Source organism: Rhizobium sp. BK313 (assembly GCF_014193655.1).
GTDB lineage: Bacteria > Pseudomonadota > Alphaproteobacteria > Rhizobiales > Rhizobiaceae > Rhizobium.
In genome coordinates this window covers 170,705-217,217 of the sequence record NZ_JACHZQ010000010.1, presented here as the reverse complement: position 1 = coordinate 217,217, position 46,513 = coordinate 170,705, and the positions used below count along the sequence as shown (strand labels likewise).

At 57.2% G+C, this 46,513-nt stretch carries 38 protein-coding genes and 3 pseudogenes (1 of these 41 only partly in view); 25 read left to right on the top strand and 16 right to left on the bottom strand.

Going from position 1 to position 46,513, the window contains the following annotated elements; all coding sequences use genetic code 11:
- From FHT86_RS34840 to FHT86_RS34820, 5 genes and pseudogenes are all read right to left on the bottom strand, one after another.
- Positions 1-6,905: hypothetical protein (locus FHT86_RS34840; protein ID WP_183869033.1), on the bottom strand; the 6,905-nt coding region annotated here is incomplete at its 3' end.
- A gap of 6 nt (positions 6,906-6,911) precedes the next feature.
- Positions 6,912-7,997: a hypothetical protein gene (locus FHT86_RS34835; RefSeq protein WP_133704200.1), complete on the bottom strand. Its 1,086-nt coding sequence runs from the start codon at positions 7,995-7,997 to the stop codon at positions 6,912-6,914.
- A 707-nt stretch (positions 7,998-8,704) separates the two neighbouring features.
- Positions 8,705-8,974 (bottom strand): GMC oxidoreductase, encoded by a 270-nt coding sequence (locus FHT86_RS39005; RefSeq protein WP_409527646.1) that lies wholly within the window; start codon positions 8,972-8,974, stop codon positions 8,705-8,707.
- A 318-nt stretch (positions 8,975-9,292) separates the two neighbouring features.
- Positions 9,293-9,805, bottom strand: a pseudogene (tnpC, locus tag FHT86_RS34825) (IS66 family transposase); the annotation flags it as partial.
- Between the two features lie 57 nt (positions 9,806-9,862).
- Positions 9,863-10,468, bottom strand: a pseudogene (locus FHT86_RS34820) (RHE_PE00001 family protein); the annotation flags it as partial.
- A gap of 166 nt (positions 10,469-10,634) precedes the next feature.
- Between FHT86_RS34820 and FHT86_RS34815 the strand changes: the two are divergent.
- The 5 genes from FHT86_RS34815 to FHT86_RS34795 all read left to right on the top strand — a co-directional run bounded on the left by FHT86_RS34815 (position 10,635) and on the right by FHT86_RS34795 (position 15,988).
- Entirely contained in the window at positions 10,635-10,925 is a 291-nt protein-coding gene (locus FHT86_RS34815) for a hypothetical protein (RefSeq protein ID WP_183869031.1), read from the top strand.
- Positions 10,926-11,548: 623 nt separating this feature from the next.
- Positions 11,549-12,787, top strand: coding sequence for a phosphoglycerate dehydrogenase (gene serA, locus FHT86_RS34810; protein WP_133704201.1), 1,239 nt, complete (start codon positions 11,549-11,551; stop codon positions 12,785-12,787).
- A gap of 140 nt (positions 12,788-12,927) precedes the next feature.
- On the top strand, positions 12,928-14,100 hold the full coding sequence (locus tag FHT86_RS34805) for a site-specific integrase (protein WP_133704202.1): 1,173 nt from the start codon (positions 12,928-12,930) through the stop codon (positions 14,098-14,100).
- A 43-nt stretch (positions 14,101-14,143) separates the two neighbouring features.
- Complete coding sequence (locus tag FHT86_RS34800; RefSeq protein WP_133704203.1) at positions 14,144-15,025, top strand: MBL fold metallo-hydrolase; 882 nt, start codon at positions 14,144-14,146, stop codon at positions 15,023-15,025.
- A 495-nt stretch (positions 15,026-15,520) separates the two neighbouring features.
- Complete coding sequence (locus FHT86_RS34795; protein ID WP_133704204.1) at positions 15,521-15,988, top strand: ProQ/FINO family protein; 468 nt, start codon at positions 15,521-15,523, stop codon at positions 15,986-15,988.
- Positions 15,989-16,409: 421 nt separating this feature from the next.
- Here the strand turns inward: FHT86_RS34795 and repC are convergent, their stop codons facing one another.
- The 3 genes from repC to repA form a co-directional block, all read right to left on the bottom strand.
- Positions 16,410-17,624 (bottom strand): plasmid replication protein RepC, encoded by a 1,215-nt coding sequence (gene repC / locus FHT86_RS34790; RefSeq protein WP_133704205.1) that lies wholly within the window; start codon positions 17,622-17,624, stop codon positions 16,410-16,412.
- A 155-nt stretch (positions 17,625-17,779) separates the two neighbouring features.
- Complete coding sequence (gene repB, locus FHT86_RS34785; RefSeq protein WP_133704206.1) at positions 17,780-18,775, bottom strand: plasmid partitioning protein RepB; 996 nt, start codon at positions 18,773-18,775, stop codon at positions 17,780-17,782.
- Positions 18,772-19,986, bottom strand: coding sequence for a plasmid partitioning protein RepA (repA, locus tag FHT86_RS34780; protein ID WP_133704207.1), 1,215 nt, complete (start codon positions 19,984-19,986; stop codon positions 18,772-18,774). Before repA ends, repB begins: the two co-directional genes overlap by 4 nt.
- 854 nt (positions 19,987-20,840) lie before the next feature.
- Here repA and traI point away from each other — a divergent pair.
- The 12 genes from traI to FHT86_RS34720 all read left to right on the top strand — a co-directional run bounded on the left by traI (position 20,841) and on the right by FHT86_RS34720 (position 31,836).
- On the top strand, positions 20,841-21,467 hold the full coding sequence (gene traI, locus FHT86_RS34775) for an acyl-homoserine-lactone synthase TraI (protein WP_133704208.1): 627 nt from the start codon (positions 20,841-20,843) through the stop codon (positions 21,465-21,467).
- A gap of 1 nt (position 21,468) precedes the next feature.
- Positions 21,469-22,428, top strand: a complete 960-nt coding sequence (trbB, locus tag FHT86_RS34770) for a P-type conjugative transfer ATPase TrbB (RefSeq protein WP_133704209.1) — start codon at positions 21,469-21,471, stop codon at positions 22,426-22,428.
- Positions 22,418-22,771, top strand: coding sequence for a TrbC/VirB2 family protein (locus FHT86_RS34765; RefSeq protein ID WP_133704210.1), 354 nt, complete (start codon positions 22,418-22,420; stop codon positions 22,769-22,771). Before trbB ends, FHT86_RS34765 begins: the two co-directional genes overlap by 11 nt.
- On the top strand, positions 22,764-23,063 hold the full coding sequence (locus tag FHT86_RS34760; protein ID WP_133704211.1) for a conjugal transfer protein TrbD: 300 nt from the start codon (positions 22,764-22,766) through the stop codon (positions 23,061-23,063). The genes FHT86_RS34765 and FHT86_RS34760 overlap by 8 nt, the downstream gene beginning before the upstream one ends.
- 11 nt (positions 23,064-23,074) lie before the next feature.
- Positions 23,075-25,528 (top strand): conjugal transfer protein TrbE, encoded by a 2,454-nt coding sequence (locus FHT86_RS34755; protein ID WP_133704212.1) that lies wholly within the window; start codon positions 23,075-23,077, stop codon positions 25,526-25,528.
- Positions 25,503-26,303, top strand: coding sequence for a P-type conjugative transfer protein TrbJ (trbJ, locus tag FHT86_RS34750; RefSeq protein ID WP_133704213.1), 801 nt, complete (start codon positions 25,503-25,505; stop codon positions 26,301-26,303). The genes FHT86_RS34755 and trbJ overlap by 26 nt, the downstream gene beginning before the upstream one ends.
- A gap of 190 nt (positions 26,304-26,493) precedes the next feature.
- Positions 26,494-27,678: a P-type conjugative transfer protein TrbL gene (gene trbL, locus FHT86_RS34745; protein ID WP_133704214.1), complete on the top strand. Its 1,185-nt coding sequence runs from the start codon at positions 26,494-26,496 to the stop codon at positions 27,676-27,678.
- Between the two features lie 11 nt (positions 27,679-27,689).
- A complete protein-coding gene (locus tag FHT86_RS34740) occupies positions 27,690-28,352 on the top strand; it encodes a conjugal transfer protein TrbF (protein ID WP_133704215.1) in 663 nt (220 codons plus the stop codon).
- Between the two features lie 16 nt (positions 28,353-28,368).
- Positions 28,369-29,181: a P-type conjugative transfer protein TrbG gene (trbG, locus tag FHT86_RS34735; RefSeq protein ID WP_133704216.1), complete on the top strand. Its 813-nt coding sequence runs from the start codon at positions 28,369-28,371 to the stop codon at positions 29,179-29,181.
- A 3-nt stretch (positions 29,182-29,184) separates the two neighbouring features.
- Positions 29,185-29,625, top strand: coding sequence for a conjugal transfer protein TrbH (gene trbH, locus FHT86_RS34730; protein WP_133704217.1), 441 nt, complete (start codon positions 29,185-29,187; stop codon positions 29,623-29,625).
- 10 nt (positions 29,626-29,635) lie between these two features.
- The gene (trbI, locus tag FHT86_RS34725) at positions 29,636-30,937 is read left to right on the top strand and encodes an IncP-type conjugal transfer protein TrbI (RefSeq protein ID WP_133704218.1); all 1,302 of its coding nucleotides are present in this window, start codon (positions 29,636-29,638) and stop codon (positions 30,935-30,937) included.
- A gap of 197 nt (positions 30,938-31,134) precedes the next feature.
- Positions 31,135-31,836 (top strand): autoinducer binding domain-containing protein, encoded by a 702-nt coding sequence (locus FHT86_RS34720; RefSeq protein WP_312862644.1) that lies wholly within the window; start codon positions 31,135-31,137, stop codon positions 31,834-31,836.
- A 4-nt stretch (positions 31,837-31,840) separates the two neighbouring features.
- On the opposite strand, the gene FHT86_RS34715 is transcribed toward FHT86_RS34720, so the two are convergent.
- A complete protein-coding gene (locus tag FHT86_RS34715; protein WP_166656656.1) occupies positions 31,841-32,206 on the bottom strand; it encodes a transcriptional repressor TraM in 366 nt (121 codons plus the stop codon).
- A 77-nt stretch (positions 32,207-32,283) separates the two neighbouring features.
- On the opposite strand from FHT86_RS34715, the gene FHT86_RS34710 reads away from it, so the two are divergent.
- Complete coding sequence (locus FHT86_RS34710) at positions 32,284-32,508, top strand: helix-turn-helix domain-containing protein (RefSeq protein WP_133704221.1); 225 nt, start codon at positions 32,284-32,286, stop codon at positions 32,506-32,508.
- Between the two features lie 307 nt (positions 32,509-32,815).
- Here the strand turns inward: FHT86_RS34710 and FHT86_RS34705 are convergent, their stop codons facing one another.
- From FHT86_RS34705 to traA, 4 genes are read right to left on the bottom strand one after another with little or no spacing between them, the layout of a single operon-like run.
- Complete coding sequence (locus tag FHT86_RS34705) at positions 32,816-33,424, bottom strand: TraH family protein (protein WP_133704222.1); 609 nt, start codon at positions 33,422-33,424, stop codon at positions 32,816-32,818.
- Between the two features lie 14 nt (positions 33,425-33,438).
- Positions 33,439-34,605, bottom strand: coding sequence for a conjugal transfer protein TraB (locus FHT86_RS34700; RefSeq protein ID WP_133704223.1), 1,167 nt, complete (start codon positions 34,603-34,605; stop codon positions 33,439-33,441).
- Positions 34,595-35,161, bottom strand: a complete 567-nt coding sequence (gene traF, locus FHT86_RS34695; protein ID WP_133704224.1) for a conjugative transfer signal peptidase TraF — start codon at positions 35,159-35,161, stop codon at positions 34,595-34,597. Before traF ends, FHT86_RS34700 begins: the two co-directional genes overlap by 11 nt.
- The gene (gene traA / locus FHT86_RS34690) at positions 35,158-38,466 is read right to left on the bottom strand and encodes a Ti-type conjugative transfer relaxase TraA (protein WP_133704225.1); all 3,309 of its coding nucleotides are present in this window, start codon (positions 38,464-38,466) and stop codon (positions 35,158-35,160) included. The genes traF and traA overlap by 4 nt, the downstream gene beginning before the upstream one ends.
- A gap of 252 nt (positions 38,467-38,718) precedes the next feature.
- On the opposite strand from traA, the gene traC reads away from it, so the two are divergent.
- From traC to FHT86_RS34670, 4 genes are all read left to right on the top strand, one after another.
- Complete coding sequence (traC, locus tag FHT86_RS34685) at positions 38,719-39,015, top strand: conjugal transfer protein TraC (RefSeq protein ID WP_133704370.1); 297 nt, start codon at positions 38,719-38,721, stop codon at positions 39,013-39,015.
- 4 nt (positions 39,016-39,019) lie between these two features.
- Positions 39,020-39,235 carry a type IV conjugative transfer system coupling protein TraD gene (gene traD / locus FHT86_RS34680; protein WP_133704226.1) on the top strand — a complete coding sequence of 72 codons (216 nt, stop codon included), beginning with the start codon at positions 39,020-39,022 and terminating at the stop codon, positions 39,233-39,235.
- Entirely contained in the window at positions 39,222-41,147 is a 1,926-nt protein-coding gene (gene traG / locus FHT86_RS34675) for a Ti-type conjugative transfer system protein TraG (protein ID WP_133704227.1), read from the top strand. Before traD ends, traG begins: the two co-directional genes overlap by 14 nt.
- A gap of 649 nt (positions 41,148-41,796) precedes the next feature.
- Positions 41,797-42,069 carry a WGR domain-containing protein gene (locus FHT86_RS34670; protein ID WP_166656671.1) on the top strand — a complete coding sequence of 91 codons (273 nt, stop codon included), beginning with the start codon at positions 41,797-41,799 and terminating at the stop codon, positions 42,067-42,069.
- Here FHT86_RS34670 and FHT86_RS34665 read toward each other — a convergent pair.
- The 3 genes and pseudogenes from FHT86_RS34665 to FHT86_RS34655 form a co-directional block, all read right to left on the bottom strand.
- Positions 42,024-42,212, bottom strand: a pseudogene (locus FHT86_RS34665) (DUF736 domain-containing protein); the annotation flags it as partial. The gene FHT86_RS34670 and the pseudogene FHT86_RS34665 sit on opposite strands and share 46 nt — an antisense overlap.
- A 15-nt stretch (positions 42,213-42,227) precedes the next feature.
- Positions 42,228-42,404 (bottom strand): helix-turn-helix domain-containing protein, encoded by a 177-nt coding sequence (locus FHT86_RS34660; RefSeq protein ID WP_246779802.1) that lies wholly within the window; start codon positions 42,402-42,404, stop codon positions 42,228-42,230.
- A 154-nt stretch (positions 42,405-42,558) separates the two neighbouring features.
- A complete protein-coding gene (locus FHT86_RS34655; protein ID WP_133704230.1) occupies positions 42,559-43,281 on the bottom strand; it encodes a GntR family transcriptional regulator in 723 nt (240 codons plus the stop codon).
- A gap of 282 nt (positions 43,282-43,563) precedes the next feature.
- Here FHT86_RS34655 and aepX point away from each other — a divergent pair, with 282 nt between their 5' ends.
- The 3 genes in view from aepX to FHT86_RS34640 are tightly spaced (at most 55 nt apart) and all read left to right on the top strand, a layout consistent with a single transcriptional unit that may run on beyond the window.
- Positions 43,564-44,469: a phosphoenolpyruvate mutase gene (aepX, locus tag FHT86_RS34650; protein WP_133704231.1), complete on the top strand. Its 906-nt coding sequence runs from the start codon at positions 43,564-43,566 to the stop codon at positions 44,467-44,469.
- A 55-nt stretch (positions 44,470-44,524) separates the two neighbouring features.
- Positions 44,525-45,745 carry an aminotransferase class I/II-fold pyridoxal phosphate-dependent enzyme gene (locus tag FHT86_RS34645; protein ID WP_133704232.1) on the top strand — a complete coding sequence of 407 codons (1,221 nt, stop codon included), beginning with the start codon at positions 44,525-44,527 and terminating at the stop codon, positions 45,743-45,745.
- A protein-coding gene (locus FHT86_RS34640) for a phosphocholine cytidylyltransferase family protein (RefSeq protein ID WP_133704233.1) crosses the window boundary here: on the top strand, positions 45,742-46,513 show its 5' portion. It continues 29 nt past the right edge of the window; the window shows 772 of its 801 coding nt (coding positions 1-772); the start codon lies at positions 45,742-45,744; its stop codon lies off the right edge, out of view. Before FHT86_RS34645 ends, FHT86_RS34640 begins: the two co-directional genes overlap by 4 nt.

The following is a 46,513-nucleotide window of genomic DNA, read 5'->3' as shown; positions in this document are numbered from 1 at the left end:
GCCACATTGCCTGTTCCGGACACGATCAGGCTGTCGCCGGTACCCGTCGAGCTGATCGTCGCGCTGCCAAGCTCCGTGATCGCATCCGAATTGCCGGTAAGACTCAGCGCTCCCCCAGCCTCAAGGGTGACCACGCCGTTACCGATCGTGGCGGTATTTCCAGCCCCTTGCACATCCAGCGTTTCTCCGATGCCGCTGGTGATCACAGAGCCATTGCCCTGCTCCGTGATCGTAAAGTTATCGCCATAGAGCGTGACGCCACTACCATTTTGAACCGTCACCGGGCCACCGATCAGCGTCGCCACATTGCCTGTCCCGGACACGATCAGGCTGTCGCCCGTGCCCGCCGAGCTGATCGTCGCATTGCCAAGTTCGGTGATCGCGTCCGAATTGCCGGTAAGACTCAGCGCTCCCCCAGCCTCAAGGGTGACCACGCCGTTACCGATCGTGGCGGTATTTCCAGCCCCTTGCACATCCAGCGTTTCTCCGGTGCCGCTGGTGACGACAGAGGCGTTGCCCTGTTCCGTGATCGCAAAGTTGTTGCCGTGCAGCGTGACGCCGCCGCCATTCTGTACAGTGACCTGTCCACCGGTCAGCGTTGCCACATTGCCTGTCCCGGACACGATCAGGCTGTCGCCCGTGCCCGTCGAGCTGATCGTCGCGCTGCCAAGTTCGGTAATCGCATCCGAATTGCCGGTAAGACTCAGCGCTCCCCCAGCCTCAAGGGTGACCACGCCGTTACCGATCGTGGCGGTATTTCCAGCCCCTTGCACATCCAGCGTTTCTCCGATGCCGCTGGTGATCACAGAGCCATTGCCCTGCTCCGTGATCGTAAAGTTATCGCCATAGAGCGTGACGCCACTACCATTTTGAACCGTCACCGGGCCACCGATCAGCGTCGCCACATTGCCTGTCCCGGACACGATCAGGCTGTCGCCCGTGCCCGTCGAGCTGATCGTCGCGCTGCCAAGTTCGGTAATCGCATCCGAATTGCCGGTAAGACTCAGCGCTCCCCCAGCCTCAAGGGTGACCACGCCGTTACCGATCGTGGCGGTATTTCCAGCCCCTTGCACATCCAGCGTTTCTCCGGTGCCGCTGGTGACGACAGAGGCGTTGCCCTGTTCCGTGATCGCAAAATTGTTGCCGTGCAGCGTGACGCCGCCGCCATTCTGTACAGTGACCTGTCCACCGGTCAGCGTTGCCACATTGCCTGTCCCGGACACGATCAGGCTGTCGCCCGTGCCCGTCGAGCTGATCGTCGCGCTGCCAAGTTCGGTAATCGCATCCGAATTGCCAGCAATGGAAACAGACGCGCTTTGCTCGAGGGCGAGTGTCCCTCCCGTCACCGTCAGCGCGTTGCCTGCTCCGCCGATGTCTACGAGCGCACCTGAACCTGTAAAAACAACCGTGTCATTTCCAGCAACTGTCGTCGTCAGACTGTTGCCTCGCAACGTAGCGCTCGAGAACTCTTCTATTGTGACGTCCGCATTGCCGACGGTGATGTCATTACCACCAAAGTAGACGTCGAGCGTGTCGCCTGTTCCGGTCGCGGTAATTGTCGCGTTTCCAAGCACAGCAATCGCGTTGGCATTTCCTGAGATCGTCACGGCTGAACTGTTCTCAACCGTAATGCTAGCGTTGCTTACAGTCGCCCTGTTTCCAGTCCCCGCAACATCGAGGACATCGCCACTGCCGTTGACAGTCAGTGTGTTGCTGCCTTGTTCCGATACCGAGGCTGCATTTCCTGTCAGGGTAAGGCCTGCGCCGCTCTGAAGGGTGATCGTACCTCCAAGGACTGTCACCGCATTGCCGGTCCCGGACACCTCGACATCATCATTGCTTGCAGTCGACGTGACCGTGTCGCCGCCAACTTCGCTGATCGTGTTAAAGTCACCATTGATGGTAACGGAAGAACCGGAACCCAGCGTTACCGATCCATTGGCGATAGTCGCCGTGTCTCCAGCGCCTTCGAGGGCAAGGGATACGCTTGATCCGAAGATGGTCACCGCATCACTATTGCCACGTACTGTGGCGTCAGATACGTTCGCTTCGAGGCTTACCGAGCCACCGCTCAAGCTCGCCAGCGACGAAGAACCGGTGATATCCACGGTCGCTCCGGATCCGTTGACCGTTAGGGCCGCAAATCCGCCCTCCGAAACCCTGTCGTCGTTACCGGTAATTGTCGCAACGACCTTGTCCGCGACAACTATGGCAGCATCACTGCCGTTAATGGTATTGCCGGAATCATTGACATTGATCTTCGCAGCGGCATTTGTACCGAAGAGCACTGTGTTCGATGTGCCATCGAGGATGATGGTTGCCGTGCCCGCAGACGCGTTGATCGTGTTGTCATCACTATCGACTTCGACGGTGTTCGAACCTGTCCCAGTGGTAATGACAGTGCCGTCGTAACGGGCGATCAAAAAGTCGGTGCCTGAGCCACCGTAGATCTTGGAGTCGATTCCGCCAGTGATGGTCGCCTTCGCAGCCGATGACGCTTCGAGGATGGAGTTGGTACCCCCTACAATTGTCACGCCGGAGGCATTTCCGGCGGCGATGACATCACTCGAGCCTTGGTCGATAACCGAATTCACGCCGCTGGCTGCCATATCGATCGAGATGTTCGAACCAGTGAGGATTTCGGTGACGGTTCCGTCCGCGGCTATTGTGGTCGTGCTGCCAGATGTCTTGTACGCGCGATCACCGACGCTCGTGGCACCATTCATCAGATACGTATCAGCAATGTCGCCAGTGCCACCACTCGACCAGGTGAACGTCGAGTCGTTCGCAATGAAATTGCCGTTGTCATAGGCTCCGGTGATTGTGGACTTTAGATTGATGGAGGCGATACCAAGTGCGCCCAGCGTATAGAGCTCGCCAGGTTCCGTCACGCCATCGGAATTCTTGTCAATCCAAACCTTAATGCCTGCGGCGTCTGCTTCCCGGGCAGTCAATACGCCGTTGTGATTCACGTCATATTGCTGCAGGAAGCCGAAAGATGGGATCCATTGTGCGCCGCTGGTGATGTTTTCGCCATTCGGATCAAGGACCAGGAAACCCTCGTCGGACGTTATCCAACCCGTCGGAACGTTTGCCCCGTTGCCAGTGACATTGAAATGAACGTTAGATGCCTGTGCGCTTACGGTATGAACCTGCTTCCCGGAAAGATTGAGAACAAGGGGGAAGTCGAAACCAAAGTCGTCGTAGAAGGAGCTATCGTCGAAGCCGAAATCTCCACTATCTCCGCCAACATCGCCCCAATCCTCGTCGTCGCTTGACGAATAATCGTAGCCTGAGTCGTCTTCAGAATACGAAAAGACCGTAGAATAGTCATAGTCCGGGCTATCGCTGTAGCTGCCGGAATCGTCAAAATAATCCGTGAAATAGTCCGGGCCATCGAGAACTGCGTCATAGAGGCCCGATTCATCGTCCGCCATCGACTCCGTCACGAAACTGAATATCGGTGACTCGTATGCGCCAGCGTCGGACGGATTGCTTGGCCCGTCATAGGTGCCGGCATATGGCTCAACTATATCCTGGTAAGTCGATTCAATGATGCCGTCGTAGGATGCGCTCGGGTTTGACGAATTATTGAGGTACGAATCCACATCGCCGGACATGGACAACACGTTGTTCATCGCGCTTTCGAGCTCGAACATAGGATAATATTCGTCGTTCGCACTATCCGAGAAGTAGGCCGTGTAAACTTGGTCAGTCGGGTCCAACGCTTCATATTGCTGCGGTGTCAGGACCTGGTCGGTCGGCGAAATGATGTAGACGTTTCCAGTATAGACATTATTCAACTCACTAACGAAATCGTCGAATTGCTCACCATTGGTCTCTGACTGGGAGGGCAATGTGAGCGACCCGGAACCTAGAGGAGAGCTGCCGCCGCTGGGGTCGCTTCCCGGTGACGTCTCGTAGATCGGCTTGTATGACGATGAGCCCGAATCCGAGGCTGGATCGTCCGATGACGTTGTGAAATCGTCGAAAGGTGTCTCGGAGGCAGCAACAGGCGAGTTCGCAGATGACGGATTTAGATCCCACACCAGGATCGGAGAGGTCGGCGAGTTTACATCCGAGAATAGCTGCGATGTATCACCACCTCCGCCCTGCAGATTGAAGTCATTGATGAGGTCACCCGAATTGATGCCCTCGCTTCCGGAAAGCTCGCCACTGTCGCCAGCGATAACACCGCTAACATCGTGATCCGGGCTAATGCTGCCTGTTATCGTCTCGTCAACCTCGACCCCGTTGCCATCATAGTTGACATTCTGGCTGGAAATTACCGAACCCGTCGTTGGGTCGTACTGGGTCGATTGAGTTAGGTTACCGGTTGTCCCATCGAAGGCAGTCGATTCGCCAAGCGAGCCATTGATATAGTCTTTCTCAGAGGTCAGGATATCGTCGCTATTATATTCCTGCTGGCTGACGAGATCGCCACTCTTGTCAAATGTCGAAACGTTATATGAGCCGTCGCTGTTGTAGTCGTACTGAGTAGCCGAGCCATCTGAGGCATTGTCGTGGTAGCTCGTCAGATTGCCGTCGCCATCGGTGGTGAACGCATCCGTTTGCTGGCCGGAGCTGTTGTAGTCGACCTCGCTCGAGGATAGCAGGTTTCCGGAAGCATCATAAGAAGACTGCTGTCTTGAGGCGACGGTTGACCCGTCGGCCCCGTAATCAATCTCATTGAGGATATTGCCATTCGTGTCGGTCGTGACGTCGCTAACCCTGCCGCCAGAACCGTTGTAGGTTACGTCGTCGGAAAGCGTTACGGCGCCGGAGCTTGCATCGGCGGTATTGGCGATATTCGTCGTAACCTGGCCTGTACTGTTCCGATCCACTTGGCTGGCGACATACTGGCTTCCGTCGGCAGCGTAGCCATACGAGATGGTCGTTGTGCCACCCTGGCCGTCTGGGATGATTTCGCTGACTTCCTGACGGCTTGAATTGACTTCGATCTGATCACCGTAGGAATCCACAAAGGTCGTATCGCCGTTGGCGTCCGCGATCTGAGACGCTATTCGATCATTGTCTCCGTCCAGCCGGTCTTCCAACGCGGTCGTATCGCCATCCGGTCCGATGGAATTGGTCAACGCACCACCGTCGATGACATTGTTCTTGATATCCTGAGCAAGCTGGTCGCGATCGGCCTGACTTTGGGGATCAAAGGCAACCCCGTAAATATTTTGGAATTCCTCTTCCGCTAAAAGCGTGTCACCTAAGCTGTCGTTGTGAACGCGGATTCCGCCAGCAATATAGGTATGGAGGCCTTCGACCTCTAAGTTATATGTACGCCATCCGAGCTGCGTACGAGGCTTGAGAGCTAGGTTTCCAGTTGTCTCGTAGATTTCCTCTTCCGCCTCCTCGTAGAGATGACGAGTGACTTCCGAGTAGATGATGCGCTCCGCTGTCACGGAGAGCAGCGCGCCTTCGGCCGAAACGATGGAGCCGCCACGCGCAACAAGCTCGTCGATCCTCTCAAACCCACCGTGTTCGTTAAGAAAACGATGCCCAGGGGTTACCGAAACACCATTTGAGAGTAGCAGCCACTCGTCGGTTATACCCCGATATAGCCGTCTTATCCGAGCAAGACTTAATGGAGGATTCAAGTTGTTCGCCGACTCGTCGAAAGCTAAAACGCGCTCACCTACTTGAATTTCTGATATTTGCTTTGTAGCTCCATCCGCCTGCGAGACCATCGTGTTGGCTGGGAAACAATGCCCGCCCAGGTTTGGGGCGCTAAAGTAGAGGGAGCTGCCATCCTTTAACGTTGCCGAAAATGAAGCTGTATCCTGACGGTGAATTGCATCAATTCCACTCAACGGGATTGACTGGTCACCCTTAATCACAAAGGCGGTACCGTCTTTATTCCAGATCAGCACGTTTCCTGACGAATCTATAATTGTACCCGATGAGCCAAGGGGAATTGATCCGTCTTGACCAATTTTAGTACCTCCAGTTCCCCCATAACCTGATCCACCAAACGCCGAGAGAATTTTGCTAACAGATGACGGTGATGTCAGTAATTTTAGCCCAAGATCGTATAGACCGTCGCTGTCATCCAGAAGAGATGGAGCTGCTGCAGAATTATCTACTATATCATTATATACTGCTTGGATGAGGGGGTTTTCCGAGCTCTGAAGTTCGAGGAATGTATTTGCAACCCGGTTCGCATTACTTACACCGCCAGCGGTTAGAGCGGTGAGAGCGGGCTCATTGTCGATCCATATCGATATATCATCAGCATTTATTGGGTGATCATTGCTCGCCGCATCTTGTAGATAAAATGTAAAATGCTCGACAAGGTCGGGTGCTTGATTTTGGAGCTTCATTGCAATAGTAGCTGCTTCCTGCTGAGCGCGGAGATCCCCACCGCTGTTGGCAACTAGATTGGCCGCTTGAAGCCCTTGGGACGTGAGAGAGTTGATAATTGCTTGGTCGAACGAATTCGATTCGGTCACGCCCTCTGGCGTAAGCAAAAAGCTGTTAAGTGCGCTAAACTCTTGGTCGTTGAGCATTGACGCTGGATTAGCAATCATTGCGGGTTTCTGCATCATTAGCGCTTTAGGAATAGCCGTCAGCAACTCTTCCGCAGTCAGGCCCTCCGCCTGTGGTGACGTTTCAAAATCAACAAGGAAATTTTGAAATGCAGTGGCATACGTTTTGGCGTGTCGCTGCCCAAAATCGGTTTGCAGGATTCCGATCGAATAGCCAGAGACATCGTTTACTGTCTTCCCATTGATGGTGAGATACTGAGGGGCCACTGCATTGCCATTGGCATCGAATTTGTAGGACCAACCCGGTAAGCTCAACCCAGGAGCGATACCCCCTTCCGATCCTACACCAACCGCATAACGTGCCAAGGCTTCGATTTGTTCTCTTGTTAGTTGAGTATTCGCCATAATAAATTAGCCCCTCTGCTGGACCAAAGCGTGCATAGCGCCATCCAAGATAGCTTGAGCGCAGTCTAGAGCCGTGCTCATACACTTCGATTTATTGGCATTTGACTTAGAAAAGTTCTGATACGTCCGCGCAATTGATCTTTCAAATGCATCATATCCAAACACCACCTTATTATTATTTATGCTTTGCTTACCGAAAAAGTATATCGGTATCACATAAATAGAATGAAGCGATGAAATATAGAAATTTGAGCTTGTTGGGAATGGCAAATCGTTCAACGACAAGTTTGCAAAAGAGGAATTCTTTGTCTGTATTTTGTTGTAAACGCAATCTTGATCGTAATAGTTTATTATTCCGTCATATTTATTATAAATGGCAGGCATTATTACAACGACGTCGTAAGCTTCGTCGTCCCACGTGACTCGCACTCTTTCGGGAAAGGTCAGGCATTCAGGATGATCTGTGATCTTATTGAGTACTGTGAGATCTAAGTCTCCGCCGAAGGTCATAGTAATATGGTGAGATTTGCCCTGTGGGTCGTCTGCGAGGATATCGACATTGGCGCGACGATGAGATGCCTTGAATGCATCGAATGTAGCCTTGTCGACATCCACGCTCGCTGGAGCTGGCTTAATTAAAAGTCCATTTTTATCAAAGAGAAACAGATCGCTGCCTGTTGTATCCGGCTCAGCGGCTATGGTTATCTCTGCACTGCTTTGGTCGTGATGGCGCACAAACGTGAGGAATGACATGTCATAGAGAACAGCATTGGCATTGGTTGGATGAAGCTCATCCTGCTGCCTCGGATTAACAATCATCGGACCGGTAATCGCATCAGCAATCGCGCCGTTCCTTACATCGAAGGGTAATGCGACAACCCCAGAGGAATTGTTGTCTGACTTTAGTTCGGCGGCATTTGCTGGCCCTGATATGCCTCCAATCGCAAAGACAAACAGAATCAGGGACCGCAGAATTGTCGACACTTCTCTTCTCGAGACAGGATAACGAACACGCTCACCCAAACTAGATGGCGGGGCAGCTAGAAGAGCTGGAACAACCGCCAGAAAGATGGCGATGGAACGATATGTCATTTCTGGACGCTTCCTCAGCAATTGACAGCAAAAATCCAGGTCAGCAGCACAATGGGACGTACTGCTGAGGTTTAAACTCGAATTTTTATGTTCTTTGGCGATGTATACGCCGACGTTCAGAGCGAACGAACGTAAATTGACTCTATAAAATGAAACCCAACGCGCCTACAATTTCTGCCCCAAAAGGTGGTCCGCTATTTCCTTGCAGCTTTGAGCCGCTGCTTAACGAATACAGAAAGCGCTATTTGGCGCAAGCTCTGCGACAGTGATCAACACACGTTAAACGTCTAACGCGTTTCCCGATGACGACCGTTTCCCGCCGAAATAAAGCGCGCCGCTCGCGGTGAGTAAACGGACATCTCTACGGAACGCAGGCAGTCTACAAAACAATCAGAGCAGATGTCGGGAAGTAAAATTCCGCTAGGGCAGCGGCGCGTTCTTCTGAATACAACCTCAGGTGAAAATAATTCCCGATCACAAAATCGTGAGAAATGCCACAAATTAATCGTCCGCCAACTAAAGAGGACGAGTGTAACAACATGCCTTCTGCGGAGATTAAGCCAAACTGAAGCGAAAATGATGCGAAAATGAATTTTCAGAAACCTTGCTTATAGTTTGATTGATTCTACACGTGCACCGCGAAATATTAGTTCCCGCCCAAACACCAGATCATCATGGTTCAAAATACCGAAATGCAGCGAACTTGCTCAAATTGACGACAAAGATATCGCGGATGCTTTGAAGACCATGGCGGGCTGCCGAAATTCCTCGATCGCTTCAGGCAGAAAGACACAAGATGTTCCCTGAGCGTGCCCAATCGTTGGAAAAACAGCGGTACTAAGAAGAAAGAGGTTTGGAAAAGCATAAGCCCTCAGATTTCGGTCAACTATCGCCGTTCGCGACACGTCACCCACTCTGAGTGTCCCAGCCGGATGGCCGATGCCTTGAAAATTGTGTGCAACGGATCGAAGATGGATGTCTAAGGACGAAAGCGTCCTTGCGCCGCCTAATCCAAAGAGATTCAGAACTTCGTTCGGTATGTAATATTGTCTGCCGCGTTAATACACCCATCTGCAACGAACACGTAGCGGATTCGATGTCTTGGATTTCTCCAAAATTGACTCGGTTACCCATCGATTCCTGGCTATCGTTGCCGCCGCGCGCAAGCTCGAGGTCGACACAGCGGCCTGCTCGACCGGCTTACCACAAAGAAGCCGCCGGTTGCTATCGACGGCCGCCGGCCTGATGTCGTCTGGGTCGAACCGGCGCTGATCGCTTAGATCGAATACCGTGCCTTTACCGTATCCGGCATAGCCGTCCACCTGAAGGACGCCAGCGAACCCTTGCAATACCCGCTCGGCATATAACCGGCCGCGACCTGGAGCATAGGTGAAGGCCACCCCCGGCGGCGCACCTCCGCCCCACGGTCGGTCATCACGGGCCAGTGCCCAGAAGTATCCGGTCTTGGTTTTGCGGGAGCCGGGATCAAGGACCGGTGCACGGGTCTCGTCCATGAACAGCTTCGTCGATCGCTTCAGATCGGCAATCAGAGCGTCGAAGACCGGACGCAGTTCGAACGCTGCCCGACCGACCCAATCGGCAAGCGTGGAGCGGTCGAGATCAATCCCCTGGCGGCTCATGATCTGGGCTTGTCGGTAAAGCGGCAAATGGTCGGCGTATTTGGACACCAGCACATGCGCGATGGTTGCCTCAGTGGGCAATCCGGCGTGGATCAGTCGTGTCGGAGCGGGTGCCTGCACAACGCCATCGGTGCAGGCGCGGCAAGCGTATTTTGGGCGGCGAGTGACGAAGTATTCGGGATCAAAACTTGCCAGCCAGTTTTATGCACTAGATCGCGCAGTTCGTTAAGCCACACCCCACGCCCGAAACCTCCCCCTCCCCGTCATCTCGCGCAAGCCGAGCTCCTGAACGATGCGCCGCGCCGCCTGCGGCGTCACGCCCAGCGTCTTCGCCACCATCCCGGCCAACACCAATGGCTTCGCCATCACCAGTTCGACCAGTTCCGACAGTTTCGAAGCCGTTCGTCTTCCTGTCAATTTGCGTTCGATCATCTGTCGCGCCAGCGCCAGCCGGTCATGCTCCTTCAGGCCGATCTCGGCGGCCGCCAGAAGTCCATGCGCAATCGCCAGCAGCCGCGTCTCGCGGTCGCGATGCCGGCGCCGATCGACGGGAACGGTTTTGAGGCCGAGATTGAAGGCGACGAGATGGGCGCCGGTGGTGACGCCGGCCTGGCGCAGGATGGCAGCGCAAAACAGCCGGCCGGGCCACGGTGCATGCTGCAGCGCGGCCAGTTCGTTCCAGGCATCGAGCGCGACGATCGCCTGCAGCATTGGTGGCAGATCCGCGATCTGGTGGAGCACCCCGCGCCATTCATCGAGGCGTTCGCCTTTGTCCCAATCGAGGTCGAAGACCAACGGGTCTTTTTCGCGGGAGCAAGACCGCGCCCCCGCAATGGCCTCTGCCAGCGCCGCTACGCCGCTCGCCTTCCCCGCTCAAGTTCATCGAGCTCATCCTTTTGGGCTGTTCGATAATCATTTCCGGTGAAACTCCCTCCCTGAGTGCGACTCTGTCAAAAAACTGCGCTATCGTCCCGTTCCAGGCGAAGGAGGGGATCGCATGAAACTCATCGGCATCGAACAGCTGGAAGCGCATGGTTTCTATTGGGCTCGCCCCAAACCGGTTCCAGGGGCGCCCGCAACCGAGCCGCACGACATCGAGATCGTGCAGATTTCGACCGTATTTGGAGCGGCCTCGGAGTTTTGGACCGTTGCCGTTACCGGTACCGACGAGCATTTCAGCCTCGAGAACTACGAGTTTTTTCACAAGATCGCCGCACCGCCGGTCTCGACGGACATGCGCGCCGCTTTAGCGCTCGTGCCGTCGATGTCTCGGCCGACAAGTCATTGATGTCGATTGTCGCTTGGGTGCAGCGATTTCAGCGTTCGGCAATTCATCATCACCACGATACGCCACACCTACGATCCACCGCCGCGATCGGCGATCTTCCCGTCGACCCGCGCGTGCGACGGCGCGCCCGCAATCGCCGCAGCATCCAAAATCCATCCGTGAACTTCCCAATTTCCATCGCGTTAACCATATGAATTAACGTTGTTCCTTTTCCTATCGGAAGCAAATATATCTCTAACTTCCGTCACTGATAACGACTTTGAGAACGATACTTCGCTATCGATAAGGATCACGTATCGATAGTGATGGATTTGGAGTCGCAGAACCGCTAAAGTCAGTGCCAAACCCTATGCTCCGGAATGCGATTTGGATCAGGATTCGCCGATATCTTGTGCTCTTCCGCCGTGGACGGGCGGCCTTCGGTCACTTGGAGCGAGGCGTGGCCGCATGACGCTGCGCGCGCGCGCCAACTCAACAAAGCGGCGCTTGGCTTCGCCCGCGGAGTGGAGTTTGTTCTTGCGCCGTCCACTCGATGGTCGCTAAACCATGTTGCCATCTCTGTGGGCCTTTGTGGCCGGCAAGCGAGCTCGGCCCAATCGAATTCGACAATCGAAAGCAATTCAATGACCCGACAGCTTTCTCTTCCGCGCCATCGGATTTCCGTACTGCTGCTTGAAGGCATTAGCCAGAGCGCTGTGGACCACTTTTCGTCATCCGGCTACGTCAATCTCACTCATCTGCCGAAAGCTCTGGATGACAAGGAGCTCAAAAGCCTCATAGCCGAGGCGCATATAGTCGGAATTCGTTCACGCACCCATCTGACAGAGGAAATTTTCAGCTCCGCCAAAAAGCTCATGGCGGTCGGCTGCTTTTCTGTGGGGACAAATCAGGTCGACCTGGATGCGGCCCGCCGACGCGGGATCCCCGTATTCAACGCTCCCTATTCGAACACCCGCTCGGTCGCTGAGCTTGTGATCGGTGAGATCATAATGCTGACTCGGCGGATTTTCCCGCGTTCGGCTTCAGCTCATGAGGGCGGATGGGATAAATCTGCCGTAGGCAGTCGTGAGGCGCGCGGAAAAACGCTGGGCATCGTCGGCTACGGCAACATCGGTTCACAGCTTAGCGTTCTTGCGGAAAGCATGGGTATGAAGGTGCGATATTTTGATCCTTCAGACAAGCTTCGTCACGGCAATTCAGAATCGATGGCTACGCTCGGCGAGCTTCTCGAAATCTCGGATTTCGTGACGATGCATGTTCCCGAAACCAGTTCGACGCAAAACATGATAACGGAGACCGAACTGCGCAGCATGAAGAAGGGAGCCCTTTTCATCAATAATTCCCGCGGAACCGTGGTGGATCTTGTAGCGCTTGCGAAGGTTCTGAAAGAAGGACATCTCGCAGGCGCGGCTGTGGACGTGTTCCCGAAAGAACCGGCATCAAATAAAGAGCGTTTCGAAACGCCGCTGCAGGGTTTGGATAATGTAATTCTGACGCCGCATATTGGCGGGTCGACCGAAGAAGCCCAGGAGCGCATCGGAGGGGAAGTCTCCAGGAAGCTTGTCGAATATTCTGACGTCGGCTCGACGCTGGGCGCGGTCAATTTTCCCCAGGTCCAACTGCCGCAACGTCCAAACGGCACGCGTTTCATCCATGTTCATGAAAATCGCCCTGGCATCCTAAACAGTCTGAATACGATTTTTTCGTCGCGTGGACTTAATATCGTCGGTGAGTTCCTGCAGACATATGGAGAAACGGGCTACGTGGTCATTGAAGCCGAGGGCGTTGGTGAGACAGCGGATGACATACTTGATGCGCTTCGCCAGATTCCGGGAACGATCCGGGCGCGATTGCTTTACTGACGCCGGTGGGAAATCCGCATACTCTGAGTGTTTCTCGCGCAGTTCTATCGCCGTTATCGACCAAATCAGGTTAGGATTGCAGGCAATGAGGGTGAGTCTCGTCAAATAGGAAAAGCCAAATCACAGCGCCCGACACCGTCATGCCGAAGCCCAAAGCCCTGCCCTCCCCCGCCGATCCGGTGCTGCGTCGCGCCGAGGAGCTTGACGCGCTTGACGCCATCCTGCCCTTCGATCGCCGTGATCAGCTGGCAACGCTGTTAACCGACGACGACGTCGCCACGCTCAAGCATCTGGCGCAGCAAGGCATGGGCGATAACACGCTCAGGGCGCTCGCCTCCGACCTCGGCTATCTCGAGGCCTGGTGCCAGTTCGCCACCGGCGCTGCCCTGCCCTGGCCGGCGCCCGAAAGCCTGCTACTCAAATTTGTTGCCCACCATCTCTGGGATCCGGCCGAGCGCGCCGAGGATCCGAGCCACGGCATCCCGGCCGAGGTCGAGGCGGGATTGCGGGCCGACGGACTGCTGCGAGCCGATGGTCCGCATGCGCCGGACACAGTGCGTCGGCGCCTTACCTCCTGGTCGATCCTGACGCGCTGGCGCGGCCTCACCGGCGCGTTTGGCGCGCCTTCCGTGAAGACCGCCTTACGGCTCGCAGTGAAAGCCAGTAAACGGCCTCGACAGCGCAAGAGCAGCCGCGCGGTGACCGGTGATATCCTCGCGAAACTGCTGGCCGTCTGCGCCGGCGACCGGCTGGTCGATCACCGCGATCGAGCGCTGCTACTGGTCGCTTTCGCCTCGGGCGGCCGACGGCGATCGGAAATGGCGGCAATGCGGGTTGAGGACCTCGCCGATGAAGAACCGGTGCGCGCCGACCCAACCGACGCGAATTCCCCTCCCCTCCCCTGTCTGATCATCCATCTTGGCCGGACCAAGACGACGACAGCCGATGACGACCAACAGGTGGTACTGATCGGCCGGCCGGTGACCGCATTGAAGCAATGGCTGACGGAGGCCAAGATCGACACCGGACCGGTGTTCCGGCGTATTGATCAATGGGGCAATATCGATCGACGTGCGCTGACGCCGCAGTCGGTCAATCTGATCCTAAAGGCACGCATCAAACAGGCCGGACTTGATCCGATGATGTTCTCGGCACATGGCTTACGCTCTGGTTATCTAACAGAGGCTGCCAACCGTGGCATTCCCTTGCCTGAAGCCATGCAGCAGTCGCAGCACAAGTCGGTGACGCAGGCCGCTAGCTACTACAACAACGCTGAGCGAAAATACGGACGAGCAGCGCGGCTCCTCGTCTGATACCCTAATGAAAAAGCCGGGTTCAATGAGGAGGGGGCCTCGCATGAGTATATCCGTCGAACTATGCACCTATCCTGGGCTTGATGATCGAATTGTAATTGTCAGGGCGGGAGACGAAGTTGACGGCGTATTTGTGCGCACCGAACGGTTTAACGTCCTGATCGATACACTTGGCACACCTGAGCTTTGCCAATCAGCGCTGGATCTGCTTGAGAAAAAGACCGGGAAACGTCCCCTGGTCGTCGTCAACTCACATATGGACTGGGATCATTTCTGGGGCAACGCCGCTATCGCGGGCAAAGCTTCTATTGTTGCGCATGCCGCCGCGCTCGAACGCCTGCATGATCCATCCGCCCTTCAGGTCCTAAGAGACAAGGCAAAGGAGGACGCCCGATTTCAGAATGTCGAGCTTGTTGGTCCGGACATCACCTTCGCAGGCTCAATGTCCATCCATGGTGGCGATCTCACGCTAGAGCTTATTCATACACCAGGACACACCCCCGACCACATTGCTGTATGGATCCCCGAAGTCCGCGTGTGCTTAGCCGTTGACGCGGTAGAGTATCCAATTCCTGAGGTCTGGAGCAGAAATTCAGATGATCTTCGCATGCTCTACGCTTCACTCAGGCGCATCCATGACCTCAATGCCGAGTTCGTCATTCCCGCCCATGGTAGGACGTTCTCTCCTTCAATGGTGGGCAAGAATTTATCCTACTTCGAAGGTCTTGCCAGTCGCGTCGCTGCTTTGAGCGAAACGCAGCTCGCAGACCCGGTGCTAAGCGAAAAAAGCGGTTGTCGGCTTCAAGATTTCGTGCCGATTCCGGACGATATGCCGGATCATCTGGTTAAATTCTACGAACAATGCCACGCGACGAACCTTGGTGCTACCCTCCAAGCGCAGGTAGAGGGGACGAAATTGGAATGAATCCAGTCGCACCGTTACCTTCCCGTCAGCTTCATGAATGGCAATTTTGATCCCATTCCATTTTGGTGTCCTCCACAGAACTACACCCATTGGGCCCGTCGCCGAAGCATGCCCCTCGTAAATGACCATGCCGGCAGTAGTCCGGCGGCGGTGCTAAGCGCATCTATGCATCGAAATGAATAGATGCGCGCTTTTTTGGTCCGCAAATTTGTCCAGCATCAGACCAGCGTTTGCGCCTGACGCGCTGTTCGGTAGCCTTGGCTGGTCAAGAACCTCGAAGCGCGTCTGCGCACCCGACGCGATGATGCCTTCGGCGAAGATGATCACGACGCCCTCTGCATCACCGCACCGTTCGACCTGAGCAGCACCATCAGCTCGGGTGTTGCAAAGCCGCAGCAGGGCGGGACTTCCACAAACCGGTTTCCTGCCATATTTCTGTATAACTCTGCTGTCATCTCAGGGTTCGCTGACAACCAGCCTGCGAGGAGATAATTCATGGAAAGCCCTTGGAGCGCGGGCCGCGGACCGATCGCGTCAACAGAACTTGACGTTCGAAAGGCGGAGGCGATCAATGTGCTACTGGTCCGTCCGGTCGCCGTGCTTCCCGCGTCCCCTGGGGATCCAATCCTTCCATTCGCGCTCGGACTCTGGAACGAGCTTCGCGCACTATTGCGGCCAGGCGCGAAGGTGACCGCCCTGCGCCGCGCAACGGGCGCTTTCGCACACTCCAAGCGCTACTATCTCGCTTGCTCTCAAGCTGATTCGATGCGCCATGGCATTGACGGCAAACCCGTCGAGCCACTTTCGCCCGACGATCGATCTGCTGCACAGCAACATTTTGCCCGTTTGACGCAACCCACTCAAACCACGCAGGAACCGCGCAGGCAACCGGACCCACCCCCGCCTATGTCAAAGACCGCGCAAATCCGCGCCGGTCTGCTTTCGCGGGCCGGCCAGGCATAGGGTCTTTCGCCTTTCGGATATCGCCTGATCAGTGAAATTGGTAACGGGCGCTAAATTTTGAGAACAGCCCCAAGTCGTTTCCATTTAGACTGAGAGTCGATGGCGGCGTGCACAATCGTCAGGCATTTTGGCAGTTGGCCTGCAATTTCAAAGAAAACGGTTGCTTATCCTCTACTAGGTGCATTGAGCCACGGAAATCTGCCTCTACCATCCGCACGTTGCCCAATACCGTAACGGTCCCATTGTCACGATTACCTGCCAAGCGACGAGACCAGAGCGGAACGGACCGCAGCCGATGATCGGTCAATTTCCTTCTGCGACGATAAGAGATCGAAAAGTTTGCCGCGGCAAACATCCCAAAACCGAGATCCCCTTCAGTCCAACCGGCGATCAAAACAAAAAGTTTGCCGCGGCAAACTTTTCATCCGGTTCCGATGCTTTTGCCAGAGTTCGCTTTCAGCAGGGCCATGACCATCGGCCAGACTGAGAATTCGCTTCGCTCTGTACGTCTGGTCAGGTCACGAAGATAGCCTCCGGCAGAGTTGATAAAATTCACCCTTTCGAGGATGCAAGCCATCGCGATTGCCGCATTTTCCTGACCCATGGCCTCACAGGCGTCCTGGTAGGCGGAAGCACTTACGCCAAGCATTGAGCGCACCACCACCGCTGCGGACATCAGATCGCGCCAACTATCGATCGACCCGCCGGGCCCGTAGTCCACAATCTGAGGGCAAGCTTTCAGCATAAGTCCTAAGGGCAAGGCCTTTAGCGGCGAGACCAGAGGCTGTGGCCTATTACCGGACTTCGCCTCCTGCTCTTTTTCGGAGCATGGTTCAAGTTCAGGTGTGGATTCGGGTTTTGAATTCTGTATGTGCTGCTCAGCATGAGCAGCATTGCTGCTGATATTTTCTGTTTTCCCTTGAATTTCCAATCGATTGAGTACTTCCTCACGCAACAGTTCCATCTCTTCGAGGATGCCGGTCGCTTCGGTGGCGGTAGGCGACCGAGGGATCCGCCCGACTAGCGCCACGTAAACCGCCTCCACGGCCTCCCAATCGCCAACCGCGCCCTCCTCAAGCGCCGCTGAAATCAGCTTGCGCACATCACGTCGGCAGATCGTCAGCGCTTCCTTAGTTTTTCGGTAGGCCGTACGCGCCGCCACGACATCCTGGGCGGTCGTCGCCAATTCTTCCGAACGTGCCAGAAGCGGCGACAGATCAAACCCGTAGGCACTTTCGATCACGCCCGAGCCATCCTTTCGAGCATATCTTTTGCCGTTAGCGCTGTCTCTCCGGACGATCAAACCGGCGTCCACCAGAATCGCCAAATGGCGCCGCAGCGTCGCGCCGGCCATTCCATGAGCTCGAAGCATGAGTTGTATATTTGATGGGAAGACCACCAGCTGCGCATCCTGGCGGAGTTCGTTCTCCGGATAAAAGCTCAGAAGGGCGTCAAGAACCGCCAGGCTCCGATCCTGCAGGCCAAGGTACTCCCTCGCCTCAGAAGCGTCGCGGAATATTTTCCACTTATCTGCGGTCTTACCTGCCTTGATATCTGTCGACGCCTGCTGGCGACGGACAAGCGCAAGCGTCATCGCCCGCCGCCCAAATGGCGTCGTTACACTTCCCGTTTGCATTTTCTCTCACCTTTCGAAAGGCAAAAGGAAAGTGCTCACCAAAACGATGCCAAAGACTCTTGACGATGGTTTCTGGAAGTGCGATTCTCTGCTTTGCTACAAGAGAGATGAGGCTTCCGGAACGGCGACGTTTTGGGGCCTTTTCTTTTTGCTATCTATTCTCCGTTTTTCCGTTGATCCGATTGTTTCGAGCGAAATTCGTCGAACAGCTCCGGAAGACGTTCCAGAACGAATGTTGCGAACTCCGGCGTTGCTTTTCGATCGATGGAAATATCCACCTTGTTCTTACCCGCTTTGATCTGACCAAGACGATGGCCATTCGGCGTCGCCCAATCGTCCGCAGGCTGGGCTTCCGATCGCGGCTTCACCTCCTTCAGAATGACCCTGAAGCGCTCGTCGGAGGGGAGGGCCCGTATCTCGGGGGAGCCACTGATCTCGATCGCTTTGTCCATGTTGGTGCCGACCGCAAGATAATCTGCGAAATCGACCCAGCTTCGGCGTCCAACGCCAGCCGCTGGGCCAATAGCCTCGATGAGTTCAACAGGAACACGGGCCACGACCGATAGCATCAAAGAAAGATCGCCTTTCTGTACCGATAGCGCCGCCATGATCGTGTCGCGAGAAAAACGGGCCTTGAGTTTGTCGGCAAAGCGGGCTTTCTCGATGTAGGTGAGATCTTGCCGCTCGTTGTTTTCTTGGCCCTGCGCGATGACGAGTTGCTCATCCGAGAGGTCGCGGACGATCACCTTGACGGGACGCCCGAGTTCGGTAACGGCACGAAGCCGGCGGTGGCCGAAAGCTACCTGATACCGGCCGACCCGCTCGGGATGAGGGCGCACCAAAATCGGCACTTGCTGGCCTTGTTCGCGGATCGAAGCGACGAGGCTTTCGATATCGCCAGGCATGCGGTCCTGTACGAATGACGGATCGATCTCGGAGACGTCCATTTCGACCACGGCCTGGCCTTCGGCCAGCCGCTTCTCGATGTCGTCGGCTCGCCGACTGCGGTCGTTAAGATCCCCGAGTGATTTGGTAACGGCCGACATCGGCTTCGTCTTGCCGAGCAGGGGACGCTCAAAGTTTCCTGCCATCTCTCCCTCGACAGGATTGGCGGTCGGCTTCAGATGGGCGAATATGTCCTTCCGGCTCATGCTGCTCTATCCCATGCCTTCTTAATTAAGGCTTCGATCTCACCGTTAACGTTGTTCATGGCTTCGAGTGCCCGATCATAAGTTGTCCGGGTGAACTGGCCGCGGTCAACTTCAAAAAGGGTCTGGTTGGTCAGGCCCGCATCCGAGACTGCTGTACTCTTCAGCATCGGGTTGATCATGACGTTCTCGGCGAAAATCGACCGAAGGAACGCGACCATCTGGTTCTGAGGGCCATCGGTTGGCTCGAAACGGGTTATCAAGTACCGCATCCACTTGTGACGGTCTTCGGCGCCCGAGGCGGATATCTCGTCGAGAAGATCGCTGGTCATCGCAAGGAACTGGTTCATCGACATCACGTCCAGCATCTGTGGATGGACTGTAATCAAAACAGACGTTGCGGCAGTCAGCGCCGATAGGGTCAAAAATCCAAGCTGGGGAGGGCAATCTATGACGACGACGTCGTAATTCTCTTCGACCTGTGCGATAGCCGCCTGGACACGAGCGAAGAAAAGCGTATCGCCAGCCTGTCGCTTCATCAGCGCCCGCGGGGTATCGTGCTCGAATTCCATCAGTTCGAGATTGCCCGGCACGAGATGGAGATCGGGGATATAGGTTGCCCGGACAACTTCGCTCATGTGACGCTGTGCCTCATCATAGCGAATGGCGCCATAGAGCGTTTCGTTCGGACCAACATGAATTTCCGGCTGATTTCCAAACAACGCAGAGAGGCTAGCCTGAGGATCGAGGTCAATAGCAAGGACACGAAAACCGCGAAGGGCCAAATACTGCGCGAGATGGGCCGATGTTGTCGTCTTGCCTGATCCACCCTTGAAATTCATAACCGCAACCACCTGCAGATCCTCACCATCACGACGGTGGGGCAAGTAACGGCCGCTGGCCCTCGAGCCCTGGTCGAGATGTCGTCGGACGGTCGCTATATCAGTGACCGAATACATCCTTCGGCCGCCTGCGCCCTGGGCCACATTGAAATCGGGCATTTCCGATGCTACCGTTCGTAGATAACCCTCGGCAACGCCAAGGAGCTTCGCAGTTTCGGACGGTGAGAAAGTTCGAATACCCTTGCGTGCATGCGGCGGAAAAATATTGGCGTGATGCGCTTGGAGCTGCGCTGAGAGAGACGAAGCGTGGCGAGCAATAATGGACCTCAGCCCGAAATAATTCTTCGATTTCGCTTCTGCGGTCTCAGCCATGATGTTGCCCATTCGCCTTATCTGCGGTATTTCACGAACCACTCGCTTAACTCCGCACACACGCAATAAGACCCGATTCCCGCATTAGGGCAAGAAAAATAGGGTTAACAAAACCTTAGCAAAAACCACGATCGCTGGATGTTTCCCGTCACCATTTTCAGCTTACCGAATGAATGCAACAGCTTAGACAACAGCAAGCGTTCATTTCCATAAGTTGCATTATCTTGTGAATCTTCCTGACTTAAGCGATCCAACCCGAACGAACCACCCTACAAGGGCGTCTCAACCGCGGTCTTACCGCGACTCAGCATCGTCAGGCTCCCCAAGTTCATTGCACGTCTGCCATGACGACACCCTGTTGCTTCGTCGGCATGGAACGACGGGATGATGGTCAAAGGCATTGGCTGCGCCAACTCGCATTTCTGTTAGTAGGCCCACATCCGGAGCTGCCGAAGGGCTTCAAACGAGTGAGAAGAACCAGCCATTCCCCCTGGCGCCGAACCACATGGTTTCCACGGGCGCAAAGGAATGCCCGTTTCCTTTGCGTACATTTTTGAAAATGGAATGCAGCTCAGCGTGCGCGATCAGGCAGCGGAATGGTCGCGGGTGTCGGCACGTTCGCGTGTCCCGCCCACAGGTCCTCGTTACCAATACGGTTCCCAACGTCGTCGCCAAGCCGCGCCATCATCGTGGGAGCAGCATTCAATGACGATTGGACGGGCTGCGGAAGCCGCTGCGTCTTCGAATGCGCTCCGCGTCGTTGGCCAGAAATTGCCGCTAACACTTTTGCGAGTAGATTAGACGGCCACCGCCCGGCAAATCTCTACGCGGTCACCACATGGAGATTTGCCCCGATGCATATCATCGCCATCAGCAATCCGAGTAGTCCGGCAGAGCGGCGCATCGTCGATGAGATGCATTGCTTGAGGGCACGTATATTCCAGGGCCGATTGGCTTGGAACGTCCATTCGGTCAACGGTCGCGAATATGATCAGTTTGATTGTCTTTCGCCAACTTACATCATCGCCCTCGGCGCACTGGATACGGTCGTGGGCTGCGCCCGCCTTCTGCCGGCAATGGGCACCACGATGCTGGATTCAGTGTTTCCCCAGCTGCTGCACGACGGCCGACTGATCGCTCATGAGCAAATGGTGGAAAGCTCGAGATTTTGCGTCGATACGACTTACGAGGAGGGGAGGGAAGGGGGGGCCCTCCACGGTGCTACCCTGACTATGTTTGCCGGCATCGTCGACTGGTGTCTCCTCCACGGCTTGACGGAGATCGCGACTGCAACCGACGTGCGGTTCGAGAGGATCCTCAATCGAGCCGGCTGGCCGATGAAGCGACTTGGTGAGCCGCGGATGATCAATGAAACCCGCAGCGTCGCGGGTGTCCTTCCGGCCGATCAATCGAGTTTCGAGCGTCTGAGACCCAGTGACTACACATCGGGTCTTATCGCTGCGCGCCATCGGGCAGCCTGACATGACGCTCTCCCTGCCAAGACTTGTGACCAAACTGCAGAACGCATTGGGCGACCATCTCTGCCTCGCCCTCGATGATCCAAGTGTCGTTGAGATCATGCTCAATCCAAACGGGCGGCTCTATATCGAACGACTTGGTCATAAAATGTTCGCCGCCGGCGAAATGTCGCGGGCGGCAGCCGAGACGATTATTGGCAGCGTCGCACATGTGTTGAACACGGAAGTGGACGATGACCGGCCGATCGTGTCCGGCGAGTTGCCGATAGGAGGTCACCGCTTCGAAGGTCTGTTGCCTCCAATCGTCGCCGGTCCGGCGTTTACAATTCGAAGACGGGCGTCAACGCTTATAGCTCTCGACGACTACGTGACCAACAAAGCAATGACCGCGAGCCAGGCTGCTGTCATTCGCAACGCCGTAGCCTCACGGTTGAACATCATCGTGGCAGGCGGCACGGGTTCCGGAAAGACGACGCTGACCAACGCGATCCTCGGGGAAATCGTAGCGCACGAACCACAAAATCGTCTCGTGATTTTAGAGGATACCTCCGAAATACAATCTTCCGCCGACAACGCCATCTGCCTTCACACCAGCGATACCGTCGATATGGCACGCCTGCTCAAGAGCACGATGCGCCTACGCCCGGACCGGATCATCGTGGGCGAGGTCAGGGACGGCGCCGCGCTAACGATGCTGAAGGCTTGGAATACCGGTCACCCAGGCGGCCTGGCCACCATTCATTCGAATTCCGCGCGCTCGGCATTACAACGGCTTGAGCAATTGACCGCAGAGGCAAGCCAGCAACCGATGCAGGCTGTGATCGGCGACGCCGTTGACCTGGTCATCTTCATTGAGCGAACGCCAAGAGGGCGTCGGGTAGCTGAAATCATTCATGTCAGCCGCTTTGCCGGCGGCCAGTACCAAATTGAACCTTACGGAGAGGACGCGCGCGATGCGGCTTGATCAAAGACCAGTTGCGGCGTTTGCCATCATCCTGTTGGCATCGCCAGCTTTTGCCAGTTCGGGCGGCGGTGGACTACCGTGGGAAGGTCCTCTCCAACAGATACAGCAGTCCATCACCGGACCCGTCGCTGGATACATTGCGCTCGCTGCAGTCGCGATCGCTGGCGGTATGTTGATCTTTGGCGGAGAACTCAACGATTTTGCGCGCCGCTTGATGTACGTGGTTCTCGTCGCCGGCATTCTTCTCGGCGCAACGCAAATTGTCGGGCTTTTCGGCGCTACGGGCGCATCGATCGGTATCTCAACAGGCTTTGCGAGTGGAGGGGAGGGGGCCCATGGCTGAATCTCAATCCAGACTTCGGTGCAATCGCATTCACCGAGCATTATCGCGGCCGAATCTTCTGATGGGGGGTGACAGAGAGCTTGTGCTGATCACCGGGCTTGCGGCGGTGATCCTGGTATTCGTTGTTTTGACGGTCTATTCGGCTGTCCTCGGGGTTGCAGTGTGGATCGTGGTGGTCGGGTTCTTGAGAATGATGGCGAAGGCCGATCCGTTGATGCGCCGGGCCTATATCCGTCATATTTCCTACCGTGCCTACTATAGGGCGACCACCTCACCGTGGCGCCGGTATTGAGGAGCCAGCCCGTGGTCGCACTCAAACGATTCCGCACGACCGATCCATCCTTTGCCGATCTCGTTCCGTATGCAGGTCTGGTCGACAATGGCATCCTGTTGCTGAAGGATGGAAGCTTGATGGCCGGCTGGTATTTCTCCGGACCGGATGCCGAAAGCGCGACTGACCTGGAGCGCAACGAGTTGTCGAGGCAGATCAATGCCGTGCTCGCGCGCTTGGGAAGCGGTTGGATGATTCAAGTCGAAGCGGTGCGCGTGCCGACGACCGAATATCCATCTGACGACCGCTGCCATTTCTCCGACATCGTCACACGGGCGATCGATGCCGAAAGACGGGCTCATTTCGAGCGTGAACACGGACATTTCGAAAGCAAGCACGCAATTGTACTGACCTACCGTCCGCCGCAGGCCAGAAGATCGGCCCTCAGCAAATATGTCTACTCGGACGAACCGAGCCGTAAGGCATCTTATGCCGACACGGTCCTGTACTTTTTCAGGAACAGCATACGCGAGATCGAGCAATATCTTGCAAATATGCTATCGATCCAGCGCATGCAAACACGGGAAGTGCCCGACAGGGGAGGGCAGCGGATTACCCGATACGATGAGCTGTTGCAGTTCGTCCGCTTCTGCATCACCGGCGAGAGCCATCCGTTTCGTCTGCCGGACGTCCCGATGTACCTTGACTGGATCGCCACTGCCGAGCTCGAACACGGGCTCACACCGAAAATCGACAGCCGCTTCCTTGGCATGATCGCGATTGACGGTTTTCCGGCCGAGAGCTGGCCCGGCATTTTGAATAGCCTGGACCTTATGCCGCTGACCTATCGCTGGTCATCGCGTTTCATCTTTCTGGACGCCGAGGAGGCCCGTGCCAAGTTGGAACGAGCGAGGAAAAAATGGCAGCAAAAAGTCCGTCCTTTCTTTGACCAGCTCTTTCAAACACAGAGCCGCTCGGTCGACCAGGATGCTATTGCCATGGTCGCCGAAACCGAGGACGCCATAGCGCGCGCTTCCTCTCAACTCGTCGCCTATGGATACTATACCCCCGTCATCGTGTTGTTCGAAAAGGACGCGACGGTGTTGGAAGAAAAGGCGGAAGCGATCCGACGGCTGATCCAAGCCGAGGGCTTTGGCGCTCGGATCGAAACGCTCAATGCGACCGATGCATATCTCGGAAGTCTTCCCGGCAACTGGTACTGCAATATCCGCGAGCCGCTGATCAACACCAGCAACTTGGCCGACCTGGTTCCGCTCAATTCGGTGTGGTCCGGAAATCCCGTTGCGCCCTGTCCGTTTTTCGCCGCGAATTCACCGCCCTTGATGCAAGTTGCGAGCGGCTCGACCCCGTTTCGTCTCAACCTCCATGTAGACGACGTCGGCCACACATTGATCTTCGGCCCAACCGGATCGGGTAAATCCACCCTGCTCGCGCTCTTTGCTGCACAATTTCGCCGCTACAAGGGCTCGCAGATCTTTGCCTTCGACAAAGGAAATTCTCTTCTGCCGCTCACGCTTGCGGCCGGCGGTGATCATTACGAGATCGGCGGCAACGGCATCGAAGAAGCACCGAAGCTTGCCTTCTGTCCCTTGGCGGAACTCGACAGCGAAGCCGACCGCGCCTGGGCAACAGAATGGATCGAAATGCTGGTCGCACTGCAGGGGGTGGCCATCTCTCCAGATCATAGAAACGCAATATCGAGGCAAATTGCGTTGATGGCGGCAGCGCCGGGTCGCTCGCTATCTGACTTCGTCAGCGGCGTCCAATTGCGACACATCAAAGATGCCCTGCACTACTACACGGTGGACGGGCCTATGGGGCATCTGCTCGATGCGGAGAAGGATAGCCTGCTGCTTGGCGCGTTTCAGACCTTCGAAATCGAGCAGTTGATGACCATGGGCGAGCGCAATCTAGTCCCGGTGCTCACCTACCTCTTTCATCGCATCGAAAAGCGCCTCGACGGCAGCCCAAGCCTTATCATTCTCGACGAAGCTTGGCTGATGCTCGGTCATCCGGTCTTTCGAAGCAAGATTCGCGAATGGCTAAAGGTGCTGCGCAAGGCAAACTGCGCCGTTGTTCTCGCGACCCAATCGATCTCGGATGCCGACCGATCCGGGATTATCGATGTCTTGAAGGAGTCTTGTCCGACCAAGATCTGCCTGCCGAATGGTTCGGCCCGCGAACCTGGCACGCGCGAGTTCTATGAGCGCATCGGCTTCAACGAGCGTCAGATCGAAATCGTTTCGACTGCCACTCCAAAACGCGAATATTACGTCGCGAGCCCGGAAGGACGCCGTCTTTTTGACATGTCGCTTGGTCCGGTAACGTTGAGCTTTGTCGGAGCCACCGGCAAGGAGGACCTTAAGCGAATCCGAGCTCTCAAGTCCGCTCACGGCCAGGACTGGCCAACCCACTGGCTGCAACTGCGAGGAGTTCAAAATGCTGCGGCGCTGCTCACGTTTTGACAAATGGTGTGCGGGATTTGTTTGTGTCGCCTTCACAGCCGCGGCGGCGCCCGCGCAGGGGGGCGGCTCTGTCGGTCCCGCGACCGAATTTACGCAAATTCTCAACAATGGAGAACTCGTCTCTCTGGTGGGTCAGTCCGGAGAGCAGATCCAGAACCAGGTTACGCAGATCAGCCAGCTCGCCGAGCAAATCGAAAACCAGCTGAAGATCTACCAAAACATGCTGCAAAACACCGCGCAGCTTCCAACCCATGTTTGGGGAGAGGTGGAAGGCGACCTCAATCAGTTGAGAAACATCGTCGCCCAGGGCCAGGGCATCGCGTTTTCGATGGGAACTGCGGACGATGTTTTGAAGCAGCGTTTTAAGAGCTACGCCGATCTCAAGACAAATCTTCCGAACGCGGAAAGCTTCTCGTCGACCTATCAAAGCTGGTCCGACACCAACCGCGACACGATCGCTGGCACGCTCGAGGCAGCCAGTCTAACCGCCGATCAGTTCGACAGTGAAGAAGATACGATGGCAGCGCTTCGCGCGATGTCGCAGACTGCGGATGGGCAATTGAAAGCCCTGCAGGTTGGTCATGAAATCGCAGCCCAGCAGGTTGCGCAAATGCAAAAACTTCGAGGGCTGGTATCCCAACAGATGACAATGATGGGAACCTGGCTGCAGTCCGAGCAAACCGACAAGGATTTGGCGGAGCAGCGGCGAGAGCAATTCTTCAACGCCGAGATCAACGATATTCCCGAGGGTCAAAAGATGGAGCCGCGCTGGTGAGTTCGACCCGTTTGAATAGGCGTCCACTTGCCGCCGCCGTTCGGTCTTCACCGATGACTGTCGCGATCGTCGCGATCATCCCGACGGTCGGAATGCTGTCGCTGTTGGAAACACGGCGCAGCGCGCAAGAAAAATGGTTTGATGGCAGCGCCACAATCCCGTCGGCCGAGAGTCGGGAAATGTGGTCGCAATGGTAAATGGCGATCTCAAACGTGTTCTGCTGTTGGCAGGGCTTTTCTGCCTGGTGCTTTCTACCTCGACCCTCGCACAGGAAGGGCAGGTTCTGACAGAAGTCGAAAATCAGGTCACAGCGGCCGCAAAGGGTTGGCAGGCGTCTGTTGCGGACGCCGCGAAATCACTGTTCTGGATCCTCGCTGTGATCGAAATTGGCATCGCGGCGGTCTGGCTTGCCATTCAAGCCGCCTCGCTTGACAGCTGGTTTGCAGAGCTTGTGCGACGCGTCATGTTCATTGGATTTTTTGCCTTCGTCCTCGACCAGGGGCCGAGCTTTGCGCGCGCCGTTGTCGACAGTCTATTTCAGATCGGAGCAGGGGGTGGGTCGGCCTCGCCGGCGGAAGTCTTCGATGCCGGAATACGCGTGGCATCGCAGATGTCCCAGCAGGCGAAATTCGGGGTTTTTGAAGACAATGCACTCGCAATTGCGGCAGTCCTTGCCATGACCGTCGTCGTCATCTGTTTCTCGCTCGTCGCCGCGATATTCTTGTCGGTGATGGTCGAGATGTACGTGGGACTGCTTGCCGGCATGATTCTGCTTGGTTTGGGTGGTTCGTCATTCACCAAGGATTTTGCGATCCGCTATCTCGTCTACGCCTTCGGTGTCGGGATGAAGCTGATGGCCTTGGTGATGATCGCCAAGATCGGATCGAGCGTGCTGATTGGGTTGGCGCAGGCTCCAACGGCACAGTCCGATCAGTTCATAACGACGCTGGCCATCGCCGGGATCTCGGTCGTGATTTTCATCATCGCCATATACGTGCCGAGTATCATGCAGGGCGTTGTCCAAGGCGTTTCTGTCTCCGGAGGCATGGAAACGATCAGGCATGGCGGACAAGCAGCATCCTTTGTAACAGGAGCGGGATTTCTCGCCGCTGGGACCGTAGGAGCGGGCTTTGCCGCCGGTCAGGCGGCAAGAGCAAATGGTTCGTCGATCGGCGAGGCCGCTCTTCGCGGCATGCGTGCCGGCATCACCTCGGCGGTGAGCGCTGCCGGGTCGGCGGCAAAGGAAAAGGCCATCGGCTCTCCCGGCGCCTATGCGGGATCACTCCTCGGCTTGGCCAACGCCAAGCTCAAGGGGCAGCGCACTGATCGTCCCTATGCCGCGCAGCCTCCCGAAATCAATGATCAACAGAGATGAATGGAAGATCGATGGGATCGAACCGTACTCCGGAAAATCCGTATTTGGCGGCGCGTTTAGAATGGACGGAACGGTACGGATCTTTCGTGAAAGCTGCCGCTGCTTGGCGAATCGTCGGCATCCTTGGTCTATCGATTGGGCTGGTCGGCTTTGGGTATGCGATCTATCTCAGCACACAGGTCAGGCTCGTCCCGTATATCGTCGAGGTAGACAAGCTCGGCACTGCGGTTGCGGCTGGCTTTCCGCAACACATCGAATACGCGGATGCTCGTGTCGTTCGCGCCTCACTGGGTAGTTTTATCACGGCCTTCCGCTCGATCACTCCCGACGCCATCGTGCAAAAGCAATATATCGACCGCACCTATGCGCTTCTTCGCGGTTCCGATCCGTCGACCGAGAAGATCAATGCATGGTTCCGTGGCAACTCGCCGTTCGAAAAGGCGAAATCCTCGACCGTTGCAGTCGAAGTCAACAACATCGTCGCGCTCTCAAATCAGACATACCAGATCGATTGGACGGAATATGAACGCGATCGAACCGGCAAGGAGATCGCGACGCGGCGGTTTCGCGGCATCGCCACCGTGACGCTGAACCCGCCACAAGATGAGGCAACCATCCGCCTCAATCCCATCGGCCTCTACATCCGTGACTTCGATTGGACGGAACAGCTCTAAGGGCAGGGGTAATTCTATGCAGATGTTACGATTGATGGCGGCCGCCGGCTGCATGAGCTTACTCATTGTCGCCTTCGGCGCCCAAGCTCAGAGCATGACAAGCAACGAAGCCAAAGGCACCGCGATCTCAAGCAAATGGCGCAATACGCCAGGTCTTGTCACTATCGGATCGGACGGAAAGGTGGTTTTCTTGTTCGGGGAGACACAACCGTCGGTCGTTTGTTCACCTCTGCAGGTTTGTGACATCGAACTTCAAGGGGGAGAGATCGTCCGCGATGTCCTCGTCGGCGACACCGTCAGATGGAAAGTCGAGCCCGCGACATCGGGAACGGCCGCCGGGCAAGCAATTCATCTCATTGTGAAGCCCTCTGAGCCCGGCCTTTCGACATCGATGGTGGTGACCACGTCGCGCCGCACCTATCATATCGAGCTGAAGTCCCATCCGACCCAATATATGGCTCGCGTCGGTTTCGAGTACCCAGGCGATGCCTTAAAGACACTCGAAGACATCAATTCTCGGCTTGAGGGCGAAACGACCCTTGGCGCATCCCCCGACAAGCTCGATTTTTCCTACACGATCGGCGGCGAGGCGCCTTGGAAGCCCAAACGCGTCTATTCCGACGGCACCAAGACCTACATTCAATTCCCGCAATCGATTTCGGGCCAGGACGCGCCGGTGTTGTTTGTTGTCTCCGGCGGTAAGAACCGCATCGTCAACTCGCGCATGAAGAACGACATCATGATCGTCGACTATGCTGTCGACAAAGCTGTTCTGATTTCTGGGGTCGGTTGGCATCAGCAAAAAGTCACGATCCGGCGAGCGAACTGAACGATGTGGAAGCTTGTTCCCGCATTTCTTGCAGTAGCGTTTCTCTCAGGGTGTCAGACGATCGATGACGATGCCTTTCCCGCCTCCTCGCAGACGACCATCACGTCGACGACGGCAAGCGCAATTGCCGGCGACATGGCAAGCCGGCTTATCGAGCAGCTCGGAGGGGCAGCGAGGACGACGATTGTGATGAACAAGCCCGCTTCCGACTTTGCGCTCGCGCTCGAGGCTGCGTTGAAAGGTTGGGGCTATACTGTCATCGACGATACCGGTGTCGCAGCAAAAAGCGAAAAGCCGATCGAGCTCGCCTATGCCATCGACGATTATGACGGCCAGATATTGGCGCGTCTGACAACACCTTCTCTCGCTCTGGGACGCATTTACACATCGACGAGCGAGGGCGCCATTCCAACGAGCCCTCTGTCGATCACCCAACGCAAGTGAGGTGGAAGTAATGGCCCAGTCCCTTCAACTTGGTCCGGCTACTCCCAAAGCGGACGAAAATAACATACGCCGCCTCAATCGCCTCCCCGTCGTAATCGCAATTGCCATCCTCGTGCTTTTTCTTGCCGTTGTCATCACCGGCCTGTCATGGCGTGGGCTTTTCTTCATCGATGACGAAAGGCTCGATAGCGCCCTCAGCGTGCCCGCGTCGAACTTCGGTGATCAGCTGAAGCGCGGCATATCCGACGCAATCATCGGAGAACCCGAGCGGCGCGAAGAGTTTCAGCCGGCGCCAACTGCAAAGAGCAACATCGAAAAATCGCCGCCCGCCCCGGAGCCCAGCCTTCTGACGTCCGAGCAGCATAACCAGAAGGTCGAACCCGATGACGCGTGGAGGGCGAGGCTGAAGCGCGAAGAAGAAGAGCAATATCTTCGCGAAACGCAAAGACAACGAATGGCGCGCCTGCAAGCGCAAGCGGTCGCGCTGGATTCCCCGCTCAAGATCGATACTTCCAGTTTGGGGCAGGAGGAGGCCGTCTCGCGTGGCATCGATCAGAAGCATTCGATGTCGACTGACAATGCGGCCTCCGACCTCTACGACGCGGCCTTAAAGTCAGGCGTGATCGGGCAAGGCGCAGATCTCAATGGGCAATCATCGAAGGAAAATTTCCTAAATGGGAATAGTAGAGCTCCCGGCTATCTTCCCGATCAGGTCGTTGCGCAACGCTCGCCTTACGAGCTAAAGCGCGGTTCCGTCCTTCCCGCCACTTTGATCACCGGTATCGACTCGGATCTGCCGGGCAGGATCACCGCGCAGGTCAGCCAGGACGTCTATGACAGTGCAACGGGGCACCACCTCTTGGTTCCGCAGGGAGCGAGGCTCCTTGGCCGCTACGATTCCAAGGTATCGTTTGGCCAAGAACGCGTTCTTGTGGTCTGGACCGATCTGATATTTCCCAATGGTGCGACCCTGCAGCTTGGAGCGATGTCTGGTACCGACGCGGACGGCTACGGCGGCCTGGCAGACAGGGTCGATCGGCATCTGCTGCGGACCTTCGGCTCGGCGGCTTTGGTCGCGATCATCGGTACCGGCATCGATATGTCCATTCCCGAAAGTTCGACGCTTGCCACCCAGGATACGGCGTCGGATGCCGCTCGACGGAATTTCGCTGACGTATTTGGCCGGGTTGCCGAGCAAACGATTTCAAAAAACCTGAATGTGCAGCCGACCATCCGGGTCAGACCTGGCTTCCTGTTCAATGTCCTGGTGGATCAGGACATCGTCTTCCCTTCGGAGTATCGAAATGGCTAGCACCTAGCCGACGAAGGCCGAATCCTGATACAAAAATGCAATCAAACCGGAGTAGTTTCTGTCGCTTATAATCCCTTTGGTTGATCATATTGCGTCATTACTATTGCCCATTTGACATGCGACGACGTCGCGACAATGAGCGATTTTCATCGGCCTGGACAAATGCATTCATAACCTCGCGTCAAGGAGGCCGTGAAGTGAACCAGTGGTTTGAGCATTTAACGGAGCAGGTTTCCCTTGCCAGCGACGAGGTCGCTATCAAGTCGACACTTCAAAGACTTGCACTCGAAAAAGGCTTCACCGCATTCGCCTACCTGAGTTTACAAGCAGAAACACAGACGGCAATCTCCAGCTATCCGCCAGAATGGCAAGAAAGATACTTTCTAAAATCATATGCGACGATCGATCCCGTGATCAGCAGTGCGCGAAGTCAGATGGAGGCTTTTGCCTGGTCCCACGCCTATTCGAACCGGACGAACAAAGAGCGCCGAGCCTTTTGCGATGAAGCTGCAGAATTCGGCATTCGCTGCGGAATTACCGTGCCCATCAAAACCGGGTTCGGCCGGATAGCGATGTTGACTTTTGCGTCGAATGAACTGGACGTCCCACGAGCACGGGCGCTTAATCCTGTCTTGGCCGCCTCTGCCGTCGGCCAGGTCCATTCGCGGCTTGAGTTGATCGGCGTTCATCCCACTCGACAGAGCCCAATTCGCTTGAAAGCGGACGAGCTGACATGTCTGCGATGGTCGGCGGAAGGAAAGTCGATGAGGGCAATCGCTATCATAGAAAATACCTCCTACGCGAACGTCGCCTTTTTCCTTCGAAATGCGAAAGCCGCCCTCGGCGCAACAACGCTGCCGCAAGCAACAGCCATGGCGACCAAGCTCGGCCTGATTTGACGATTCAATGCGCTTTTGCCGCACAGGCGTCGGGAATATAGCCGAGAATGTCAAGCAGCGTCGACACGACGGTGTGTTGAGCGTGGACGGCGATCATAGCCGGTATGAACGCTTTCATGCATTGGCTGGCCTCCTCGGCATTGGCCGCGTCGGCCACCGCCGCCTCGAGCGTCACGGCCTCATCACGGAGGCGCCGGTGCTTTTCCATTTCCTTGAGGCAATACCACTCGATTTCGTCTCGCGATTGACCGCTCATCAATCCGATGAGCGGTCGCAAAATAAGTTTGGTCTGCGAAATTTGCTGGTCGACGCTGAGCTGCAAAAGATCCCCCTGCATTCCTTCAAAACTGGATCCACTGCGTTCAGTCATATTTCCAAACGAGTATAGATTCAAATACATACTATAGTTGATAAACTTATAGTATGTAAGCGCCGATCTTTCGCGGCATGGACATGCGCAAACTGGTCGGCCGCAATTTTGCCCGCCTACGTCGGGAGAAAGGCCTGACGCAGGAGGAGGTGGAAGAGCGTTCCGGTTACAGCCAGCAGTATTTAAGTGGACTTGAACAAGGGCGTCGCAATCCAACGGTCATTACCCTGTTCGAGCTCGCTCAGGCTCTGGGTGTCAGTCACATGGATCTGGTTGCCCCCGAAGAGCCTTCAGACCGTTAGGAAGCCTGCTGGTCTCTTTAGTGGCCCTGGCCGATGCGACCAGCCGTTGGAAATTCTCGTCATGAACGGCCTTTCATCCTATCAACAGCCTGTCTGACAACTCCAGGCCTTGTCCAAGCAGCTCGCCTGGCTCGGTGCTGGGAATTGTATCGAGCGGGAGGAAGGCGCGCTTGTAACTTGCCAGAGCACGACTGCCATATCCTGAGTCGGCGCTTGGGCCTGCGATCTTCGAATATTGTTGCGCCGATGAAATTGTCGACGAAGGTCAAGTAGAGGAAAGTGCAAGTTCGCCCCGGTTTGTGGCAGCTCATTTTTCGCCGTCGATCCGCGACAGGTCGATCCGAATGCCGGCGTTGTCCAATACAGACTTCGACGTCCACGGCTCGGGAGACGGCTGCTCATCTTTGGAGGCGTCGGCGCTTTTTGCCGTTGCATCTGAGGGCTGAAAAACGGATCCTTCTGGGTCCTGCGCCCGAAACACGCTTTTGCCTTCGAAATAGCCCGTTCTCCATGCATCAAATGCGTCGTCAAGAATTTGCGGCAAAGCATCGTTGTTCCGGGGACGACCATACCAGTTCGAGACGATGCGTAAGACCCTGCCAAACATCGCAGTACCCATCCGCAGGTTTTCACAGGCGTCAACCAATCCTGGCTGCAATTGCGAGGCGTCCTTAAGTCCAACGCCTGCCGGAAATTGCGTGATGCCGACGCGAACGGCGCCGCTGCCCAGATATTCCCTCACGATCGCCAGCGCCTCGTCTGGCGACTTCGGTTTGGGAACAAGGACCAGCCGACCGTCCACGGTCACCGTTACAGCGAGAGGGTCAACAGAGCCGACAGCGGCAACGAACTGCTCGACGATCGCTTTGCTGAGCGACGGATCGGCACATTTTGCGAGAAGGGCAGCATCCATGATGGTCTTTCCCCAGTTCAGCTATTGAAGGCCATCACAAGCGGCTTGTTGAAGAGGCGTGCCCAGGCTTGCGTACTCGCCTTCTGAATCTGGACAATCGACGTTTCGCTCGCCCACCATCCATTTCCAACGGCCAGGATGACGTCGGGATCGTAAAGCATTGATTGCAGGACCGGCCAGACCAACAATTGTTCATAACAGATGAGAGGCGCAGCACTGGAATCGCCGACAGCGACGATGGGATTGGCAAAGAAATACGCATGCGCTCCGCCGCTATTTCCGGTCCAAGCGCGCCAAGGCTGCCACATCGACCCGGGAACGGGCATGCGCTCCCGATAAAGGATCCGGCTGCTATCTCGGGTTATACTGACAAGGACATTGTCGTAACCGGCGTCATCGACGAGCGATGCGCCTGCCACAATCGTCAGATCCGCCTCTCTGAGTTGCCGCTGCCAAAGGCGCTCCAATGTTGGCGTCCAGAAACCGAAAGAACTTTCCGGAAGGAGAACAATTTCGTGCGCGGGCCGGCTCTCCTCTGGCAACGTTGCGGAAAAGTCACGATAACGCTCGAGACTGTTGTCCCGACCGAGGTCCGCCCCATCGTGAAGATCGACACCATACCAGCCCGTTGGTAGAGTCGGATCCGTCCAGTTTGCGGCGGACCAGAGCCAAAAGCCTCCAAAGGCCAAGGCAGCAGCCGGCCGGTGGCGGGTCGTCATGATCGCCAGGCCGGCTGCGGTTGCAGCAAGTCCAGTCCAGCCAAGTGTTGGAAATAGGACGCCTGCGGCGGTTAGAGGATGGGCCCATCCCAATATTCCAAAGGGTGGGATCGCCATCAACGTAGCAGCGGTCAGATAGCGAAACGGTTGTTCCCATCCCTCTCGCTGCGTCCACAATGCAGTGTGGACAAAGACGAAGGCAACGGATGCGACCAGCCACAAAAGCAACCCGGGCCAGAGATCGATTCCATAAAATGCCGCCACGCCCTGTGGCAGCCCGCGTGACGCTGCGAGAAAATAGGCTGCGGACACCACCAAGACAGTTGTGCGGTTCGGCGACATCGCCCACGCTGCAGGGAAGGCAAGCGATAGTGGAAGGGCGAGGATATTGCCGCTCCAGGCGATTGACCCCACCGCGCCAGCAACGAATATCAGCAGGACTGGCAAGATCAAATTATGGCGCATAGGTCCATACCTCCTCAGCCAGCCCGAGAATGCCGGAGGCGGGAACCGGCCCGAAGTAGCGCGAGTCCCAGGACGCGGCGTAGGGTGAATGGAGAAAAACCTCTTCCGCCGGAACGGTGCCGCTCGGCGACGGGAGGAGAGGGCGCCCTTTTCCATCAATCGACCGCAAGATGGAACCAGCGACCTCGCGTCCGTTCACCCTGACGTTAAAGCCGACCTCGATCCTGTCGCCGGCAATCGCGACGACGGTCTTGATCAGCGCGGTATAGCCACCCGGACACAGGCCGGGCCGGAGATAGCCGCGACTGAGGCCTTCTGCGATGGTTGCGGTCCGGGGCGGGCACACGAAAACCTGGTCCCCGACGGCGACCGGGCGGCTCAGAGCGACGATGCGCCAGAGGCCCAATGGCTCGCTCGGTGTCAGATTGATCCGCAACTGCGCGAACCCGCAGATTGCGGCAAGTGTCATCACGCCGAGGGCGACGGGGATCGCGCTGATGGGCCCGAGGCGGAGGCGAGAGCGGATAGTTTGACGGAGACCGGCATCCTGTTTCATCGGATCGATATCCCTTGCGTTTTCGCCGGCCGCAATGCTTCAGTCTTTTGCAGCGCCTCGACGGTGCGCTCATGGGCGGCAAGTCTCTGAGACGCTCGCATCAGACCCCAGGATGTGTGAAGGTCCGCGACTTGGCGGCCCGTCAGTCCCCATGCCAAGCTGTTGAACATCGCTCCACCAGGATCCTTGGCGGCAATGCCAAGGAAGGTGCGTTCGCCGAAGCGCGCGGTAACGGCTTTGGCAAAACGATCGAGTTCCGCCTTCACGTCCTTGTCGGCAGGCACATGGGAAAGAGCGGCGGGCAGATCGTTGCGCTCGAGCGCATCGCCAACTTGGCTGAGCGTGTGTTTGGCAGCCGGCGACAGCGCCGGAATGTCGATCGATCGCCGCAACCGCAGGGCTCGTTCTTCCGCCTCGTATCTGCGCTCCGCCTCGACGCGAGCTTCAAGGAACCGCTCGAGATTGCGGGCGAGCGCGGGGACATTGAGGCGGGCGGTCTCACGGGTCTGTCTGTCGGCTTCAGCGGCGAAGAGACCGGTCCTTCCCTTGAGGGCACCGAAGCGCTCGGGCTCGTTTGCGATCGTGAACAGGGTTGTGGCGGTGACGTGTTTGTCTTTGACCATGGCATCAACATTGACGGCCCTGAAGGCCGTCTCCGGTTGCGCGTAGATGCGATGAAAGCGCGTCGACACCTCCTGCCACTGCCGGGCAAGACCCGGATCGGCCGCGAGCCTCTCCTCGACCACCTGCGCGATTGATGTCGGAAACGTGGTGATACCCGATACCATCGGCTTTGCCTCCTCTGGCCTCTCGGCGCTTGTGTGTTGCGGGGAAAGCGCAAGACCGAGCTTCGAGCCGACCGCGGCAAGCCGAAGCCCGAGATCGGCGATGGTCTGGCTCTGGCGCAGCGTCCAGTTGAGCCGGTCGCCGAGCATGGTGCGCGCCACCTGAAGCAGGTGAAGACCACGGGCCTCGGCAAAGCGCAGAGCCGCGCGGTAGAAGCCCGCGCGCTCATAGTCGAGCGTCGTCTCCTTGGCATTCGTGCGCGACAACATCTGAATGAGACCGCCGGCCCTGGCGAAGGAACGGGTGGCGTAATAAAGGTGCAGATCCTCGCGATGGCGGGTCATTGCAACATAGGTCAGATGCCGGTCGAGCGACAACGAGGCCAGCACCTTGACCTGGTCGACGGTGGCGCCCTGGGACTTGTGGATCGTCGTTGCATAGCCATGGTCAAGATGGCCGTAGACCTGTTGTTCCACCGTCACCCGTCGGCGATCCTCACCCGTGCCGATCTCGGCAACGATGCGCCCGGGGGCGGCATCGACCACCTTCGCCAGCATGCCGTTCTTGACGCCGAGCGACGCCTCGTTCTTCAAAAAGACGATCTGGTCGCCTGCGGCGAATGCGCGATCCCCCTCTTGCGTCCTGAAGGCAAAGCCGGCCGCGATCAGGCCGCGCTCGACCAGCCTGGCGCGGGCCAATTCGTTCAGCAGACGCACGTCGCGACGCAGATGCGCGAGGATCAGGGTGGTCTTTGCCGGATCGTAATCCCGATCCCAGTCGGCAATCAGCCGGGCAACGGCATCTGCCTTCAGCGCCGGCCCGGTCAGCCTGCGGTTGGCGTCATAGGCCTCGACCGCCTTGCCGACATGGCCGCGTGCCAGATCGAGCGAGGCCTCGCGCATCCAGGACTGTCGCTGACGATAGATGGTCTCCAGTTCGGCATAACCGATGCGCTCGGCAATCGAGCGGAAGGCGGCGCCCGCCTCGATCGGCTGCAGCTGTTCCGGATCGCCGATCAGCACCAGCTTGGCACCGGTCTTGGTTGCGGCTTCGACGAAGAGCGCCATTTGTCGCGACGAGACCATGCCGGCCTCGTCGAGGACGAAGACCGTTCTTCTGTCGAGCTGGTTCCTGCCCTCGTTCCAGCGCAGCTCCCAGGAGGACAGTGTGCGGGAGGCGATACCTGTTTCCTTCTCCAGACCTTCGGCCGCCTTGCCGGCAAGCGCACCGCCGACGACCCGGTAACCGGCCGCCTCCCAGGCCTCGCGGGCTGCCTTCATCGTTGTCGTCTTGCCGGCGCCGGCACGGCCGATGACGGCGGCGATCGCCGAGCGGTCGGCCACATGGGCAATGGCCATTCTCTGCTCTTCCGATAGATGCGCATGACGCGCGAACGTCGCCTCCAGCTCCGTCTTTGCCATTGCATGCGAGGATTGTTGCGACAGCCGGATCGCCCGGTTCGCCATCTCCGCTTCGAGCCGGATCAGATCGCGTGTCGTATACTTGGCCGGCAGGCGAGCGCCGGTGCCGAATGCGATCCGGTCGCGATCAAGACGCAGCGTCTGCGGGCTCTGCAGGATACGCGCCATCAGCGATCGGAAGAGATCGGCATCATCAATATAGCGATGCAGGATCTTTGCGACGTCGCGCTCGGTAAAGACGCTCTTCTCGCGGCTGATCAGGTCGAGCACGATGTCGGGATGGCGCTCGATGCGCCTTGCATTGTCGGCGCGCAGCTGTTCCTGCAGCGCGAGGCGTTCGAGCAAAAGCTTTTGCTCGCCCACCACCGCCTTTCGCTCGATTGCCTTGGTGCCGACGCCGAGATGGATGGTCGGGGCAAGGTCGATGCCCTGCGCCTCGAAGGAGCGGCCATCGATGCGGATATCCAGACCGGCCCGTGTCAGATGCTGGTTCTGGCATTCGAACCAGCCACCGCGGAAGGCGCTGAACGCCTCTGCATCTCCGGCCCAGATCTCGTAGACGATCTTGCCGGCATCATTGCGCAGCGGCGTGCCGCCGCTCGCCAGCACCGCTACCCTCTTGGCGCCGAAACCGTCTTCTGTCAGCGGTCTGAGCGTCGTCATCAGATGCACATGCGGATTGCCCGGCGCGTCGTGATAGACCCAATCGGCGACCATGCCTTTTGCCGTGACGTATCGACTGACGAAGTCGCGCATGAGCGCGATGTTCTGCTCGGCCGAGAGCTCGGCCGGCAGCGCGATGGTGACATCCCTGGCAAGCTGGGCATCGGCGCGCTTCTCTGATGTCTCGACCCTGTTCCAGAAGGCTTCCGAGGCGCCGGCGACCGATCGACCGGCGATCATCGTCCTCAGCCAGGCCGGCGCGTCGTCCGGAACAGCGAACTCTTCATGCGCCAATCCTTGCTTGGCGGTGTAGTCGATCGTGCGGGCCTCGCGCGCATATTCCATTCTGGCGCAATGGCGGTAGGCGGCAGACAGGACGGCGCTGCGGCCGGAGCCGCGCGAGACGATGCTGACGGAGAAGTGGGGGACAGCCACGGTGAAGAACGCTCCTGACGACGACGGGATCGATGCGTTCCGGCAAAGCGGTCTCCCGTTGCCACAGACAACGCGCACGTCGCGCCAGCGACGTATAATTGCGCCCTTGGATACCGCTCCTTCGGAACGGCCGGGATGATGGCCATAAGCGATGGCTTCGCCAACTCGCATTTCTGTCAGTGGATCGACGGCAAGATCCGGCCGACTCTGTCAGCAGCCAACAACACAAACGGCAAGAAGGAACCGATCGGAATGAAAAAGCCTTCCTCAAAGATCCGCGAGGAAATCACCAAGCTACAGGAACAACTGAGGCAGGCCGAAACGCGCGAAGCCGAACGTATTGGCAGGATCGCTCTGAAGGGGGGGCTTGGAGAGGTCGAAATCGATGACACTGATCTGCAAGCCGCGTTCGAGGCATTGGCGGGGCGGTTCGGTCCACGAAGAGCCGATTCAGTGGTCGCAAGTCAATCCCTGAGCCATGCCGCAAAAGGGTCGCAAACACCGCCCTTCGGCGTTGAGCCGGGTTCGGACGAAACTGCTGAGGCTTGAGCGGATGGCGCGAACGGCAACTTCGGATGCGCGCAAAAGAGACACGCGCGAAAAAATCGAACTCGGCGGACTGATCGTCAAAGCGGGTCTCCGATATGAAAAGCGAGCGCTCATTTTGGGGGCTTTGATCGAGCTCAGACAGAATTTGGCCAATGGCGAGACCGAGCGCTCCCGTTTGATCTCGATCGGCGCAGAGGCGCTTGGCAATGAACGCGAATAGGCCGATCTTGTCGACCGCACCGGCGGTACTGATGGTGGTTGCGACAATCGGCGCGTCCAATATTGAGCATTGGATCGTGGGTTGGGGGCAGACAGCGGCAAGCAGGCCTTTGCTTGTCCAAACGGCGGTCGCACTTCCCTACGCTCTGGCAGCCGTCGTAGGCTTGCTCTTCCTGTTCGGCGGGGCAGGATCGTTGCATGTCAAGATTATCGGTCGTAGCGTCGTCGGTGGTGGTCTGACCACCGCCGCCATTGCCGCGGCCCGCGAAGCAGCGCGTCTGGCTGCGCTTGCCGAGCATGTACCGACAAGCAACGCCGTCCTTTCCCACATGGACCCCGGGGCGCTGTTCGGCGTGGGCGCAGTGGTCGTCGCGACAGGCTTTGCCGCGCGGGTGGCAATCCTTGGCAATGCCGCTTTTGCGCAATCCGAGCCAAAGCGCGTTCGCGGCCGGCGCGCGATGCACGGAGAGGCCGATTGGATGAAACCCGCGGAGGCCCAAAGCCTATTTCCCGAAACCGGCGGAATCGTCATCGGAGAACGCTATCGCGTCGATCGGGACGATATCGCAAATCGACGTTTCCAAGCTGATGACCGCAGAAGTTGGGGCGCTGGCGGCAAATCGCCGTTGCTGTGTTTCGATGGCGCGTTCGGGTCCTCGCACGGGATCGTCTTTGCCGGCTCCGGAGGCTTCAAGACGACATCCGTAACAATACCGACGGCACTCAAATGGGGCGGAGCGCTTGTCGTACTAGATCCGTCGAACGAAGTCGCCTCGATGGTCCGAGACCATCGTCAAGCAGCAGGGCGCGACATCTATGTCCTCGATCCGAAGCAGCCGGAAATCGGTTTCAATGTTCTCGACTGGATCGGTCGAACCGGCGGCACCAAGGAAGAGGATATCGCCTCTGTCGCATCCTGGATTATGAGCGATAGCGGACGCATGAGCAGCTCGCGCGAGGATTTCTTCCGGACCTCGGCATTGCAGTTGCTGACCGCGATGATTGGCGATATCTGCCTGTCCGGTCATTTTGAAGAAGCACAACAGACGCTCCGCCAGGCCCGCATCCATCTTGCCGAACCGGAACCGAAACTGCGCCAGCGACTGCAGGGGATCTACGATACGTCCGGGTCGACCTTCGTGAGGGAGAACGTCGCACCCTTCGTCAACATGACGCCTGAAACCTTCAGCGGCGTCTATGCCAACGCAATCAAGGAAACGCATTGGCTTTCCTATCCCAACTATGCCTCCCTTGTATCGGGCTGCAGCTTCCCCACCGATGCGATCGTCTCCCCCACCACCGATGTCTTCATTAACATCGACTTGAAAACACTGGAGACGCATTCAGGGCTCGCGCGCGTGATCATCGGATCCTTTCTGAATGCGATTTACAATCGCGACGGTTCGATGGACGGACGCGCACTGTTTCTCCTCGATGAGGTCGCACGGCTCGGCTATATGCGTATTTTGGAAACCGCCCGTGACGCCGGCCGCAAGTATGGGGTAACCCTGATGATGATCTACCAGTCGATCGGTCAACTGCGGGAGGCGTTCGGCGGACGCGACGCGACCAGCAAATGGTTCGAAAGTGCGAGCTGGATTTCCTTTGCCGCCATCAACGATCCGGAAACGGCGGACTACATCTCGCGTCGATGCGGCACGACGACGGTCGAAATCGACCAGATCAGCCGCAACACGCAGTCACGAGGAGCATCGCGGACGCGGTCAAAGCAACTCGCGGCAAGACCGCTGATTCAGCCGCATGAGGTTCTGCGCATGCGCGCCGATGATCAGATTGTCTTCACGGCAGGAAACCCGCCGCTTAGATGCGGGCGCGCAATCTGGTTTCGACGGCAGGATATGACAAGCTGCGTCAAGCCGAACAGGTTTTCTGGGCATGTCGGACGACCTTGAAATGCCGCGCAGTTCGTTGGCACGCGAAAGATCGCAAGACCAGTTTATGACAGCGCGCGGCGAGGTACTGTTCACACCTCCACATCGAGCCCGCTGACGGGTGCATATCGACTATCAAGACATTAGAGATAGACCGCAGCACCGTTCTGCCTGTCGCGCAGGTCTTCTTTGGTGCCGGCCCAAATTCTTCATTCAGTCTCGGCGAGCTCGCTGACCGACTTTGCGGATCATCCCCCCAATTGCTTAGGAGCGACCGATGTCTCTCGCACTTTCTCAGCAACACCTGTTCCCATCATAACCATCATCGTGCGGAGCATAATCGCCTCATAGCCGCAATAAGGAATCGTCTCGATGCCAGGGGAGAAAAGGGGATACCAAGCGTTGAACGCAGGAAACTGCGGAGATGACGCAACTGGACCGGGTAGGAGGACAACCGTTTTGGCGCAGAACATTCAGATTGCGGAATTGAAGAAAAAGTACAGACCGATTGCAGCCATGGCCGCCTGTCAATCTCGCGGAGATTTTGGTCGGTGGATGGTGTCGGCAAACGCCGCCGAAGATCTGATCCATCACCGTTTTGAATCGATGTATAGGGACCGATTCAAAACACTCGTTGGACGCGCTTTGCGCGATCGACGATCGTGTGAGCATGATAATCGAGCCCTATCACCTTTATATCGAGCGAACCGATCCTCACAAAAATTTGGCGCGGTTCTATTCCCTGGCGATCGAGCCCACGCTTTTCGGGCAGGCCTGTTTGCGACGGCGCTGGGGCCGAATTGGCACAAGCGGGCAAACGATGGTCCACGATTTCGATCATGAAAAAGAGGCAGTCATGCTGTTCCTTGACCTGCTTCGAAAAAAGCGCGGTCGTGGCTACCGGCCACCTGCGAGGGCCGAAACACGCAACGCAATCGCGTAGATGGGAGCCGAGAAGCTTGGGTCGTCGAGTTTGACCGAGAGATAATCGCGCCCCTGTTCCGAGATTTTCTGCCACGCCGCACCGAGCTCGACGTTGCCGGCGTAGATGCGGAAGTGCGGTCCGCTGTCGGAGGGATTTTCGATGAGGGCCTTATGGGTTCAACTCGATTTGACAAGTTCCTCGACACTTACCCCCAGCGCATCGCCGAGCCTTGCCAGCATATCGACCGTCGGATTGCGGGTACCGGCTTCTATGCCGCTGAGATAGGCACGCGTTACCTTGGCGCGCAACGACAGCTCCTCCTGGGACAACTGCCGCTCACGGCGAATTCTCAAGACGTTCAAGCCCACGATCGCACGAATATGCATTGCATAGGTTTTGGCGCAATGTTCACTATAGTACGACACACTATAGTATACATTCCGCCGCGACGCCGGATGAGAAGGCGCTCCGATGCTCGACCATGCCTGTCGTCGCATCGAAGGCGAACTAGCGCTCACGGACCAACGCGGCCTCCGCGGAAAGACCCGCCGCGATCGCGCGCCGCAGGATCTCTTGCATCATATCCGGCAGGCGCCCTATTGTTGTTTTTGTCTGCTCGCGCAGTATTTCGACCGCGGCATCCATCTCGTCGGCCTCGATTGATCTTTTTAAATCGCGCATGACCTCGCCGACTTCTTCAAGGCGGCCGGGAGCGCTCAGATCATGGAGACGTATGAACCGACTCCGCTCCACGAAAACTTCCATGACACGTTGGAATCGCAGATTTTGCGAGAGCTCTCCCAAACGTAGATGGAAGCGCTCGATCAGGAGCGAGTGTTCGAAGAGGTTAGAGGAAGGTGCGTTTCCGTCGACGGCAAATGTCCAGAATAGTTCGGAGGCAACGCGATCACGCTGCTCGACAAGTGTATAGCTTGCGATCAGCCGAGCGGCCTCGAATTCGGAAGCGAGTTCGTCGATCCTGAATGCCCGGGAAAAATAGCCGCGCCCCAACGGGGCCTGGAAAATGATGTCCTCTTGGGCCAGACGGACGAGGGCTTCGCGGACCGGCGTCGCACTCAACCTAAGGGCTTCGGCGAGCGACTTGATATTGAGGAATGTGGAGGGCGGCACACGATGCGACAGCAAAACGGCCTTGATGTCGAGGTAAGCCCGGCTGGCCTTGTCGCGCCCGGCCAAATCGTCGCTTAGACGCGATTGCCATTCCTCCATAATCCATGTCCTCGTGCGACGAAGCGCAGCCCGACAGCTCTAATCCGCTTCGCAACGCGATTCGAGTCGCAGATTTATCAGCTGCAGACGATGCCCATTTAGATAGGAATGAACGCGAAATTCCGAATGCTTCATCGATCTATCAACCGGTATATCGAATATTGTTCCGCAGTCGACAATGTATCAAAAATATAATTGCGATATATCGAAACTATAGGTTCGTTAGTTCTTGATTCTATTTTCCGGCGCGCGCTTACTTACTTGAGATGAAGGAGGAAGCGCATGCAGAACCTTGAATATCCTGATAGGAATGGCGGTCATCGAGGCGAGGCGGCCGCACCAGATCTTTCGGAGCTCATCGCTGGCGGAACACTGTCGTTCCTGATGGAGGCGCATGACGGTCTCTCGGCGGCGATCGCCCAGGAAGCCGGATTCCAGGGGCTCTGGGCCTCGGGCCTGACGATCTCGTCGTCGCTCGGCTATCGCGATTGCAACGAAGCGTCGTGGTCGATGGTTACTGCGGTGGTCGAGCGCATCGTCGACAGCGGCCGGCTGCCTGTCCTCGTCGACGGCGACAGCGGCTTCGGCAATTTCAACAATGCCCGACTTCTGGGAAAAAAGATAAGGCAGCGTGGTGCGCAGGGGCTTTGCCTTGAGGACAAGCTCTATCCGAAGATGAACAGTTTCATCGAGGGCCGCCATCCCTTGGCCGATACCGCGGAATTTTGCGGCCGGCTGCGTGCCGTCAAGGATACGACCCCCGACCTGGTTCTCGTCGCGCGAACCGAAGCGCTGATCGCGAACCGAGGAATGGACGAGGCCATTTCCCGGGCGAACGCCTATGCCCAGGCCGGCGCAGACGCGATTCTCATCCATTCAAAGCGTCGCGATGCAGCGGAAATCGAGGATTTCACACGACAGTGGCAAAATCGGCTGCCGGTCGTGATCGTGCCGACCACCTACTACGCAACGCCCGTATCCCGCTTCCGAGACGCTGGCGTTTCGACGATCATCTGGGCCAACCAGAATCTGCGTGCCGCCGCGGCGGCGATGCGACGCGCCTGCGCCACGATCAAATTGGAGGAGGGCGTCGTCTCGCTGGAAGACACGATCGCGTCCGTGAAAGACCTCTTCAGCCTGATGAATTACGACGAACTGGTAGAAGCCGAAAGGCGCTACCTGAGCTGACGCAATCAGCACCATCCCCGATTGATCACCGCCATCCCAGCAGACGAGGCATCGCATGCTCGCGCACCGGACTACGCTATTCACCGCATCGGGTACTGCGCTCGCAAGAGCGTCCGCCAGGGCCGCCAGCGCCAAGGGACGAGACATTATCGATCTCAGCGCCGGCGAGATTTCGGCCAATTTGCCTTCGACGATCAGCGAGGGCGCGATCGACGCCATCCGTCGGGGCATCAATGGCTATACCGATACCATCGGCATGGCGGAGCTGCGGCAGGCGCTGGCTCACAAGCTCTCGCAGGAAACCGGACAGGCGTATTCGTTCGAGGAAATCGCGGTCACCGGCGGCGCCAAACAGGCCCTGTTCAATGCCACGCTGGTTCTGCTCGACCCTGGTGACCAAGTCATCGTTCCTGCTCCCTATTGGAGCACCTTTGCCGCACAAGTGCTTTTAGCAGGTGCTCAACCCGTGTCGGTCGACACGCGTGAAAACGGATATGTGCCGAACATTGCCGACATCGAATCCGCTCTTACGCCTCGTACACGCGCGATCGTCGTCAACACACCGAACAATCCGACCGGAGCGGTCTATGACGATCAGACGCTCGTCGCCATCGCTGAGCTGGCACTGGCGCATGATCTATGGGTCATTTTCGACGAGTGCTATGGCGCCTTTACGCACCAGGGCCGCCGCCATCGTTCGATCGTCTCGCTGGTTCCACAGATCCGATCGCGCACCATCACGGTCAACTCTTTTTCCAAAAGCCTTGCCATGACGGGATGGCGCATCGGCTACATGGCCGCGCCTGCCGCCGTCGTATCCGCAGTGAAAGCCCTGCAAAGCCACAGCACGTCGAACCCGAACGTAATCGCCCAACACGCCGTACTGCATCATCTGCAGAACGGCGACCGCGAGGCCGAGGCGATATTGCGCGAACAGCTGACTGCGGCGCGGTCGCTGGGGTTGGAGATTCTCTCGAAGCTGAAGGATGTCGACCTGCCTGCGGCTGAGGGCGGCTTCTACCTCTATCTGGACCTGTCCAGGCTCCTCGGATCGTCCAACTCTGTTTGGGCCGGCAAGACGGCCGACGACGTCGCGGCTGCCTTGCTCGAGGAAACTGGCGTCGTCGTCGTGCCTGGGACGGTCTTTGGCGATCCGACCGGTCTGCGCCTGTCTTACGGAGGCCTACCCGATCGCTTGCGGGCAGGCTGCCATCGGCTGGTTGCATTCCTTGACACTCGGAATGACCGAAACCTCGTCGTCGGAGCACGCCAATGACTGGTGGATTCGACGCAAGGAAAGCCATTGTTCTCGCCGCGGGCGTGGGCTCGCGCCTGCGGCCCTTGACCGATCTTCGACCGAAGCCTCTGGTCGAGGTCGGCGGCACGCCCATTCTCTTCAACGCCTTGCGCAATCTCAACGCGGTCGGCGTAAAAGAGGTGACAATCGTCGTCGGCTATCGCAAAGACGCGATCCAATGTGCCTGTGGTCGCAACTTCAACGGGCTTGCCGTCGACTATGTCGAATCAACCCGCTTCGACATGTCCGGCAGCGCCTATTCTCTGTGGCTTGCTCGAGATAGTCTGCTTGCGGGCGACTGCTACGTCCTGGAGGCCGACGTTTTCTTCGAAGAGGCGGCTTTGCGCCGGCTTCAGGAGCACACGGCCGACAACGTCACGGCTGTCGTCACATTCATCCCTCCGATGGAGGGATCGGCCGTCTCATTGGATATGGAAGGGTCGATCGCCGAGTATCGGCTGAGACAAATCGCGACGGAAACATCGACCGATGGCCCGCCACTCTTCAAAACAATGAACCTGTCTCGCTTCTCCTGTCCGATGTCGACCGGAACGCTGATTTCGGCACTCGACAGGCAGGTGCAAACCGGACGGATCGATGTCTATCTGGAACAGATTCTGTCGCGCCTGACGGCCGAGAAGGCGATGCGGATCGCACCCGTTTTCTGCGACGATATCAAGTGGTTCGAGATCGATACGCCTGAGGACCTGCAACACGCAGAAACGATCTTTGCGAACCCCTTTGCCC

Excerpts from the sequence above, each read along its gene's own strand:
- traC (WP_133704370.1), top strand. The coding sequence starts at position 38,719 with ATGAAAAAGCCTTCCTCAAAGATCCGCGAGGAAATCACCAAGCTACAG.
- trbI (WP_133704218.1), top strand. The coding sequence starts at position 29,636 with ATGGCCCAGTCCCTTCAACTTGGTCCGGCTACTCCCAAAGCGGACGAA.
- trbG (WP_133704216.1), top strand. The coding sequence starts at position 28,369 with ATGCAGATGTTACGATTGATGGCGGCCGCCGGCTGCATGAGCTTACTC.
- traI (WP_133704208.1), top strand. The coding sequence starts at position 20,841 with ATGCATATCATCGCCATCAGCAATCCGAGTAGTCCGGCAGAGCGGCGC.
- FHT86_RS34655 (WP_133704230.1), bottom strand. The coding sequence starts at position 43,281 with ATGGAGGAATGGCAATCGCGTCTAAGCGACGATTTGGCCGGGCGCGAC.
- repA (WP_133704207.1), bottom strand. The coding sequence starts at position 19,986 with ATGGCTGAGACCGCAGAAGCGAAATCGAAGAATTATTTCGGGCTGAGG.
- FHT86_RS34740 (WP_133704215.1), top strand. The coding sequence starts at position 27,690 with ATGGGATCGAACCGTACTCCGGAAAATCCGTATTTGGCGGCGCGTTTA.
- FHT86_RS34765 (WP_133704210.1), top strand. The coding sequence starts at position 22,418 with ATGCGGCTTGATCAAAGACCAGTTGCGGCGTTTGCCATCATCCTGTTG.
- trbL (WP_133704214.1), top strand. The coding sequence starts at position 26,494 with ATGGTAAATGGCGATCTCAAACGTGTTCTGCTGTTGGCAGGGCTTTTC.
- FHT86_RS34645 (WP_133704232.1), top strand. The coding sequence starts at position 44,525 with ATGCTCGCGCACCGGACTACGCTATTCACCGCATCGGGTACTGCGCTC.
- FHT86_RS34715 (WP_166656656.1), bottom strand. The coding sequence starts at position 32,206 with ATGACTGAACGCAGTGGATCCAGTTTTGAAGGAATGCAGGGGGATCTT.
- FHT86_RS34815 (WP_183869031.1), top strand. The coding sequence starts at position 10,635 with ATGAAACTCATCGGCATCGAACAGCTGGAAGCGCATGGTTTCTATTGG.
- FHT86_RS34760 (WP_133704211.1), top strand. The coding sequence starts at position 22,764 with ATGGCTGAATCTCAATCCAGACTTCGGTGCAATCGCATTCACCGAGCA.
- trbH (WP_133704217.1), top strand. The coding sequence starts at position 29,185 with ATGTGGAAGCTTGTTCCCGCATTTCTTGCAGTAGCGTTTCTCTCAGGG.
- trbB (WP_133704209.1), top strand. The coding sequence starts at position 21,469 with ATGACGCTCTCCCTGCCAAGACTTGTGACCAAACTGCAGAACGCATTG.
- repC (WP_133704205.1), bottom strand. The coding sequence starts at position 17,624 with ATGCAAACGGGAAGTGTAACGACGCCATTTGGGCGGCGGGCGATGACG.
- serA (WP_133704201.1), top strand. The coding sequence starts at position 11,549 with ATGACCCGACAGCTTTCTCTTCCGCGCCATCGGATTTCCGTACTGCTG.
- traG (WP_133704227.1), top strand. The coding sequence starts at position 39,222 with ATGAACGCGAATAGGCCGATCTTGTCGACCGCACCGGCGGTACTGATG.
- repB (WP_133704206.1), bottom strand. The coding sequence starts at position 18,775 with ATGAGCCGGAAGGACATATTCGCCCATCTGAAGCCGACCGCCAATCCT.
- traD (WP_133704226.1), top strand. The coding sequence starts at position 39,020 with ATGGCGCGAACGGCAACTTCGGATGCGCGCAAAAGAGACACGCGCGAA.
- FHT86_RS34805 (WP_133704202.1), top strand. The coding sequence starts at position 12,928 with ATGCCGAAGCCCAAAGCCCTGCCCTCCCCCGCCGATCCGGTGCTGCGT.
- trbJ (WP_133704213.1), top strand. The coding sequence starts at position 25,503 with ATGCTGCGGCGCTGCTCACGTTTTGACAAATGGTGTGCGGGATTTGTT.
- FHT86_RS34795 (WP_133704204.1), top strand. The coding sequence starts at position 15,521 with ATGGAAAGCCCTTGGAGCGCGGGCCGCGGACCGATCGCGTCAACAGAA.
- aepX (WP_133704231.1), top strand. The coding sequence starts at position 43,564 with ATGCAGAACCTTGAATATCCTGATAGGAATGGCGGTCATCGAGGCGAG.
- FHT86_RS34670 (WP_166656671.1), top strand. The coding sequence starts at position 41,797 with ATGATAATCGAGCCCTATCACCTTTATATCGAGCGAACCGATCCTCAC.
- FHT86_RS34700 (WP_133704223.1), bottom strand. The coding sequence starts at position 34,605 with ATGCGCCATAATTTGATCTTGCCAGTCCTGCTGATATTCGTTGCTGGC.
- FHT86_RS34800 (WP_133704203.1), top strand. The coding sequence starts at position 14,144 with ATGAGTATATCCGTCGAACTATGCACCTATCCTGGGCTTGATGATCGA.
- FHT86_RS34835 (WP_133704200.1), bottom strand. The coding sequence starts at position 7,997 with ATGACATATCGTTCCATCGCCATCTTTCTGGCGGTTGTTCCAGCTCTT.
- traF (WP_133704224.1), bottom strand. The coding sequence starts at position 35,161 with ATGAAACAGGATGCCGGTCTCCGTCAAACTATCCGCTCTCGCCTCCGC.
- FHT86_RS34710 (WP_133704221.1), top strand. The coding sequence starts at position 32,284 with ATGGACATGCGCAAACTGGTCGGCCGCAATTTTGCCCGCCTACGTCGG.